This is a genomic window from Thermococcus sp. (assembly GCF_027023865.1).
GTDB lineage: Archaea > Methanobacteriota_B > Thermococci > Thermococcales > Thermococcaceae > Thermococcus.
Genome location: NZ_JALVUC010000019.1, coordinates 1 through 46,385 on the forward strand (window position 1 = coordinate 1; position 46,385 = coordinate 46,385).

46 protein-coding genes, 2 tRNA genes and 3 pseudogenes are annotated in these 46,385 nt (G+C 52.7%); 25 read left to right on the forward strand and 26 right to left on the reverse strand.

Annotation, left to right across the window (positions count from 1 at the left end):
* Window positions 1-532 (reverse strand): annotated as a pseudogene (locus MV421_RS05615) (RNA-guided endonuclease TnpB family protein); the annotation flags it as partial.
* 187 nt (window positions 533-719) lie between these two features.
* Between MV421_RS05615 and MV421_RS05620 the strand changes: the two are divergent.
* Window positions 720-914 carry a hypothetical protein gene (locus MV421_RS05620; protein ID WP_297417637.1) on the forward strand — a complete coding sequence of 65 codons (195 nt, stop codon included), beginning with the start codon at window positions 720-722 and terminating at the stop codon, window positions 912-914.
* Here the strand turns inward: MV421_RS05620 and moaC are convergent.
* Together moaC and MV421_RS05630 are read right to left on the reverse strand one after the other, a co-directional pair.
* A complete protein-coding gene (gene moaC / locus MV421_RS05625; protein WP_297417634.1) occupies window positions 902-1,375 on the reverse strand; it encodes a cyclic pyranopterin monophosphate synthase MoaC in 474 nt (157 codons plus the stop codon). The two genes, MV421_RS05620 and moaC, sit on opposite strands and share 13 nt — an antisense overlap.
* Window positions 1,376-1,399: 24 nt before the next feature.
* Window positions 1,400-4,213 carry an RtcB family protein gene (locus tag MV421_RS05630; RefSeq protein ID WP_297417630.1) on the reverse strand — a complete coding sequence of 938 codons (2,814 nt, stop codon included), beginning with the start codon at window positions 4,211-4,213 and terminating at the stop codon, window positions 1,400-1,402.
* Between the two features lie 75 nt (window positions 4,214-4,288).
* Here MV421_RS05630 and MV421_RS05635 point away from each other — a divergent pair, with 75 nt between their 5' ends.
* Window positions 4,289-4,942 carry a hypothetical protein gene (locus MV421_RS05635; protein WP_297417627.1) on the forward strand — a complete coding sequence of 218 codons (654 nt, stop codon included), beginning with the start codon at window positions 4,289-4,291 and terminating at the stop codon, window positions 4,940-4,942.
* Window positions 4,943-4,945: 3 nt separating this feature from the next.
* Entirely contained in the window at window positions 4,946-5,509 is a 564-nt protein-coding gene (locus MV421_RS05640) for a lipopolysaccharide biosynthesis protein (protein ID WP_297417698.1), read from the forward strand.
* A 194-nt stretch (window positions 5,510-5,703) separates the two neighbouring features.
* Here MV421_RS05640 and MV421_RS05645 read toward each other — a convergent pair whose 3' ends face one another.
* The 5 genes from MV421_RS05645 to MV421_RS05665 are packed head-to-tail and all read right to left on the reverse strand — an operon-like array spanning window position 5,704 to window position 8,239.
* Window positions 5,704-6,180 carry a hypothetical protein gene (locus MV421_RS05645; RefSeq protein WP_297417625.1) on the reverse strand — a complete coding sequence of 159 codons (477 nt, stop codon included), beginning with the start codon at window positions 6,178-6,180 and terminating at the stop codon, window positions 5,704-5,706.
* The gene (locus MV421_RS05650; protein WP_297417623.1) at window positions 6,177-7,112 is read right to left on the reverse strand and encodes a tRNA (cytosine(49)-C(5))-methyltransferase; all 936 of its coding nucleotides are present in this window, start codon (window positions 7,110-7,112) and stop codon (window positions 6,177-6,179) included. Before MV421_RS05650 ends, MV421_RS05645 begins: the two co-directional genes overlap by 4 nt.
* A 9-nt stretch (window positions 7,113-7,121) precedes the next feature.
* Window positions 7,122-7,547, reverse strand: coding sequence for an archease (locus tag MV421_RS05655; protein WP_297417620.1), 426 nt, complete (start codon window positions 7,545-7,547; stop codon window positions 7,122-7,124).
* Window position 7,548: 1 nt separating this feature from the next.
* Entirely contained in the window at window positions 7,549-8,010 is a 462-nt protein-coding gene (locus tag MV421_RS05660) for a type II toxin-antitoxin system VapC family toxin (RefSeq protein WP_297417617.1), read from the reverse strand.
* Window positions 7,979-8,239, reverse strand: coding sequence for a CopG family transcriptional regulator (locus tag MV421_RS05665; RefSeq protein WP_297417613.1), 261 nt, complete (start codon window positions 8,237-8,239; stop codon window positions 7,979-7,981). The genes MV421_RS05660 and MV421_RS05665 overlap by 32 nt, the downstream gene beginning before the upstream one ends.
* Window positions 8,240-8,327: 88 nt before the next feature.
* Between MV421_RS05665 and panB the strand changes: the two genes are divergently transcribed.
* The 3 genes and pseudogenes from panB to MV421_RS05680 all read left to right on the forward strand — a co-directional run bounded on the left by panB (window position 8,328) and on the right by MV421_RS05680 (window position 10,466).
* Window positions 8,328-9,182: a 3-methyl-2-oxobutanoate hydroxymethyltransferase gene (panB, locus tag MV421_RS05670; RefSeq protein ID WP_297417610.1), complete on the forward strand. Its 855-nt coding sequence runs from the start codon at window positions 8,328-8,330 to the stop codon at window positions 9,180-9,182.
* Window positions 9,182-9,844: pseudogene (locus tag MV421_RS05675) on the forward strand (glycosyltransferase family 2 protein). The gene panB and the pseudogene MV421_RS05675 overlap by 1 nt, the downstream one beginning before the upstream one ends.
* Window positions 9,845-10,064: 220 nt before the next feature.
* A complete protein-coding gene (locus MV421_RS05680; RefSeq protein ID WP_297417607.1) occupies window positions 10,065-10,466 on the forward strand; it encodes a hypothetical protein in 402 nt (133 codons plus the stop codon).
* A gap of 61 nt (window positions 10,467-10,527) precedes the next feature.
* On the opposite strand, the gene MV421_RS05685 is transcribed toward MV421_RS05680, so the two are convergent.
* Window positions 10,528-10,604 (reverse strand) — tRNA-Thr (locus tag MV421_RS05685).
* Between the two features lie 112 nt (window positions 10,605-10,716).
* Between MV421_RS05685 and MV421_RS05690 the strand changes: the two genes are divergently transcribed.
* The 4 genes from MV421_RS05690 (at window position 10,717) to MV421_RS05705 (ending at window position 12,945) form a co-directional block, all read left to right on the forward strand.
* Window positions 10,717-11,163: an HAD family hydrolase gene (locus tag MV421_RS05690; protein ID WP_297417604.1), complete on the forward strand. Its 447-nt coding sequence runs from the start codon at window positions 10,717-10,719 to the stop codon at window positions 11,161-11,163.
* Window positions 11,164-11,167: 4 nt separating this feature from the next.
* On the forward strand, window positions 11,168-11,785 hold the full coding sequence (locus MV421_RS05695) for a YigZ family protein (protein WP_297503592.1): 618 nt from the start codon (window positions 11,168-11,170) through the stop codon (window positions 11,783-11,785).
* 443 nt (window positions 11,786-12,228) lie between these two features.
* Window positions 12,229-12,396 carry a hypothetical protein gene (locus MV421_RS05700; RefSeq protein ID WP_297417599.1) on the forward strand — a complete coding sequence of 56 codons (168 nt, stop codon included), beginning with the start codon at window positions 12,229-12,231 and terminating at the stop codon, window positions 12,394-12,396.
* Between the two features lie 156 nt (window positions 12,397-12,552).
* Window positions 12,553-12,945 carry a hypothetical protein gene (locus tag MV421_RS05705; protein ID WP_297417597.1) on the forward strand — a complete coding sequence of 131 codons (393 nt, stop codon included), beginning with the start codon at window positions 12,553-12,555 and terminating at the stop codon, window positions 12,943-12,945.
* A 69-nt stretch (window positions 12,946-13,014) separates the two neighbouring features.
* Here MV421_RS05705 and MV421_RS05710 read toward each other — a convergent pair whose 3' ends face one another.
* Together MV421_RS05710 and MV421_RS05715 are read right to left on the reverse strand one after the other, a co-directional pair.
* A complete protein-coding gene (locus MV421_RS05710) occupies window positions 13,015-13,194 on the reverse strand; it encodes a hypothetical protein (RefSeq protein WP_297417595.1) in 180 nt (59 codons plus the stop codon).
* Window positions 13,195-13,238: 44 nt separating this feature from the next.
* Window positions 13,239-13,463, reverse strand: coding sequence for a hypothetical protein (locus MV421_RS05715; RefSeq protein WP_297417592.1), 225 nt, complete (start codon window positions 13,461-13,463; stop codon window positions 13,239-13,241).
* 132 nt (window positions 13,464-13,595) lie between these two features.
* On the opposite strand from MV421_RS05715, the gene MV421_RS05720 reads away from it, so the two are divergent.
* The 3 genes from MV421_RS05720 (at window position 13,596) to MV421_RS05730 (ending at window position 17,885) form a co-directional block, all read left to right on the forward strand.
* Window positions 13,596-15,368: a ribosome biogenesis/translation initiation ATPase RLI gene (locus MV421_RS05720; protein ID WP_297417695.1), complete on the forward strand. Its 1,773-nt coding sequence runs from the start codon at window positions 13,596-13,598 to the stop codon at window positions 15,366-15,368.
* 227 nt (window positions 15,369-15,595) lie between these two features.
* Window positions 15,596-16,801 (forward strand): hypothetical protein, encoded by a 1,206-nt coding sequence (locus tag MV421_RS05725; protein ID WP_297417589.1) that lies wholly within the window; start codon window positions 15,596-15,598, stop codon window positions 16,799-16,801.
* Window positions 16,802-16,892: 91 nt separating this feature from the next.
* A complete protein-coding gene (locus MV421_RS05730; protein WP_297417586.1) occupies window positions 16,893-17,885 on the forward strand; it encodes an AIR synthase family protein in 993 nt (330 codons plus the stop codon).
* Here the strand turns inward: MV421_RS05730 and MV421_RS05735 are convergent.
* Window positions 17,882-18,757, reverse strand: coding sequence for a type I restriction enzyme HsdR N-terminal domain-containing protein (locus MV421_RS05735; protein ID WP_366938818.1), 876 nt, complete (start codon window positions 18,755-18,757; stop codon window positions 17,882-17,884). The genes MV421_RS05730 and MV421_RS05735 overlap by 4 nt on opposite strands.
* Before the next feature lie 74 nt (window positions 18,758-18,831).
* On the opposite strand from MV421_RS05735, the gene MV421_RS05740 reads away from it, so the two are divergent.
* Genes MV421_RS05740 through MV421_RS05750 form a run of 3 tightly spaced genes read left to right on the forward strand, consistent with a single transcriptional unit; the run spans window position 18,832 to window position 21,546 of the window.
* Window positions 18,832-19,629, forward strand: a complete 798-nt coding sequence (locus MV421_RS05740) for a class II glutamine amidotransferase (protein WP_297417583.1) — start codon at window positions 18,832-18,834, stop codon at window positions 19,627-19,629.
* 4 nt (window positions 19,630-19,633) lie between these two features.
* Window positions 19,634-20,041, forward strand: coding sequence for a cyclic nucleotide-binding/CBS domain-containing protein (locus tag MV421_RS05745; protein ID WP_297417580.1), 408 nt, complete (start codon window positions 19,634-19,636; stop codon window positions 20,039-20,041).
* Window positions 20,042-20,046: 5 nt separating this feature from the next.
* The gene (locus MV421_RS05750) at window positions 20,047-21,546 is read left to right on the forward strand and encodes a metallophosphoesterase (RefSeq protein WP_297518147.1); all 1,500 of its coding nucleotides are present in this window, start codon (window positions 20,047-20,049) and stop codon (window positions 21,544-21,546) included.
* Here the strand turns inward: MV421_RS05750 and MV421_RS05755 are convergent, their stop codons facing one another.
* Window positions 21,547-22,422, reverse strand: coding sequence for a 2-phosphoglycerate kinase (locus MV421_RS05755; protein WP_297417578.1), 876 nt, complete (start codon window positions 22,420-22,422; stop codon window positions 21,547-21,549).
* Window positions 22,419-23,717: a 2,3-diphosphoglycerate synthetase gene (locus MV421_RS05760; protein ID WP_297417575.1), complete on the reverse strand. Its 1,299-nt coding sequence runs from the start codon at window positions 23,715-23,717 to the stop codon at window positions 22,419-22,421. Before MV421_RS05760 ends, MV421_RS05755 begins: the two co-directional genes overlap by 4 nt.
* Window positions 23,718-23,875: 158 nt before the next feature.
* Here MV421_RS05760 and MV421_RS05765 point away from each other — a divergent pair, with 158 nt between their 5' ends.
* Window positions 23,876-24,055, forward strand: a complete 180-nt coding sequence (locus MV421_RS05765) for a hypothetical protein (RefSeq protein WP_297417572.1) — start codon at window positions 23,876-23,878, stop codon at window positions 24,053-24,055.
* 70 nt (window positions 24,056-24,125) lie between these two features.
* The gene (locus MV421_RS05770; RefSeq protein ID WP_297503594.1) at window positions 24,126-25,004 is read left to right on the forward strand and encodes an MBL fold metallo-hydrolase; all 879 of its coding nucleotides are present in this window, start codon (window positions 24,126-24,128) and stop codon (window positions 25,002-25,004) included.
* 56 nt (window positions 25,005-25,060) lie between these two features.
* Here the strand turns inward: MV421_RS05770 and cas4 are convergent, their stop codons facing one another.
* Together cas4 and MV421_RS05780 are read right to left on the reverse strand one after the other, a co-directional pair.
* The gene (gene cas4 / locus MV421_RS05775; RefSeq protein WP_297417686.1) at window positions 25,061-25,699 is read right to left on the reverse strand and encodes a CRISPR-associated protein Cas4; all 639 of its coding nucleotides are present in this window, start codon (window positions 25,697-25,699) and stop codon (window positions 25,061-25,063) included.
* A gap of 173 nt (window positions 25,700-25,872) precedes the next feature.
* Window positions 25,873-26,208 carry a hypothetical protein gene (locus MV421_RS05780; protein ID WP_297417683.1) on the reverse strand — a complete coding sequence of 112 codons (336 nt, stop codon included), beginning with the start codon at window positions 26,206-26,208 and terminating at the stop codon, window positions 25,873-25,875.
* A gap of 126 nt (window positions 26,209-26,334) precedes the next feature.
* Between MV421_RS05780 and MV421_RS05785 the strand changes: the two genes are divergently transcribed.
* Both MV421_RS05785 and MV421_RS05790 read left to right on the forward strand, forming a co-directional pair.
* On the forward strand, window positions 26,335-27,183 hold the full coding sequence (locus MV421_RS05785; RefSeq protein ID WP_297417566.1) for a class I SAM-dependent methyltransferase family protein: 849 nt from the start codon (window positions 26,335-26,337) through the stop codon (window positions 27,181-27,183).
* 99 nt (window positions 27,184-27,282) lie between these two features.
* Window positions 27,283-29,184: an aldehyde ferredoxin oxidoreductase family protein gene (locus MV421_RS05790; RefSeq protein WP_297417563.1), complete on the forward strand. Its 1,902-nt coding sequence runs from the start codon at window positions 27,283-27,285 to the stop codon at window positions 29,182-29,184.
* Window positions 29,185-29,615: 431 nt separating this feature from the next.
* On the opposite strand, the gene MV421_RS05795 is transcribed toward MV421_RS05790, so the two are convergent.
* The 5 genes from MV421_RS05795 to MV421_RS05815 all read right to left on the reverse strand — a co-directional run bounded on the left by MV421_RS05795 (window position 29,616) and on the right by MV421_RS05815 (window position 33,889).
* Window positions 29,616-29,693 (reverse strand) — tRNA-Val (locus MV421_RS05795).
* A 38-nt stretch (window positions 29,694-29,731) separates the two neighbouring features.
* Complete coding sequence (gene tgtA, locus MV421_RS05800) at window positions 29,732-31,474, reverse strand: tRNA guanosine(15) transglycosylase TgtA (RefSeq protein WP_297417560.1); 1,743 nt, start codon at window positions 31,472-31,474, stop codon at window positions 29,732-29,734.
* 34 nt (window positions 31,475-31,508) lie between these two features.
* On the reverse strand, window positions 31,509-32,438 hold the full coding sequence (locus MV421_RS05805) for an inorganic phosphate transporter (protein WP_297518149.1): 930 nt from the start codon (window positions 32,436-32,438) through the stop codon (window positions 31,509-31,511).
* A gap of 71 nt (window positions 32,439-32,509) precedes the next feature.
* Window positions 32,510-33,556 (reverse strand): glycosyltransferase family 2 protein, encoded by a 1,047-nt coding sequence (locus MV421_RS05810; RefSeq protein WP_297417557.1) that lies wholly within the window; start codon window positions 33,554-33,556, stop codon window positions 32,510-32,512.
* A 24-nt stretch (window positions 33,557-33,580) separates the two neighbouring features.
* Entirely contained in the window at window positions 33,581-33,889 is a 309-nt protein-coding gene (locus MV421_RS05815) for a hypothetical protein (RefSeq protein WP_297417554.1), read from the reverse strand.
* A 91-nt stretch (window positions 33,890-33,980) separates the two neighbouring features.
* Between MV421_RS05815 and MV421_RS05820 the strand changes: the two are divergent.
* Window positions 33,981-38,183: pseudogene (locus MV421_RS05820) on the forward strand (DEAD/DEAH box helicase).
* Between the two features lies 1 nt (window position 38,184).
* On the opposite strand, the gene MV421_RS05825 reads toward MV421_RS05820, so the two are convergent.
* Window positions 38,185-38,886, reverse strand: coding sequence for an ATPase domain-containing protein (locus MV421_RS05825; RefSeq protein WP_297503596.1), 702 nt, complete (start codon window positions 38,884-38,886; stop codon window positions 38,185-38,187).
* A 106-nt stretch (window positions 38,887-38,992) separates the two neighbouring features.
* Between MV421_RS05825 and MV421_RS05830 the strand changes: the two genes are divergently transcribed.
* Both MV421_RS05830 and MV421_RS05835 read left to right on the forward strand, forming a co-directional pair.
* Window positions 38,993-39,289, forward strand: a complete 297-nt coding sequence (locus MV421_RS05830; protein WP_297503598.1) for a hypothetical protein — start codon at window positions 38,993-38,995, stop codon at window positions 39,287-39,289.
* Between the two features lie 38 nt (window positions 39,290-39,327).
* Entirely contained in the window at window positions 39,328-40,254 is a 927-nt protein-coding gene (locus tag MV421_RS05835; protein ID WP_297417542.1) for an SDR family oxidoreductase, read from the forward strand.
* A gap of 235 nt (window positions 40,255-40,489) precedes the next feature.
* Here the strand turns inward: MV421_RS05835 and pfdA are convergent, their stop codons facing one another.
* From pfdA to MV421_RS05855, 4 genes are all read right to left on the reverse strand, one after another.
* Window positions 40,490-40,933: a prefoldin subunit alpha gene (pfdA, locus tag MV421_RS05840; protein WP_297417678.1), complete on the reverse strand. Its 444-nt coding sequence runs from the start codon at window positions 40,931-40,933 to the stop codon at window positions 40,490-40,492.
* Between the two features lie 62 nt (window positions 40,934-40,995).
* Window positions 40,996-41,886, reverse strand: coding sequence for an ATP-binding protein (locus MV421_RS05845; protein ID WP_297503599.1), 891 nt, complete (start codon window positions 41,884-41,886; stop codon window positions 40,996-40,998).
* Entirely contained in the window at window positions 41,886-42,761 is an 876-nt protein-coding gene (locus MV421_RS05850; protein WP_297417536.1) for an ATP-binding protein, read from the reverse strand. Before MV421_RS05850 ends, MV421_RS05845 begins: the two co-directional genes overlap by 1 nt.
* Window positions 42,762-42,895: 134 nt before the next feature.
* A complete protein-coding gene (locus MV421_RS05855; RefSeq protein WP_297517999.1) occupies window positions 42,896-43,849 on the reverse strand; it encodes a radical SAM protein in 954 nt (317 codons plus the stop codon).
* 90 nt (window positions 43,850-43,939) lie between these two features.
* Here MV421_RS05855 and MV421_RS05860 point away from each other — a divergent pair, with 90 nt between their 5' ends.
* A complete protein-coding gene (locus MV421_RS05860) occupies window positions 43,940-45,577 on the forward strand; it encodes a bifunctional aspartate transaminase/aspartate 4-decarboxylase (RefSeq protein WP_297417529.1) in 1,638 nt (545 codons plus the stop codon).
* Entirely contained in the window at window positions 45,578-46,207 is a 630-nt protein-coding gene (locus MV421_RS05865) for a class I SAM-dependent methyltransferase (protein WP_297417526.1), read from the forward strand.
* Window positions 46,208-46,385: the final 178 nt, after the last annotated feature.

The window sequence follows — 46,385 nt, forward strand, 5'->3', positions numbered from 1 at the left end:
CGGTAAGGCTAACGTGAGCGTACCACTTCCGCTTTACCGCATCGTAAGTTATCTCCAGTCTTCCATGCTTGCCTTTCAAGTGTATTCTGCCTTTAAACTGGATTTCCAAGCGTTTGAACTTTCCAAGGCCTTTGAGGATTAGCTTGTTGTTTTTGATTTCGTATTGGTCGTTCCTGAGGACGATTAAGGGTTTTCTCTTCACTTCGTCCTTCAAGTAGTTTGGTGGTTTCGGCTTGAGCCACTTGGGCAGTTCTTCGTTTCTTTTGCTCCTTAAGAGCGAGAAGAAGCTCCGCCAAGCTTCAGCATTCTTTCTGGCTATTTGCTGGACTGTTGCGGAACCGATTTCCTTCTTGAATTCTTCGTAAACTATCTTTTCGGTTTTGTTGAAGTCCACTATTTGCTCTTTGAAGAATTCTTGTCGTCTTAGATAGTTCACTCGGTTCCAGGCTTTGGCTCCAGTGTCGGCTAACTCGAAAAGAATTTTCTCTTGTTCCTTTGAGGGTTGGAGTTTTACTGTTACTACCCGCTTCATTTCAAAGTAGGGTATGGTTTTTTGGCTTTAAAATAGTTTGCTTTCCCGCTTAATGGTTGTTGGGGGGTTTACTGCATCCCCGCCCTAAAGGACTAGGCTTTCAAAAGAAAAAAGTAAAAGTTCGATGCCAGAACCAATAAACTTTTTCTAAAGATTTTCAACTTCTAATTCGAAAGATTTTTAGTGAGTGAATAGAACAATAAAAGGCAAGGTAAACATGCTCGAGCGCCTGTTGAAGTCGAAATACAGGGGGTACATTGTTTCAATGAAAAAGTTTGGTAGGAATGAAGTTCGTCCCCGTGCTGAAGCGTGGGAGAGCCTTCATCTCAATGACATTGTTAAGTTTCTCGACCTCCTTGTCCTCAACTACTACTGGACTTGAGCCTTTACCTTCTCAACGACGTGGATGTTCTCTATCCTCGTCACAGGATACTGCCCGCTCTCGTCCTTTTCAACGGCCTTGACCATATCCCATATCGTCAGCAGAGCGACGCTAACTCCGGTTAGGGCCTCCATCTCAACGCCAGTCTTATAAACCGCGCGAACCTCGCAGGTGGCCTCTATGTAATCCTCGCCAAACTCAAAGGTTAAGTCAACGCCGGTCAGTAGTATCGGGTGGCAGAGGGGGATGAGTTCCGGCGTTTTCTTCACGGCCAGAATCCCGGCTATCTGGGCCGCTGCTATAACGTTGCCTTTCTTCGTCTTTCCGGCCCTTATAAGCTCAATGGTTTCAGGCCTTAGGTGAATCCTGCCCTTTGCTATAGCCTTCCTGAAGACCTCGCCCTTGTGGCCGACCTCAACCATCTTGACACCATTCTCATCGACGTGGGTAAGTTCTCTCATGGTCCAAACCTCCTGTGGAAAGATTTATCCCTTTGCAACCCCCATGGGACGCATTCTCGCAACGAGGTTCGCTATGCCCGCCTCGTGGACTACGTTGACGACGTTGTCAACGCTCTTGTAAGCACCGGGCGCTTCTTCAGCAACGACCCTCATCGAGGCGGCCCTCACGTAGATGCCCCTCTGAGCGAGCTCGTTCTTCAGCCTGTCGCCGCGGTACTGTCTCGTTGCGGCCTTCCTACTGAGTAATCTTCCGGCACCGTGGCACGAACTGCCAAATGTTTCGCGCATTGAGCCTTCTGCTCCAGCCAAGACGTAGCTCGCGGTTCCCATCGAGCCGGGGATAAGGACTGGCTGGCCGACGTCGCGGTAGGCTCTGGGAACGTCCGGATGTCCTGCAGGGAACGCCCTCGTGGCTCCCTTTCTGTGGACAACCACCTTAACCTTCTTCCCGTCGACCTCGTGCTCCTCGACCTTCGCTATGTTGTGGGCGACGTCATAGACGATGCTCATCTCCATGTCCTCCGCCTTCCTCTTGAAGACCTCCTCGAAGCTCTCCCTGACCCAGTGGGTTATCATCTGCCTGTTGGCCCAGGCGAAGTTGGCGGCTGCCTTCATTGCACTGAAATATCTCTGCCCTTCTTCGGTCTGGAAGGGGACGCTGACAAGCTCGCGGTCAGGCCACGGCACGTTGTACTTCCTATTGGCTTTTTCCATTATCCTGAGGTAGTCGCTCGCAACCTGGTGGCCGAGCCCCCTGCTCCCTGTGTGAACCATCACAACTACCTGCCCCTCGAAGAGGCCGTATGCCTTCGCGATTCTCTCGTCGAAGATTTTATCAACGACCTGAACCTCTAGGAAGTGGTTTCCCGAACCGAGGGAGCCGAGCTGGGGCGCTCCACGCTGTTTTGCCTTCTGGCTAACCGCGTTGGGATCGGCCCCTTCCATCCTCCCGCCTTCCTCGAGGTGCTCAAGGTCTTCTTTCCAGCCATAGCCGTTCTCAACTGCCCACTTTGCACCGTCCGCTAAAACATCGTCGAGTTTACTCCAGTGGAGCCTTACCCTGCCTTTGCTCCCAAGGCCAGACGGCACGTTCTTGAAGAGCGTGTCAACAAGTTCTTTGATGTGCGGTCTGACCTCCTTCTCCGTTAGGTTCGTTCTGATGAGACGGACGCCGCAGTTGTGAACAACGAGACCGTTGGCTATGAAGTTGTGGGCCTCGTGGTAAACACCAATGTCATAGAGCTTTTTGGAGTCACTTTTTATCCTCTCGACTTCAATTACCGGGTCGAGCACGAATCCACCTTCGAGCCCATAGGTTTTTAGGAAGCTCTGGAAGTCGGGTAGAAGTTCTCTCATCTTTCTGTTCCTCTGGACTAAGTTGCTCTCCGAGATGTTCTCCCCTATCACGATTTTTCTCCTTAAGTATTCCGCGAAGATCAATGCGTAGGGTTTCTGGGCAGTGTACTCGTAGCCAATCTTGGAGAGGAAGTTGTATATCTCCCTTGTGTTGGAGTATATTACAAGCCTGTACATTACCCGATTGTCATACTCTTTGACTTTTCTTACATGCGAGGTGACGTCAAACTCTGCCAGCAGTTCCTTAATTGAATTTAGAAATCTCACGAGACTTTCTTCGAGTTCTTTAGTCTTAACTGCAGTGAGGGATATGGAATTTGGTGTGTACTTGTGCTTATCTGAAATCAATCTTGGCTTGCTTCCATCTGCACCGAAAAGCCCCGCCAGGAAGTTCCTCTTAACCCATTTGGGAGCCTTTTTAATCCACTCCGGAACATCGAAGTCAACGTTAGTTTTCTTGCCCACTGGGGCACCCAGCTTGATAAGGAGTTTTGAAAACGCCTTTGATGTGGTCTTTATTGAGTACTTGGTTCCCGTGGTCTCAAACTCTTCCCATGCAGTCCTGACATTTCCCTTTCTGGTCCTCTTATAAACCTTGGAAGCCCTGATGTTAAAGTAGAACTTAATGTCTTTCCTAAGGGATTCCAGCCCTCCTTCGTCTCCATAGAAAAAGGTGATTATCCTCTCCCTTCCGTTACTCTCGCTGTAAATGTCAAAGGATCCATCGCCTATGAAGTATCCCAGTATCCTTGCCAGAATTCCAATCCTTGGGTCGTCCATCCTCAGCGGGAGCAGTCCCCTCTCTTCCAAGTACTTCACCAGTTGTCTGTCTTCGTCTTTGAAATCCTTGCGAGTTAAAAGGACCCTCACCTCAGGCTCTTCGTACTCGATTCCCTCGAATGGGTAGACGGCAACTAAATCACCGGGCCTTATATCTTTTGCCATTATGTACCCGTTCTCCGTTAGTACGGGATGATCTCCTGAGGCCTTAAGAACCCTCCCACTTGCGAGCTTTATCTCGTATATTTCTTCATCACTGTCCCTCTCCGCGACCAGCATTATTCTGGAGTGATCGTTGTGACCTTCCTTCGCGTTATAGACCTTTAGTGGAATCCTTTTGAATGCTTTAGGAAGATCCTTTACCTGAATCCTGAATCCCAAATCGCTTATAACCTCAGTCTCTTCGTGAAGGCAATTCACATCGTAGCCCACACCTCCAGGGCTTATTACACCCTCCTTTGCGTCAAAGGCGGCAACTCCTCCTATCGGGAAGCCGTAGCCTTGGTGTCCGTCGGGCATGACTATTGAGTACTTGTAGATGCCCGAGAGCATAGCGACGTTTGCCGCCTGCTCAAGCGTCTTATCATTCTTCATCTTTTCTATAAGCTGGTCGTCTGCGTAGACCCTCCCAGGGACGCGCATTCTCTTATCAAACTCCGGTATCTCCCACCGGATCCTGTCTATCCTCCTCAGAGGTACCATGCTCTCACCCTCCTTACGGTCGTTTTCAACCAATATAATTTTTATTACCTTGCCAAAAGACAGATGGGATGGTAAATGGGAAACCTGTTCCGCAACATAGAGCAGTTGATAGCCGGGAACTTTGCCAGGAGCACCGTGATGACACTGCTCACCCTCTACATAATCCGAGAAACGAGCGTCAGTAACTTTGGTGTTTACTCAACCGTTCTCGCGTTTTCCTCGATTACCATGGCCTTTGTGAATTTTGGGCTCGACACCTATCTTACTCGGGAGGCCAGCCGGAACCTCAAGGCCTTCTTCCCCCTCTTGAAGGGGGTTACCAAGGCGAGGGTTCTGCTCTTTGTCCTTTCGGAGGTCATTCTCTACCTCACCCTTACACTGCTTGAGTATCCCAAGGCCGTCGTCGTTCTGACCCTGATTTTCGCCTTCGACCCCCTGCTGAGCTTTTTCCTTGACTCCCTCTACTCCCTTCGCTACATAGAGGAGAGAACCCGAATAGTACCCCTGGCGGAGTTCGGGAGACGGACGCTCCTGTTTGCGCTAGTTTTGCTGGTTGCCGACGGTAACCTCATGAGGATCGTGCTTTCATACCCGGTGGCGGATACCGTAGTGTTAGCCGCTGTTCTGGGTGTTTGTGCTGGACGCCTCAGGGAGCTGAAGGCCGTTTCGGAGGGTGAGGAGCCCGACCTCTGGAATCTCCTAAGGAAAAACCTCCCCTTTTCACTCTAGACCCTGACGGGCCTTTTCTTCTGGAACGTAGATGTGATGATGGTCTCAAAGCTACTGGGGGCAATGGAGACCGGTTTTTACAACGTTGGTGCCACGATTTTCAAGGCGATATACTTCCTTCCCCAGTCCTTCGGCTCGGTTCTCCTCCCAAAGGTAAGTAAAGCCTACCACGATGGGAATCTCTGGGGTGTGCGCAATCTGCTGCTGGAATCGGCGAAGACCCTCCTCCTAATTGCCATTGGCATCGTAGTGTACTCGCAAACGAGTCTGCCGTACTACGTCCCCCTGCTCTTCGGGGACAAGTACTCCCCCGCGATGAAGATTATTGGGCCGATGTCGCTGATAGTCCTCTTCTACTTCCCGGCCTTCCTTGGACAGAACCTGCTCGTGGCAATAAACAGGGAGAAGAAAGCCGTGAATTCGCTGGTCATTGCCAACGCAACGAACTTCGTCCTGAACCTCGTGTTCATCAAAATGTACGGTATCCTTGGCGCGGTCTACGGTACCGTGCTGAGTCAGGTGGTGTTTTTTTATCACCACCGCCTACTACCTCCGCGATGTTATTAGCTGGATGTCTCCGCTTGGGGATATATGGAAGGACTTGACCATAGGAAGTGCCGCGTGGGTAGCAACAGGGCTCGTTGTCTCATGGCTGAACGGGGTAACGAGGCCGTATCTAGCCGACAATTTGTACCTACTGACGTTTTTCCTGCTGTACAGGGAGTTGATAAAGGGGGAGAGGTTTACCCTGCATGGGTATTCTATCCATTAGAAGGCCTGCATCTCCTCTCCTTGGGAACGTAGTTTATCAGCTTTCCCTCTCTGGCCTTCGCGGAGCCAAGGAAATAGGAGCGCCACTTTACTATCATCCAGCCATGAAGGCTTTCGTTGATCTCGACGCTCTTTCCTGCTAAATAGTGCCTCGCCCTTTCATCGTCCAGCTCAACGACGTTCTTCGTCGCCTTTGGCCCTACTAGGAAACTCCCCTCAATGCTGAGCCTTATCCCGTCGCTCTCAATCCTCGCAAAGTAGATTCCCTGCCTGTCCGGTCCCTTAACCTCAAAGGGGCAGGGCTTCCAAGCGTAGACCTTGTGGTATCTACCCCGTATCTCGTAGACCAGCTCGGGTGCGTAGCCGTAGTTTTCAACGAGAAGCCTCTTCACAAGCTCGATATCGTCCGTCCTTCCAACCTCTTCCCTCGGGTTAGTGGTAGCCTTTTCATTGCTCTCCTCGCTCATTCGCCTCCCTCCGGCTTGGCTATCTTCGCTATGAAGAACGCCTCCGTGTCGTTGTCATTCGGGTGTATGCGCAGGGCCTTCTTTAGCTCGAGCGAGTAGGTTCTCCCCTCCCATTCGAGGACCGGTTCACTCGTCCTCACGGGCAGGTCAATCCTCTCGAGCCTCGCGTCGGTCTTCCTGAGGAGATAATCAACGACCTCCTCGTTCTCAAGGGGGTCTATCGTACAGGTGGAGTAGACGAGCGTCCCGCCCGGTTTTAAGGCCCCGTAAGCCACCCTGATAAGCCTCTTTTGGATGTTCATGTAGCGGATGACGGTTTTCATTCTCCACTCTTCCAAGAACTTCCACTTCTTCCGTATCATTCCAACCGAGGAGCACGGTGCGTCGAGGAGGATTCTATCAAAGGTATCCTTGAAGCGAGCGAAGTAGGCACCGTCCCTCGTGGTCACGCGCGCTATCAGAACCCCCATCCTATTGAGGTTTGCCATGAGGACGTTGGCCCTGCTCAGTTTCGGGTCGTTCGCTATGATACACCCCTCGTTTCCCATGTACTGGGCAATCTGCCCGGTTTTGGAACCGGGTGCCGCCGCCATGTCAAGCACAAGTTCGCCCGGCTTTGGCTCAAGAACAACCGGCGGAATCATCGAACTCGCTTCCTGACCGAATATCAGTCCCAAACTGTGCTCTGGGACTTCCACGAGGTTGTCGACGTTGATGAAGAAGCCCTCGCGAACCCAGGGAATTGGCTCAAGCTCAAACTCTTCTCTCAGCCTCTCCACCACTGACTCCAGCGGCGCCTTGAGCGTGTTCACCCTTATGCTCTGCCTGAGCGACCTTATCAAGAACTCCCAGAACTCGTCGGTGTCTTCGAGCCTTGAGTAGCGCTCATAGAATCCAGGGTTTGTCTCCCTGACTCTGTCCCTCGCGCTCATGGAACCACCTCATATGTCAGGAACCAGCTGGGCCATCCACCTGCCGTCGGGAAGCTGTTTTATCTCCATTTCGTGGTAGGTTATCGCCTTCACTTCCTCCTTCGGCCCCTGTTTCTCGCTCAGCAGTTCACCGCAGGCCCTCGCCTTGATCTTGTAGCCATCTCCGCTCTTCTCGATCTCAATCCTAACGTCGCCGAAGACAAGTCCCTCCACATCATGGATGACGAGAAGCTCCTCAAGGAAATTATACAAGAGCGCCATCAGATCCTCTCCTTCCGCCTCAACTTCCCTGCACTCTTTGGGGTCAACCTTCCTCACGTCAACCATAACGTCGAAGAGCGCCAGTGCAACGGCCTCAAAGGCTTCCTCAAGCGTTGAACCGTACCCCCTGATGCCTATGTCAGCGGTGTGCTCGTAGTGCTCCCATTCCCTCATCTCAGCCACCCCCAAGGAGTACCGAGTTTAGATCCTCCTCTATCGCCGCCCGATGGAGCCTCTTGTCAGCAGTATAGAAGCTTCTTGCCTCGACGTACTTTGCCGAGACTATCTGAAGGGCATCAGCTTGATACAAATGGTATCTCTCGATCAGCTTCCAGGCATCTGCCAAGATCAGGGAGTGGACCGGAACCATCTCTAAGACGCCCAGCCTCGTGAACCGCTTTACCTCCGCTAAAAAGCCCTTTTTCAGGAAGTCAAACTCATCTCTGCTGAGCTGTCCCCGTCTCAGCCGTTTATCGAGTGTGCCGATAACCTCTCCGATGTTCCAGAAGCTGAAGGCCAGCTTCACCTCCCCCCTGTAGGCGTCCCTGAATAGCTCCTTTACGACATCGCTGCCCTCTTCGTCCAGGTATCTCTTCAGAATTGCATTAGTATCCAAGTAAACGCTTCTCCCTGTCATCTCTCATCTCCCTCACAAGCTTCTCACTGCTCTCTCCTTTGACTCTCAGGGGTTCAAACCACAGGGGCACCTCGGAGTCGTCGACGTCCTTCAAAACTTCGTTTATGAGGTAGTTCATCAGCGCCTCTTCAAGGAGCTTGCTGACCTCGCTCTTCTCCCGCTGGGCCAGCTCTTTAAACTCCTTCCACAGTTCTTCATCCAGATAAACGCTGGTCTTCACCTTCCCCATTGTACCACCATCGGTAATTACCTGCATTGGTATATAAACCCATCGAAACCGTTAATTAGATCGACGTCGAAATGGCATCGGTGGTGAAATGAGAGAGATAACGCCGAGGCGCATAATCGAGATGAAGGGGAAGGAAAAGATAGCGATGGTGACCGCTTACGATTATCCATCGGCGCTGATAGCGGACAAAGCCGGGATGGACATAATATTCGTCGGTGATTCCCTCGGCATGGTCGTCTACGGGGAGCAGAACACGCTGAACGTCTCGATGGAGCAGATGGTATTCCACACGAAGGCCGTCTCCAAGGTGGTAAAGCGCGCGCTCGTTCTGGCGGACATGCCCTTCGGGAGCTACGAGATAGACACCGACGAGGGCATGGAAAACGCGGTGAAGTTAATCCAGGCCGGAGCGGATGCGGTTAAGATAGAGGGTGGCTACGACCACAGAAAGCTCGTGAGAAAGCTCGTTCGCATGGGCATCCCTGTGATGGGTCACACCGGGTTAACACCGCAACGCTACCTACGCTTGGGTGGCTATAGATTGATGGGCGAGACAGAGGAAGAGATCGAGGAGATACTCCGCGATGCAAAGGCCCTTGAAAAGGCCGGTGCCTTCGCCGTCGTTCTGGAGTTCACATTGGCGGACGTTGCAAAGCTCGTAACCGAGGAAATCTCCGTCCCAACTATAGGAATCGGCTCCGGTCCGTGGGTCGACGGGCAGGTTTTGGTGTGGCACGACCTTCTTGGAATCTACGAGGAGACCCCGCCCTTCGTCAAGAAGTACGCGGACATTGGGGGGATGATCAGACTGGCCCTCGAAAACTACCGTGAAGAGGTCAAGACAGGGGAGTTCCCGGGGAAGGAACACTACTGGGAGTTCCTTGACAAGGACGACTTCAGGAGAAAGGCCGGAAAGGCCCTTGAGAGGCTGGAGGACGACTGATGCTGAGGGGGAAGGAGATCAGCGTTATCATTCCTGCTTATAACGAGGAGAAACTCCTCCCTGGGGTGCTGGAGAAGATCCCGAATTTCGTTGATGAAGTGATAGTGGTCGATGACGGCTCCTCGGACGGGACTTATCCCTTAGCACTCTCCTTTTCCAAAAAAGACTCAAAGGTTAAGGCCTTCAGGCTTGAAAGGAACTGCGGCAAGGGCTGTGCAATGCGGGAAGGCATCAAATACGCCAGTGGGGACGTCGTTGTCTTCATGGACGCCGACGGTCAGCACAGGCCGGAGGATGTAATCAAGCTCGTCGAACCCGTCATAGATGGAAAGGCCGATGTGGTGATAGGGGCGCGGAAGGGAGACTTAAAATCCCGCCCACCCCACAGGAGGCTGACTATCATCACGACGAAGCTCATATGATTCAAGTTGAGGAGGTACGTTTATGACACACAGAGCGGCTTTCGGGCGTTCAGGCGGGAGTTCCTGCCGGGGATAGAAAGCGACCGCTATGAGGTCGAGACGGAGATGCTCTTCAAATCCGCCAAAATGGGAGCGCGGATAGAAGAAGTGCCCGTTGAACTCATATACGATCCCAACCGAGAAGGGCGTTTTGGAATTGGAGATATCCTCAGGTTTCTCCATGCGTACGTTAGATTTTGATTTTCTCATAACCCCTAATGATAGCCACTACATGAGGGATATCATACCGTTGGTTGAGACAGACGTTATTCAGCTGGTATACCCATCCTTTAGTATATTATCCAACGCCCATCACCATAGTTAAACACACAACGATCCGCTGATATATGTTGTGGATAATCCACCAATCCTCCGGATTTTTGGTAAAGTTTATATAACAGAACTGGGAACTTATTAATGGGTGTCCAGAATACTAGTGGCGACATTGAACTCCCGGCATCAGAGAAGGCTTTGGACTGCAACGTTTGCAATGGCAATCTCAGTGGTTCTGCTGGCCGGGGCCTACATTGGAGCATACGTGACGGGAAGCGCTAGAACGTTAAATCAGACCTTTACGGCCCACAGGGGGGTTCTACACATCTACAGTGTTGAGATGCTGAAGAATGGACATAACAGCATGTGCTTTTTTCATGGCGAATGGAGTGACCGAAGTGGAGAAGGTCTGATGCCTTTCAAAAACGGCCTTATGTACCCCATAATCATCCCGGAACATGATATTTGGGTGAAAATGGGGTTAAAACAGGGCTTTTTACCCCCGGTGAAACCCGCCAAGCGGTTTAATGGTTCAAAGTTTGCCTCATAGAAGATGTCATTTTGGCGGGGCTCTCTTCTAAAGTGGTCCTTTTAGAAGCGGAGGATGGTTGTGGAGCCGGGACCGGGATTTGAACCCGGGACCTGCGGATTACGAGTCCGCCGCCCTACCGAGCTAGGCTACCCCGGCACCGTTTTTAAACTCCCTGCCGGGTTTATAAGTTTTTCTCAGATGCCCAGTTCTCATGGGGCAGTTGTTTAATCCTTAAAAACCCATTGCCCAACTACAACCCGGTGAGAACATGGAGATACCAAACTATGGGAAAGTTGAGTTTAAAGCGGTTCTCTTCGACCTGAACGGGACACTGGGCGAACACGGAAGGGTAAGCGAGGAAGTGAAACGTCTCCTCAAGGAACTCGCCGAACGGTACACGATAGTAGTTCTGAGTGCAGACACCTTTGGGACCCTTGAAGAGGAGTTCAAAGGGCTTCCCGTCAGGGTTGAGAGGGTCTCAAGCGGGGCCGATAAGGCCGAGATAGCGAAGGGGTACGTTCCCTACGCGGCCGTGGGGAACGGCAACAACGACGTGGCGATGCTCGAGGGGGCAGAACTGGCCTTCTGCGTGGTTGGATCCGAGGGGGCGTCAGTTGACACCCTTCTTGCCAGTGACATAGTGGTGAGAGACGTTAGGGATGCGATAGCGATGCTCCTGGACGAGAAGAGGCTCATCGCGACGCTGAGGGGATGAAGGAGTGGATTACAGAACGTTGAAGGATACTGGAACGGCCAGACTTGTCGTGAAAAAGTCGGTCTTCATAGGCTACGCCTCACCGGCCAGCACGGAGGGGAAAGCAAAGCTCTTCATAGAGAAGATAAAAGCACACCACAGCGACGCCAACCACAACGCCTACGCTTACATCATCAACGACGGAAGGAACTTCGCCGTTCGCTACGATGACGACGGTGAGCCAAAAGGCTCGGCAGGGAAGCCGGTCCTCAAGGTCATCCAGAATAGAGGGTTAAGCAACGTTGTGGTCGTTGTTACACGCTACTTCGGCGGGATAAAGCTCGGCTACGGCGGCCTTGCCAAGGCCTATGGAGACGCGGCAAGCCTAGCCATCGAGAACGCAGGAGTCGTTGAGGTTTACGAAACAGAGCGCTTTGAGGTTGCCTTTCCCTACAGCCTCTTTCACGCGGTTAAAGAAACCGTTGAAAATGCCGGTGGAAAGGTTCTCAGAGAGGAATACAACCAGCTGGTAAAGTTCACGGTCGAGGTCAGGAAGGATGAAGCTGAAAAGCTGATGGCACTTTTGACCGAGAAAACGAGGGGAAGGGCGAGGCTAAAGCCCCTGTTTATGCAGGAAGTTTGAGAGTGGCTTTTATCTTTTACACCCCGTGTAATTTACATGGGGTGTAACTTACATGGTATGTAAAAAGTTCTTCACGACCAAGCCACCATAGAAAGGGGATGTCTCTGGGGAACGGAGCATGGGAAGGCCGTTGATTCCCTTTTAGATGCCAGTTCACAGGGGGAACGCATCCCTCCTTCTCGGGCCAAGGCGCGTCGGAAAAACGAGCGTGGCCAGTGTAATGGCTGAGAAGCTCCAAAAGCAGAGGAGACACCACTACGTCTATTTCAACTTCTCCCGCTTTTCTTGGCGCCAAAGCCATCTCAATAGCAGATATAGAACCGAAGAGAACGTCTCTGAAGCTTATAATCACCAGCAAAAGCTACACACTGTCCCTGAAGGGGCTGAGCGTCGAGGTCAGGAAGACCAGCATCGAGGAGTTCTCCTCGGACTTTTCAGCCCTTGTGAGGGTTCTCTCTCAAAACGCGAAGCTCGGCGTTCTGATATTCGACGAGGCTCATGTGCTGGCGAGGCTGAAGAACTTCGACTTCCGCGGCCTGCTCCAGGAGATAACCGACAGCTATCCAAACATCTCTCCCTCGTCTTCACCGGATCAATGCCCGGAATGCTGATGAACTACCTCAACCCCAATTCGAAGAAGCCGAACTTCATGCGCTCTGCTGAGATCCCCACGCTCCGACGCTGGACCCCGGAGGAGGGCTTGGAATAAGGAGGGCTTTGAAAGCTATGGACTCATTATAAGGGATGAACTGGAGCTTTTAAGGGCGGTGAAAGAGCTTGGAGGGGTTCCCGGCTTCATAGCGTACTACGGCTTAACCGCCGTGAACCTAGTCCGCGGGGGGAAGAGAGTGGAAGAAGCCCTCCCGCTTGCCCTTGAGGAGAGCAGGAAATATGCACTGGATGAGTGGAAGAAGGACATAAAGGCTTTCCTTAACGTTTACAGCAGTCCAATCTACGTGGCCGTCCTCAAGGTGCTGGCAAATGCATATCCCAGCGCGCTTAGAGGGGCTGAGGTTTACAGGCAACTGGAGTCACTTGGGACTGCACCAACGAGGTTCAACATGTCTATAAATATATCGAGACCCTCGAGAGGGCAGGCTTTATACGCTCCTCTGAAAGAAAGTATTGGATTGAAGACCCGCTCCTCAGGAAGGCCGTGAGGAATTTCAACTCTTAATGTCATTCTACGGCACGTTAAGGAATCACCAACACAAAAGAAGCTTTATTATCTAGAGGAGCATCTCGCCGTTTGCCTTCGTGTATGTCCGCTCCACCTCGCCGATGGGAAGCCTGAAACGGGCGCGGTCATCAAAGAGGGCGAGTTCAACTTTTCCGGTGCAGATCCTCTCAAGGATTCCGGCCTCGCTCTCAACAAAGGCCTCAAACCGCTTGTAAACCTTCACGGCCATTTTCTCACCTTCCGTGCTCGTCCCAAAGGGACAAAAAGAAAAAATCATTCGAGCAGGGCCATTATTTCACCCTCGCCCAGGGTCTTCTCTACGAACCTCGAGAGAACGTAGGTCACCGCGAGGAGGTTCTTTGGGGTGAGCTTGAAGATCCACATGATCGAGCCTTTGGAGATTACGGCCCTGTTGCCGTCGAAGTAAAGCTCAAGGGTCGTTTTTTCATCGGATGTTTCTAACTCGAAGATATAGTAATCCAAATCCCGTGCATACATACAAATCACCACGCAGAAGAGCCAGATTATACAAGTAACCGTAGAACAGGTAGAAGGGCATAATCTTTATCTCCACGAATCGGCCCCGCAACCCTTTAAAACCCTCACCCTCAGCCTAACCCGGTGGTGAGGATGAGCAGGATAGCGGTCATCGATTACGACAGGTGCAACCCGGATAAATGCGGGCACTTCCTCTGCGAGCGAGTCTGCCCGGTCAACCGAATGGGCGGCGAGGCGATAATCATAGATGAGGAGAACTACCGGCCGGTTATACAGGAGGCGAGCTGTACCGGCTGCGGAATCTGCGTGCATAAATGCCCATTCGGCGCGATAACAATAGTCAACCTCCCGGAGCAGCTGGATGAAGACTGCGTCCATCGTTATGGAATAAACTCCTTCGTCCTCTACCGCCTTCCTGTCGTCAAGGACGGCATGGTCGTCGGAATCCTCGGGCCTAACGGAACCGGTAAAACTACGGCCGTCAAAATCCTCTCGGGTCAGATTCTCCCGAACCTCTGCTCCGACAACGAGGACTGGGACGCCCTTATAAAAGCCTTCCGCGGCAATGAGCTTCAGAACTACTTCGAGAGGCTGAAGAACCGCGAGATAAAACCCGTTGTTAAACCACAGTACATCGACCTCATTCCGAAGGCCGTTAGGGGCAAGGTTCGCGACCTCCTCAAGAAGGCCGACGAAAGTGGGAAGTTTGATGAGGTGGTCAAGGGACTTGAGCTTGAAAACATCCTCGACAGGGACATACGACAGCTCTCCGGCGGTGAACTCCAGCTCGTTGCGATAGCGGCGGCCCTCCTCAGGGATGCACATTTTTACTTCTTCGACGAGCCGTCAAGCTACCTCGACATAAGGCAGCGCCTTGAAGTCGCGAGGATCATCAGAAGCCTTGCCGACTCCGGGAAAGCTGTTCTCACGGTGGAGCACGATTTGGCCGTCCTAGACTACCTCAGCGACGTAATACACGTCGTCTATGGTAAACCCGGCGCCTACGGTATCTTCTCCAAGCCAAAGAGCACAAGAAACGGGATAAACGAGTTCCTAAAGGGTTACCTCAAGGATGAGAACGTCCGCTTCAGACCCTATGAGGTCAGCTTCACGAAGAAGAGCGAGAGGAAGAGCCAAGAGGGTGAGATACTCGTCCAGTATCCAAGGCTGGTGAAGGACTACAACTCATTCAGACTCGAGGCCGAAGGGGGAGAGCTTTACATCGGCGAGGTCGTTGGAATTGTCGGACCGAACGGAATAGGGAAGACCACCTTTGTCAAGATGCTCGCCGGGGTTGAGAAGCCAACTGAGGGGGAGGTCGACTGGTCGCTGATGGTCTCCTACAAACCGCAGTACATCAAAGCTGACTATGAGGGGACGGTTTACGAACTCCTCAGTAAGATTAACGGGAGCAAACTCGTGAGCAGTTTCTACAAGAGCGAACTCCTGAACCCCCTAGGAATACCAGAACTCTACGACAAGAGAATCAGCGAGTTGAGCGGAGGCGAACTCCAGCGCGTCGCGATAACCGCCTGCCTGATAAGGAACGCGGATCTCTACCTCTTGGACGAGCCTTCCGCGCATCTCGACTCAGAGCAGAGGCTGGCCGTTTCAAAGGCAATCCGCTCCCTTATGGCAAAGGACGAGAAGACGGCCCTAATAGTCGAGCACGACGTGATGATGGTGGATTACCTCAGCGATAGGCTCATCGTCTTTGAGGGTGAACCTGGGAAGCACGGTAGGGCACTGCCCCCAATGGGAATGCGCGAGGGCATGAACCGCTTCCTTGCTTCAGTGGGTATAACCTTCCGCAGGGATCCGGACAGTGGCAGGCCCAGGGCCAACAAGGAAGGCTCGGTCAAGGACAGGGAGCAAAAGGAGAGGGGCGAGTACTACTACGCCTGAGTTCTGATCTTTTTATTTCCTGCGCTTTTGTAGTATCCCAGACCATTATATCTCCCGTCTCAACCCAGTATAAACGTAGCTAAACGAGGGCTAACGTTTTTTAACGCAGGAAATTCCAGGAAGGACCAGTCAATCTTCCGGCTTAACGAAAGAAAATTTAAGAACACGATTTCGTGAAAAAAGCTTAAATAGGAGTTTTTGGAGATAAACAACCGAGGTGAAAAGCCATGATGTGGAAAAAAAGCGTAGCACTGCTCTTTGGTTTGATGCTGATTGCCACGGGAATGGCCTTCAGCGATGTTTCAGCGGCCAAAAGCAGTAGCGTTACGGTAATACTCGTCAGTGACAGTGTGGCCGACAGCGCTCTCGCCAATTACATAGCAAACATGACGGGAGCCTTCGTCGTGACGACTCCCTGGGGTGTTTACAACCCAAACGTTACCGCTGAGGTCATGGCCTACGCTCCAGATAAGGTCATCATAATAGGTGGCCCAGTGGCGGTGCCCGAGCAGTACGTGTCGGACCTCCAGAGCCTTAACATAACGGTGGAGCGCTGGTGGGGTGAAAACAGATATGAAACGGATGTGGCCGTCATAGGCAACGCTACCGTTAAGCTTCACCTAAAGTTCCAAGGGAACGCGATAATCGCTCCGGGCAACGACAGCGCCGCGATAAAGAAGGCCTTCATGGAAGCCGTTAAGGCAAGGGGAGTAATAATCTACGCCAACAATACCACAGACCCGATAAGGATACTTGGAAGGTTCGGGATCACGCCAAAGAACATAACGGTAGTTCAAACTGCAGTAATGAAGGGAGCAATGCTGAAGATAATCCAGAAAATAAAGCGCGATGACTCGATGGTTAAAGTCACGGAGATAGGAATCAACATCACTCGGGAGATGGCTCTCAATGCGATAAATAAGACCAAAGAGCGCATAGCCTATGCAGAAAAGCTCCTCAAGAACGCAACGCTAAGCCAGCACGAAAAGCACATGGCCGAGAAGATGCTCAACATTTCCGAGGAGGAGCTTCAGCGCGCCGAAAAAGCGCTCAACGAGGGCAAGTACGGTGAGGCGTATGGACTTGCCATTGCAGCCGATGCACACGCCGACTTCGTGGTGAGGATTGCATCCGATGGATGGATGGAGAAACTCCGCGTGGACCCAGGAATGGGACTTAGAATGGGCCTGGTGCGCATTGAAGCCCAGCTTATGATCATGCAGAAGGCGGGAATAAACGTTACCCAGCTAAAAGCCCTTACAGAGAAGCTTGACAAAGCAATAAAGGAAGGCAACTATGAACTTGCAAGAACCCTCATGAAGAAGATAAGGTTCGAGATAATGAAGCTCTACGCCACGGAGAAACTCAAGTTCCGCGATCACATTGTCTTCCCGCTTGGCAAAAAACACAGAGGAAACCCCTGGATGCCGTGAGATGAGTCCTTCCCCCTCCTATCCTGTTTTTCCTTTTTTGTTCCTCCGGAAAGCTTCTTAAGGGACGATTCGACAATTAACCGGTGGTGACATGCTGGCACCGGGCAAAATACCCCCTGAAAAGCTCAAAGAGATAGTCTTCAACCGCCTCGGCACCCCTGATGAGAGGGTTTTAGTCGGGGCCGACCTTGGAATTGACGCTTCTGCGATAGACTTCGGTGGAAGAGTTCTCGTTGCCTCAACGGACCCGATAACGGGAGCGGAAGAAAGGGTAGGCTTCTACGCCGTCAACGTAAACGCGAACGACGTTTCCACCTTCGGCGCGAGACCAAAGTGGTTTCTCGTGAGCATCCTCCTTCCGGAGAACTCCGACGAGAAGACGCTCGAGCGGATAATGGACGACCTCCACGCGAGCGCCTCAAAGCTCGGGATTGCAATTGTTGGGGGCCATACCGAAGTCACACCGGGCCTGAAGAGGCCGATAGTCGTTGGAACGATGCTCGGTGAGGTGGAGAAGAGTAAGCTGGTAACCTCTAACGGTGCGAAGCCAGGTGATGCAATAATCCTGACGAAGTGGGCAGGCCTCGAGGGAACATCCATAATAGCGAGCGAAAAAAGTGGAGAGCTTGAGAAGGCCTTCGGAAGGGAGTTCGTGAAGAGTGCGAAGTCGTTCATAGAGGTGATAAGCGTCGTTGAGGATGCTCTAACGGCCGCCGAAATAGGCGTCCATGCGATGCACGACCCGACGGAGGGAGGAGTTGTCAACGGCCTCCACGAGATGGCTGATTCAGCCGGCCTTGGCTTCGTGATTCACAGTGAGAGGATACCGTTGAGGGAGGAGACGCTTAGAATATGCAAGTTCTTTAGCCTCAACCCCCTTGCGCTGATAAGCTCGGGAGCGCTCCTCATAGCTTCCCCCCGAGAGAAGGCGAACGAAATCCTAAGGGCGCTCGCTGAGAAGAGCATAAACGCCTCCGTAATAGGTGAGTTCGTTGGAGACCCTACGAGAAGGGCGATCGTTGAGGGCGGCTCGGAGAGGTTGCTTAAGAGGCCCGAAAGCGACGAGCTGTGGAAGGTGGTTTAAACCTCAACGGAGACTCTAAGGTTTTCCTCTTCACCGAGCTTTTTGAGAACCCTAAGAGCCGTCTCCGAATCGAGTTGTATCCTTCTGAGGTGCTCGTAGGCCCTCTTTGCCTCTTCCCTCTTGGGGCCGGAGGAACGATTCTCGATGTAGAGCAGCACTGACAAAAGGGCACCTTTGATGCTCTGCTCCTGAAGTGGAAGGAGCTTCCAACCATCCTCGTAAACGTAAACGGCCCTTGGCCTTTCACCAGCATCTAGTTCTTCAAGGGGGGTTAAGCTGAGGCCCCCCTTCGCCGTGAGGTATGACACCAGAGCCTCCTCAGAATAACCCTCCGCCTTCAGCCCGGAGAAGCTCAGTTCAAGAGCTTTCAGGAGGGATGAGAGCCTTTCGATTTCTAATATCCTGGACTTAGCGAGGGGAGAGAGCTTCAAAACGGCCCTCTCGGTGGGTTCACTCAGAAGGTCCGTGGAGATGAGTATCCTGTCCCTGAGGGGTGAGCCTTCTTCAAATGCCTTGATTGCTATCCAGACGGCACCGTTTGTGAGAATGCCATATTTAACGCCGGAGTTGAAGCAGTAGCGAGCGAGCTGGCGCAGAGGCTCATCCCGTTTGAGAACGTTGACGCTGAGGTTCTTCGCCTCAACGTAGGCGAAAACCGAACCGTTGATCACAAGGGCGTCGGCCCGACCGTCCTCCGTCCTCTCCTCCGGTCGAACTTCCTCTGGATTGTTCCAGTCCCAGCCGAGGGCCTGGAATATCTCCCCAATGAGATGCTGTTTTACCGCTTCCTCGTTCTTCTCATAGAGATTCCTGTGGGAGGCTATCCTCCTCCTGACCTTCGTAACCGCGGCCCTGAGTTCCTCCATGGGCATCCCCTTGGGCTATAATCGGGAGGGTGACCTAAAAGCTTTTGGGAGCTTTGAACAAAGGTAGTGCGGTGAAACTGATGTGCAGGGTTCTCTTTGCAGTTGGAATGGGGGAGGAGATGGCTCCCCTTGTCGATGCCTTCGTGAAGGCCTCCAAGAACGACCCTTACAAGGCCGCCCGTGGGAAGAAGCCTTACCACGGGGATGGATGGGGCTACGTTCTCCTAAAGGATGGGAGCGTGAGCCACTACCGCTCGCTCAAGCCGGTCTTTAAAGACGGCAGTGCCGTTGAACGGCTCAAGGACAACCTTGAGGGCTTCATCGTTCTTATGGCCCATTCACGGGCGGCCTCACAGGGAAAGAAAAGCCTCTTTAACGTCCAGCCCTTCGCCTTCTCAACTAGGAGGGGCTTTTCCTTCTGGCTCTATCACAATGGCGACCTTGACAAAGGAAGGATAATAAGGATGGCCGAGTTCGAGGGGGAGAGCTTCGAAGGGGTCTCAGACAGCTACGCAATGGGCGCTTACATGTGCAGGAAGCTCGAGTCTCCAGAACCAGGAAAAGTTCTAGAGCACTACTCGCGGATGATGGATGCAACAAACACGAGCCTCAACACTGGAACGCTGTTCCTACGCCCCGATGGAGTTTCCGCCTTCGTAACGGCCTACTCAACGCCCCTTCACATAATGAACCCAAAGAACTGGGACTACGTGAAGCAGATGGTTCTGAGAAAAAAAGGCCTCTTCGCAGTTGCGTCCTCCACACTGGAACTCTACCTCCAGGGGGAGTGGAAGCCAGTCCTCAACGGGACGGCCTTTCACGTCAAGATACTACCTGAAGAGGAGAGGTTTGACGTAACGAAGATGGTTATGGGGTGAGTTTATGGAGACGAAGGCCCCGGTTAGGATCTACATGACCAGGAAGCTGATAGGGGTCAGCCCCGATGACACGGTGAAGAAGGCCTGTGGGATAATGGTGGACTTCGACATCGGCTCCCTCGTCGTCGTGGAGGACGGGAAGGTGGTTGGTTTCTTCACGAAGAGCGACATCATAAGGCGCGTCGTCATTCCTGGCCTTCCGAACGATACCCCAGTTAAGGAGATAATGACGAAAGACCTCGTGGCGGTGGATGTCAACGCGCCCCTGCGCGAGGTTCTCGACCTCATGGCAAAGAAGAGCATCAAACACATGCTCATAGAGGAAAACGGCGAGATTGTAGGAGTCTTCAGTCTCACGGACCTGCTGACTGCCAGCAGGAGGAAGCTTGAAACCGCGATAGCCGCGGAGTGAGGGCCATGCTAAGGATAGCTCACATAAGCGACACACACATAACGGGGGGCGAGGCCTACAAGAGCTACGCCTACGACCTTATAGTCAACGAGATAAACCGCGGGAGCTTCGACTTTGTCATCCACACCGGTGATATTACCAACCAAGGTTTGCGAGAGGAGTACGAGAGAGCCTCATACGAGCTGAAGAAGATTCAAAAGCCTCTCATCGTTCTCCCTGGGAATCATGATGTGAGGAACGTGGGATATGAGCTTTTTGAGGAGCTCATAGGGCCGAGGAACGGCGTCTTCGAGTTCAAGGATGGAGTCGTTATATGGGTTGACTCAACGATACCCGACCTGAGCGACGGCAGAATTGGCGGCAGGAAGTTTCGATGGCTGAAGGAGAGGCTTGAGGAGCACTCCGACCGGAGGTTCAAGATAGTCGCGGCTCATCATCACCTCGTCCCGCTCCCGAATACTGGACGGGAAAGGAATGTTCTCTTCAACGCAGGGGACGTGCTCGACCTCCTCATCCGACACGATGTTGCACTCTACACCTGTGGACACAAGCACGTGCCCAACGTTTACCGCGTTGAAGACCTTATAGTTGACAACGCCGGCTGTACTTCCTGTCGGAAAACCCGTAGGGGGGATGTGAACAGCTACAATATCATCACGCTACACGACGACGGGCGCATAGGGGTAAAGATAAGGCGCGTCACCGGCGATGAGGCGAGGAAGGAGCACAGACCGATAAGACCGAAGATTTTCGTGCCCTCCGGAAGGAGGCTCCTCAGGATAGTCCAGATGAGCGAGAGCAACGTCTCCGACAGGATATATTTCAGAAGACGGGTTCTGGAAAATGCGATACGGATGATAAACCACCTTAAGCCGGATCTCGCCGTCCACAACGGTGATGTGGTCGATATGGGTATTGAACGCTACTACGAGAAGGCCATCGGCTTCTACAGGAGGGTTAAGGGACGGAAGCTCGTCGTCCCGGGCCACAACGACATAACTTACCTCGGCCACGATCTCTTCACGGAGTACTTTGGTGAGCCTCGAGAGGTGGAGATGGGAAACTTTCTTGTAATCCCTGTTGTCAGCGCCCAGTACGAGACGCCGATTGGGGTCGTCGGGAGAATGGGTCAGAAGAAGCTTGCTGAGAAGCTGAAAGAGAATGAGGATAAGTTCAAGATAGTGGTGCTCCATCACAACATCGTCCCTATTCCAAGGAGCAGGGAACTTGGCTTCCTCGAGGACGGAGGGGATGTCCTCCACGTCTTAACGAAAGGGGGAGCGGACCTTGTCCTGACTGGCCATGGGGGAAACGCCTTTGGCGTTAAGGTTGAGGACACGCCGATAGTCAACGCGGGCTCGGTGAGCTGGGAGCTTCACAGGAACCCCTTCGGGAACAGTTTCAACGTGATAGACATCTACCGCGATATGATAGTCGTCTTCGAGGTACAGGCGACGTGGGGAAGTGGCAGACTGCTGGGGATATGGAAGGTGAAGAGACCATGATTACTCCCCCAGCTCCCTCATGAGCCTCTCTATCACGCCCTCCATAACCCCCCCGACCGTTTTTTCAAGCTCGACGTTCTCTATAATTGGAACACCGTGTTTTCTGGCCATTTTAACTATGTACTCCTGTACCTCAATAATCGAATCTATGTGCTCGAGGTAGTACTCCGCTGAGCGGGTACTGTAGAGAGAGCGCTCGTAGAAATGAGCCTCAAGGGCCTCTCTACTCCCCACGGTTATTACGTACATGAAGTCATGCTCGTCGGGTTCCACAAAGCCTGGGACTAGGTGTATCCCCTCCAAGACAGCGTTGAAGCCCTCCCTGTGGGTCCGCTCGAGAACCGCGTTGACGCCAACGGCCACGTGCCTCACTTGCTCCTCAAAGCCCCGAATCAGCGGCTTCCCTCCACTCACGGGGCCAACAGTTTTCCAGGCCAAAAAAGAGGATGTGTGAAGGTCTGGAAGCAGTTCAGGCGCTATTATCTTCCTCATTACCTCCCGTATTGTGTCCGTTCCTATGACACTCCTTATGCCAAGGCGAAAGGCAAGTTCCGTCGCGAGTGTTGACTTTCCAACTCCCGTCGCTCCTCCAAGGAGTATCGTTATCGGCACCTTCAAGCGTCTTAGCTGGCGCCAGAACAGATACCTCCGTGCTGCCTCTTTGAGGCCATGGTTCAGCAGGCTCCCATAGGTAAGCCCCCTTATCTCCTCTGTGGTTACCACGTGCGCCTTCCGTCCCTCGAGCGCCTTCTGGACTTCAGTGGCGATTATGTATGCAACGCCGACATCCACCCCGGCAAGGGTTATGGAGCGCGTGAGGATTCCACGCGAGAAGGGCAGCTTGATCCTCCTTTCAGGGTCTGTAACGACTATCATCTCCTTCCCCCCAGGACAGACTTTCCAAGCTTGAGAACGGCTGTGCGGAGGTCCTTCCCGTCGATGTTCATGGGCTCGTTGTCCATGTATATAACCTCAAGATCTTTCTCAAGCGCCCACCTCGTCACAACGTCAACGGCGGCCGCTTTAAGCTCCACCGCAACCGCATCGAGACTGGTGAATCCCCTCAAGTCACGGAGAAGGGCAGGTCTGTTCGAGAGGTTTCCCGAAACAGCGACAACCTCCGCCCCGAGGGCTTCAATCCCATCCTTTGCCCTCTCAACAGCCCTTCCAGAGGTCATGACGAGACCGAGCCGCTTCCCGCTGACGTCCCCTAAGGGCCTCGGTCTAAAGGCTGTGAGGTGGATATCCGCCGATGGATTGATTCTCCCAATTGTCCCCAACAGCTCAGCTCTCTTTCTTTCGTCAGCAAGGTCAGCCATGGTGACAACGACGATATCGGCTAAAGAAAGCCTAAAGGGACCAAAGTACCCCCTGAGAAAGTCTATCCTCTGAAGTGCACCCACCGCCAGGATGTAGCCGTCAGCCCTGTAAGCGGGAAACGTCGCACCGCTTCCCTCGAAGATTACGAGATCGTTGGGCAGGCTCTCGGCGAGCTTGACGCCTTCATCGATGACATCGAAGAAGGGAAATCCCGCCATCCCCCCACCACAGCGCCTGCACCCTATCGTGGTCACCCTCGCAGTGAGGGCATCCTCGATATGGTCTGAGGCGGCATGCCTTCCACTCCCGGCGAGTTCGAGCAAAAATTCCGGGGTTATCCCAGTTCTCCCCCTTATTATCTCCGGCTTCTCCGGGCCGCCGCGGCTCATGGTTACCACGACGGGGTTTGCAATCTTCCTCAGTACTCTAGCCACAAAGCCGCCGATGGCCGTTTTTCCAACGCGCTTCCCCGTGCCTATGACGGCAAGGCTCGGCTTTCTAGTTCTCTTCAGCGGCTTTGGCTTGAACTCAAAGTCCGCCCCCCTATATGCAACGCCGTGGAGCATGCAGAGCGTCGCTATCTTAAATCTGTCCTCATAGGTCAGAACAGGCTCGTCGCTCAGGTCAACCACCTCATCAATGTCGTTCTCTTGGAGTGCCCTTGTGAGGGCCTCAGAGTAATCCGTGCCAGTGTAGAATGGAACGCCAAGCCTCGCTTCGATCTCGCCAACGCTTCCTATCTTCTCGCTCCCTCCTAAGAAGACGACGCAACAAACCCCTCCAAGCATCTCAACGGCCCAAGTTGTAACATCTGGATAATGTTCGCCGTCGATGAGGACGAGTCTCCTCATATCATCACCGCTCATATTACCACAAGGAGGCTTTAACCTTTTGGAGTGCAAAGCACTACCCATCAGCGCAGGGAGGATGCAGGAAAGGTTATAAACCCCAAGGATGGTAAGTTATTGGCGGTCGCACGGTGCGACCCGTCTACAAGGAGGTGTGTGAAATGGCCGAGATGGTAGTCAAGAGTAAGGTTAAGGAGGCCGTTAAGGCTGTCGACCCGGGAATGAGGGTCAACCCGGAGTTCTACGACGCCCTTGAGGCGGAACTCAAGGTTCTCGTCGAGAAGGCCGTCAAGAGGGCGCAGGCCGAGGGCAAGAAGACCCTCTACCCGAGACACATCTGATTCCCTTCTCTTTCCTTACCTTCCATCGGTGCCCTTTTATGAGGAAGTGCCTATTCTTCACGGTGGTTATATGGGACTGAGAAAGCTTAGTGATTCTGCTTACCTGTATCCTGGAAGCCCATCAACTTTCATCAGGGTTTTTGATGATGGGGCCGTTCTAATCGACCCCGGCCACGGAAAGGGTCGGCACAAGGATCTGGGGAGGGAAGTGCGAAAGCTCGGGCTCGAGATAAAAGCCCAATTAGCGACCCACGGGCACGCTGACCATGTGGCTGTGGCACCAAGAATAAGCGCGCCGCTCTTCATACACCGCTTCGAGTTCTCGGTGGCAGAAAGCCCGCTGAACAGAGAGCTACTCACCTTTGGCTCAAAGGCTCCAGGAGGTTTCTTGGTCTTCCAGTTCCCGGAGGGGGTGAGGGTTCACACGGTCTTTGAGTGGGGTGATGAGCTCTTCGACCTGAAGGCTATCAGGCTCAACGGCCATTCACCGGGGATGACAGGCTTCTTGGACGGGGAGAACGGAATAATCTACGCCGGTGACTCCTTCTTTGGCGAGAGGGTCATCCAATCGGTTGGACTGCCCTATCTCGTTGACCCAGAATTATTCAAAACTTCAATTAAAGAATTACAGAATTATGTGGAAAAGAGCTACTTACTCATTCCATCACACGGGAAGCAGGTTAATGGAGAGGAAGCGACGGAACTGCTTGAGTTCAACCTCACACGAGTGGAAGAAACCAAATCCCTCATTCTGGAGCTTCTGAAAACTCCCATGCCAATGGACAAGTTGGCCTTCAGGATAATGAAGCACTACAGCGTCCAAATAACTCCCCAGAAGCTTGCCCTTAACCTCGTTCCAGTGAGGGCATTCATAGCGGAGCTGTACAATCAAGGGAGGATAGATGCTGTGGTGGACGAAGGGCTTAAGTGGGTGGTGAAAAAGGGGTAGCTTTGTGGATAGAACCCCAAAATTTTCCCAATCTTCGTGATTGGCGACCACAAAAATCACTCCTCATCGGGATAACACAGGTACCTGTAGGGGCAGAACTTGCAGGCGTAGGAGTACTCACCCCTCGGCGGCTTCCCCCGTTCGTAGGCCTTTTTGACCCTGTAAAAGTGTCTCAGCGTCTCCTTGAACAACCTATCGTCGTAGGGCACCTCAAAGGCCTTAAAGTTCGGTCCTTTGACTATGGGAAAGCGAGAGAAGTCGATTTTGCTTATGATCTTCATCGGCTCGTCGTGGAGCTTGATGTAGTAGAGGTAGCCGTATTCCGCCTCGGCCCAGCGCATATAGATGTTTAGCTGAGCCATGTGATAGTCGTAGGGCTTACCTGGGAGGCTGGTCTTTCCCTTAATTTCGATAGGGAAGTCACCTATGGCGTCTATCCTTCCGTGTATCTCAAAGCCTAGTCTGTTGGATCTCAGTATTAAATGCTTCTCAAGCTCGAAGCCGAAGCGCTTCTTCAGGATATCCCCGAGGACATTGTGGGTGTTGATGCCCTGGTTTAACCTGATTTTGACGAACTCGGGCCACCTCTCGGGATAACCCTTGAGCCTGAAGTATACCCTCCTTGGACATATTAAAGCCTCGCTCGCGTAGAACTCCAGGAATCCGTCGTTTTCATTGTTCCCGTTGCCGCTCATCGATTTCCCTCCAGGAACGGGGCGGGTCATCGGCCCGCGAACCTCGCCACCCCTGCGTCAGCTAATACCGACGTCATCACCCATCAGACTGGGCAAGGGTCGTCATCCGCTTGGGGAGTTAAGCCTAACCCGGCATTTAAACCTTTGGGAGAAACGAGGGGAGAAAATGAATACTAGAGAATCGGTCTTCTCCTCCTTTTGAGCGAGTAGCTCAGCCCGTAGGCTGGCCAGAGACTCGGGGGCTGCTCATAGTGGTGCAGGTTCCTCAGTATCTTCTCCGCGGTCTTGAGATTCTTCGCTCTGACCCTCAAAACACCCTCATTGAGTTCAACAATTCCCTCCGAGAGGCGCAGACGGAGCTTCGAGCCCTCCACCTCAGGACGGGCCTTCATGAGAAGCTCATGGTATTCCTCGTATGCCTCCCTGCTGAGCCTCTGCTCGAGAAGTACGGGTTTTTCACGCGGTTTAAACAGGCGGGAGAACCAACTATTCGGTGGTTCATCATCCATACCCTTCATCTACCTCCAGGTATCTCTTAATTCAAACTCCGTTCATAAGTTTTTAAGGCTTTCCCATCGATTTTTGACGAAACGGCGGGAGGAACGCTTTTAAGGGGTTTGGAAGGATTATCACCGATGCCACGGAAAAGCAGAACGCAGCTCATAAAGCCGCGCATAAGGGAAATCCTCTCCCAGGAACTTCCAGAAGGGCTAGTTCAACTACTCCCAAAGCACTGGGTTCAGATAGGAGACGTTCTCATCCTTCCGCTCAGGGAGGAGCTTGAACCGTACAAGCGCCGCATCGCCGAGGTCTACGCCGAGGTTATAGGTGCCAAAACCGTTCTCAGAAAGGGTCACATCTCCGGCGAGTTCCGCGAGACAAACTACGAGCTTCTCTACGGCCGTGATACGGTAACGATCCACGTCGAGAACGGGATCAAATACAAACTCGACGTTGATAGGGTCATGTTCTCACCGGCCAACGTCAAGGAGCGTGTCAGGATGGCAAAAGTGGCAAAGCCGGGGGAGCTGGTCGTTGACATGTTTGCTGGAATAGGTCACCTTAGCCTCCCGATGGCAGTTCACGGAAAGGCCCGCGTTATAGCGATAGAGAAGAGCCCATACACCTTCAGTTTTCTGATTGAAAACATCGAACTCAACGGAGTGCAGGACAGGATGACAGCCTATAACATCGATAACCGCGACTTTCAGGGTGAGAACATCGCGGACAGGGTTTTAATGGGCTATGTTATCAAAACGGCAGAGTTCATACCGAAGGCTTTAAGCATAGCGAAGGACGAGGCGGTGATCCACTACCACAACACTGTCCCTGAGAGATTGAGGCCAAGGGAACCCTTCGAAACCTTCCAAAGGATAGCAAAGGAGCACGGCTACGAGGCGGAGAAGCTCAACGAGCTGGTCATTAAACGCTATGCCCCTGGGGTCTGGCATGTGGTCGTTGATGTGAGGGTGTTCAAACAGTAGCAGATAACAGTTGAGCTTAACTCGGCTCTAATGTGAAACGCTTCCTTTTGCGAAGACCTTATATCCCTCAACCCGAAGGATTTTCGAGGTGATTCTGATATGGAGGCGAAAGGCGGTTATTGGGGTAGGATTCTAAGGGTCAACTTAACTACTAAAGAGGTCAAGGTCGAGCCACTCCCAGAGGAGTTCCCTAGGAGATACCTCGGGGGCGTAGGTTTCGGAACCAGGGTTCTCTACGATGAGGTTCCAGCTAAAACTGACCCGCTTGGTCAGGAGAACAAGATGATAATCACGCCGGGTCTCTTCGTTGATACTGGCATAGGAACCGGCTCAAAGACGGCCTTTAACTTCAAAAGCCCGCTTACCGGCGGTTACGGCAGATCTATGGCCGGTGCACAGCTTGGTGTTCAACTTAAGAGGGCCGGCTACGACATGCTCATCATCGAGGGGAAGAGCGACGAGTCAATGATGATTGTCATCGAGGATGACGATGTCAAATTCGCCCCCGCTGATGGTTACTGGGGCCTCACCACAGGAGAGGCCAGGGCCAAAGCAAAAGAGGAATACCCGGGGTTTGCAACGGCCTTTATAGGTCCGGCCGGCGAGAGGCTGAGTTTTATCTCAACGATCGAGACCGATGAGAGGCAGGCTGCTAGGGGCGGCCCCGGAGCCGTCCTTGGGAGCAAGAAACTCAAAGGCATACTCGTAAAGGGAAGCAAGAAGGTCCCGATAGCCAACCCCAAGAAGCTCCGTGAACTTATCAGGGAGTGGGCGATGGTGTTTAAGGATCACCCCGCCACCAAGGCCGACATGGGGTACGGAAGCGGCGAATTCCTCGACTGGATGAACCGTGAGCGCGGCACCTTCCCTGTTAGGAACTGGCAGATGGGCTTCTTCAAGAAGGCCTACGAAAAGGCCAAGGAGGAGGGAAGAGAGCACATAGGCATCGATCCCTACTTCTGGGCGCCGAGATACCGGGCCGGCAGGAGGCCATGCCCGATGTGCAACAAGCCGTGCAGCCAGTACGTTCACGTTGAGAGCGAGAAGTGGGGTACCTTCGAGGTCGACGGACCGGAGTACGAGACCCTCTACTCCTTCGGCGGCGTCCTTGAACTGGACGACTTCGAGACCGTTGCTTACCTCAACAAACTCGCTGATGAATACGGACTTGACACCATCTCGGCCGGCGTTACAATAGCCTGGGCTATGGAGGCCTACGAGCGCGGTCTCCTCACCAAGGAGGATACAGATGGCATTGAGCTCACCTTCGGCAACGGCGACGCGGCCGTTCAGGCCCTCAGGAAGATGGCGCTACGCGAGGGCAACCTCGGAAAGCTCCTTGCAGATGGTGTCAAGAGAGCCAGCGAGCGCTTGGGTAAAGACAGCTGGAAGTTCGCCATGCACGTTAAGGGCATGGAACCGCCAGCCTACGACGTCCGCGGCATAAAAGGAATGGCCTTAGCGTTCGCCGTCAATGTCCGCGGTGCCGACCATCTCACCAGTGGTGCCTATGGGGCAGAGCTGGTCGGCAAGTGGTGGAAGTTCGACAACATCGACAGAACCAAGGGGGAGAACAAGGGATTCGAGATTGCCTTCCACGAGAATCTCATGGCCGTCTACGACGCCACCGGCACGTGCAAGTTCTCAAGGCACATGTACTTCCTTGAGGGCTTCCCACCGCTGATTGAGGCCGTCACCGGCATGAACATCGACGAGGCCGAGCTGATGGTCATTGGCGAGAGAATTATGAACATCGCCCGCGCTTTCAACGTCCGCGAGGGCTTCAGCAGGAAGGACGACACCCTACCGTACAGGGTCATGTGGGAGCCAATACCAGAGGGAGTTAGCAAGGGACTCCACGTCCCGCCGTGGGAGCTCGACAGGATGCTGGACGAATATTACCAGGCCCGTGGCTGGAGCAGAGACGGCATCCCGACCAGGGTCAAGCTAATAGCTTTGGACCTCCCAGACATCGCGGAGGACATTGGGGCGGGGATCTGATTCTTGGCCCCTTTTTCTATAACCCTGCCAAGCAAAGTTTCACCGAAGGTTGCGATTTTCCGCTAAAACGTCCCCCTGTTTAAGGATTTCATGTTGTTAACCACGGGGTTAACTTCCCCCTGACGCCCTACAAGCTTTCCGTCAACGCTTTGCGAAGCAAGCAAACTTTGCAGTGCAAAGTTTGGTCAAAGAACAAACTTCCGCCAAAACCTCCCGGAAGGAGTTTGCATGTCTTCTAAGATTGCAGGCCCAAAGTGGGTCTGTATCTGAAAAGGCAAGCTAAATTTTGCTTCAACTTCTCTCAACGCTAGGAGGGTGCTTTATAGAGTGAGACTCTCATCAGAGAGTAAGTGAGTAAAAACCCTCTCAGAAACGTAACTTGTAGAAAGGCACCTCATTTTTCCACCAGCGCTTGCTCTGCAAGGGCTAAATGGTGGGCCCGCGGGGATTCGAACCCCGGACCTCCACCTTGTAAGGGTGGCGTCATAACCAGTCTAGACCACGGGCCCGCCCGATATAAGAGAAAGAGGGAGAGTTATAAAATTTTCTACTTTTCCACCCCCCTCCTCACCTTCACGGCCAGTCCACTCTGGAAGACCTTCAGCTCCTCGCCGCTGAGGAGCGTTTGGCCTGTCGCGAGGAGTTCGTCCCTCTCGCTTACCACCAGAACCTCGTCGTAGGGCCGTATATTTGGATCGGCATCGACGATGAACTTGGCGAAGACATTCTTTCCCTTCCTCGCGAAGGGATCAGCATCCTCGTTGACAACGACGCGCATCTTTGGGTATGGCAGGATCTCGTGAAGCCTCCTTGCCCCTTCAATGCCAAGCGTTAGAAGGCCGTCCTCCGCGCGGAAGGTTGCAAGGTGCTTGCCATTGACCTTTATCTGTCTTGGCATTCCTGTCTTCCTTGAAAGCTCAACGAAGGCATCTCTAAACGCCTCGCCGGCCCCTTCTCCAAATTGATATTCGGCAATGATCATAATGTAGTTCCTCGCCTCCCCCTTTCTGGGCTTCTCTATCATGAAATCCTCCTCGCCTTCGCTCTGGGCGAAGGGGTAGCTCAAGCTGAGATACTTTGGAATCTCCCCGAATATCGGATGCTCTACCGTCTCCGGGAACTTACCCTTAACCCGCTCGGCCCTCTCCCTTGCCCTAACAGCCGTCGGCCACCTCATGGATTCCTCGCTCACCTTGAAGAACGCACTGGCTTTAGTTGCGGGCTCGTTCTTCTCGAGGTAATCTCGATACTCAAGCAAGCGCTTGTAAGCGGCATAAAGCTTGGGGTGGGAGCGGGCGCGCTCATCAACTAGCTCCCAGAGGGTTCCCTCTTTTATCGCCTGTTTCACGCGGTTGAGCTCCTCACGAAGTACCCAGAGGTTGTGGATTGCCAGAAGCCTCGCCCTCTCCTCCTTTGGCATCTCCATGAGTTCCCCCGGGGTGTAGCGGGAGCAGACGGGGCAGGAGCAGGGGAAGTATTCAAGTTCATCCAAGCGCTTCGTCCCCTCAGGAGTTAAATACCGGTCGTCCTTGGCGTAGAGGGCGTAGCTGGCCGAGTCAAAGAGGTCTATCCCCATCGCCACTGCCAGGGCAAAGATCATCGGATGACCAGCACCAAAGAGGTGAACCGGTCTGTCCGGCCTCAGCCCCTGCTTTGAGGCAATAATGACATCGACCAAATCACGGTATCGGTAGCTCTCCATCAGCGGGACGACGGCGCCAATCGGGTGGATTTCAAAGTTCATCTCACCCAGTTCCCTCGCGGCGTAGGTTCTCAGATCAGGGTAGGTAGAACCCTGAACGGCCGCGTTCATAGCTATCTCCCTTATCTCCTCGGCCTCTCTAGCCCTCTCCAGCGTTATTCTGAGGTCCTCCTCCGCCTTCTCCCGCGGAGCGTCCGGAGGGGTTGGTACGTCGAGGAAAGTTCCCACGTCAACACCAATGTCATGCTGAAACTGAACTATCTCGCGATTAGTAACTTCAACGTCTCCGTAGCGCATGAGCTGGAAGGAACCGGAATCCACCTCGATTATCCCACCATAGCTGAGTAGCTTATGAATCCCTTCTTCCAGCGCCCTCTCCCTCAGCTCGGGCGTCTTGTAGATGATGTAAGAGTTCGTGATGATCATCCCAAAACCCATCTCTTTGAGTTCTTTCGGGGTTACCATGAGCTGCTTCGGGTTGACCACGGGCATTATGACTGGTGTTTCCACGGTTTTTCCGTTGATGGTAAGCTTTCCTATTCTTCCGGCGGCGTCCCTCGCCTTGACCTCGAACTTAAAATCAACCATCTCACAACACCTCCCATGGAGTATGGTTGGGGCTTTAAAAGCCTGCGGAGGAGAAGAGGTTTATGAGGATGAATGCTAGGATCCCTGCAAAGAGGGGTGCCTCAACCCAGCTCTTGACGATGTCCGTAAGAACCTTTTTGTTGACCTTTTCCCCCTTATAGACGCTCAATCCGCTGATAGCGCCGACGACGGCCTGGCCCGAGCTGACTGGAAGTCCAAAGAGGTTGGCTGTGTTAACGGCTATCGACGCCCCGAACTGACTTGAAAACGCCGAGGTAGGGCCAAGGGGAGCGATGTCCTTCCCGATCGTCATCATAACCTTATAGCTGAAGGTGAGGGTTCCAAAGGCCATTATGAGGGCCAGGAGGGCGTTGGGGTTTGACATTCCACCGGCCTTCGCAAGCCCTATAACGTTTGAAACCTCGTTCGTTCCCAAGTTGAAGGCAGAGTACGCGGAGGCCAGAAATACGAGCCACTTCTGGGTAAGTTCAAGGTTCTTGAGGCATTTTATCCGCTTGAGAAGGGGGTTGTAAATCTTGTATACTGCTATAGCCAGAAGGGACGCAAAGACCGGCGAAAAAAACCAGGCAGAGATTATCTTGCCTATCATCCACCAGTTCACGGGGAGGCCGAGGGCCAGCGCCGAACCTATCAGGGCACCGATTATGGACTGGGTTGTTGATATAGGCATGCTGATGAGACTTGCAAGCGTCACCGCGGAGGCAGCGCTAAAGAGGGCCAGGGCAACCTGGGCCGTTGTTAAACCTTCAGCCAGTCCCGTTATAGTCCCCGGAACCGCGGAATGACCTATGACCGCCCCGAGCGTCGTGAAGACCGCTATTATGAGCACTGCCCTTTTGAAGCCAACTATACCGGAACCGACGGCGGTTCCAACGGCCTTTGCGCTGTCATTGGCACCAACGGCCCATGCCATAAAGAAAGCCGTTGCGATGACCGCTATCATTCCCCGTCCCTCTATATTCTCTATATAGTCTATGTAGCACATGATTGGACATTTAAAAGGGTTTCGGTGGATCAACACCTCTCAAGAGGCAACTTTGTATATCCATAGATGTGGAGGGAGAGATAAAAAGCTGCCCAGAACCAGACGATTAGCGGAAAAAGCAGGGCGTTTAAAAACCCCCCGCCTTCAACCACTGTTGGGACTAGCATCGTGAAAGTCTCAAAGCCCCACCATAGAACAAAGAACCACCAAAGGCCCGTTAAAAGAAGCACCGGCGGAACCAGTACATCTAAAAGTGCCACCGCATCTCCTATGAGCAGAAAACCCCAGTTCTTGGTGAAGCCCCCACCGAGGTTCCGCAAATCGCCGAGGAACCAGCGCTTCCTCTGCTGCCAGAGGGCAGGAAAGGAACGCGGCATTTCCGTCCAGACTCTGGCCTTTGGGCTGTAAACCACCCTCCCGAGTCCTTTCATGGCCTTAGTCGTCGCATAGTCCTCCACGCTGTCCTCCACGAATCCATTTATCCTCCCAAGGGCTTCCCGCCGGAAGGCCGCTATCGGGCCGGGGGCGAGACTCAGGTTCTCAAGCTCTTTTGCCCTGCGGAACATGGCTATCCTCAAATGCTCGACATCCTGTGCCCTCTCAATGAAAGAGTCACCCAGAACGCGGACCTGTCCGCCGACAGCCACAATCTCATCCGAGTAAAAGCGCCTCACGAGTTCTTTAACGGCGTCTCGCTCAAGGACGCTGTCCGCGTCCGTTGTGACTATGATCTCACCCGAGGCCTTTGAGAGGCCGAAGTTCAGGGCCTTCGCTTTCCCGCCGTGCTCAATCCCGTAAACCTTCAGGCGGGGATCTCGTACAGAGGATGTTACCTCAAAAGTCCCGTCCTCGCTCCCGTCGTCAACTGCGATGACTTCAAAATTAGGGTAGTCCTGCTCAAGGGCTGAGTTCACTGCCTTCAAAACCCCCTTCTCCTCGTTGTAGGCGGGGATGATTACCGAGACCCGAGGGCACCATTTTGAAATCCTGTAATCACCGAAGAGACCGATTATATAATTGACGAAGAAGTAGCCATCCCAGAAGAGGATAATTCCCAGGGCAACCAGCAACCACATGGGTGGGGATTGTCGGGGAGGCTTTTAACCGTTGTCCCCTACTGAGAGAGCAGGTCTTTCTCCGAGTTTATACCTAACAACGTAGCGCCCGTGTTCAAACCCGTCTTCCTCCGCTTCAAGAACATCAATCGGCTCAAGCTCAACTCCGAGCTCTATTGCCTCCCACTTGATGTCTTCGAAGTAGTCGTAAAGACCGCAAGTGGCGCAGAAGGAGCCTTCAAACTCAATGATGACCTCATTGCCCTCCAAGTTCAAAATCCTCACCTCCGCCTCGCTGCCGTGGAGCCTGTTGAACTCGAAAAGAACCCTCTCAAGATTCTCCCTCGTGTTCATTCTCTCACCGGTTTGAGTTTCAACACACCACTTAAAAAGTTTGTTAAGGCAACCGAATAGTTTAAAAATCCAAGCCAGAGAATGGAGATCGATGAGTGAGAGGGGGATAAGACGGGCAGAGAGAGAATACACAGACGGGGAGATATTTTCTATCCTCAGCGAGCCTGTTAGAGAGTGGTTTAAGCGGAAGTTTGGAACCTTTACCCCACCACAACGCTACGCGGTAGTGGAAATACACAGGGGGGAGAACGTTCTAATCTCATCGCCAACGGGCTCCGGGAAGACCCTATCCGCTTTTCTCTCGGCAATAAACGAGTTGATTCTCCTTGGAAAGGATGGAAAGCTTGAAGACAAAATTTACGTCATCTACGTTTCACCCCTTAGAGCGCTCAACAATGACATCAAGAGAAACCTTGAAGGTCCACTGGCGGAGATAAAGGAGGTGGCAGGAGAACTTGGCTATGATTTACCCGAAATCCGCGTTGGCATAAGGACGAGCGACACCTCAAGTTACCAGAAGAGCAAGATGGTGAGGAAGCCCCCGCACATTCTCATCACAACGCCGGAGAGTCTGGCAATAGCACTGAACGCCCCAAAGTTCCGTGAGAGGCTTAAGACTGTAAAGTACCTCATCATTGACGAGGTCCACTCCTTAGCCGAGAACAAGCGCGGAACTCATTTGGCTCTCAGTATTGAGAGGCTTCAAGAGATGGCGGAAAGAAACTTCATTAGAATCGGCTTGAGCGCGACAATACACCCTCTCGAGGAGGTCGCAAAGTTCGTCTTCGGATTTGAGGATGGAAAGCCGAGACCGGGTCTCGTCGTTGACGTCAGCTTTGCCAAACAGACCAGGATAAGTGTGGAAAGTGCCGTCGAGGACCTGATATACACTCCGGCTAACGTTTTAAGTGACGCCCTTTACTCCAGACTGGCGGAGCTTATACGGGCCAACAGGACGACGCTCATCTTCACCAACACGAGGAGCGGTGCAGAGAGAGTCGCCTTCAACCTGAAGAAGCGTTATCCTGAGTTTGAAGGGTTGATAGAGGCCCACCATTCGAGCCTCTCACGCGAGGTTCGCCTTGATGTTGAGGAGAAGCTGAAGAGGGGCGAGCTTAAGGCAGTCATTTGCGTCTCTGGAGACTCGAAAATTCTAACCGAAGAAGGCCCCGTTGAGATTAGGGAGCTAAACGCCTCGGGAATTACTGGGGTGGATTCCCTCAGGACGAAGTTCGTGAAATTCAAGGAGCCACATAAAGTCCCCTACAACCGCAAAGGCCTCAGGATTAAAACCCGGCTTGGCTTTGGGATAGTGGCAACTAGGGAGCACAGGTTCCTCACCGTGAGAGACGGGGGCTCAAGTGGATTCAGGCTGGAGAGCTTAGAGAAGGGGACTACCTCGCTGTAGTTAGGAGGCTTCCAAGTCCGGGGAGGGAAGTCTCGATTTTTGAAGTCCTTCCCGATGCAGCTTACCTCCATCTCAAAGGGGGCTTTCTTCAGGAGCTTAAACTCTCGATACGGGCAAAGTTTGGCTCGGTTAGGAACTATGCACGCCACAGAGGATGGGATACCTCTTATCTCACCAAGCAACTCAACGGCGTTTATCCCTTTAGATGGAGCAGGTTGAAAGCCATTATAAAGGATGCAGGGCTTGAAATAAGCGGAGAAGACGTTGAGAGAATAACCTCCGGCAAGGATCGTTACACCCTGCCCCTTACCTTCACTCCAGGAATGGCCAGACTGTTGGGCTTCTGGATGGCCAATGGTTCGTGGAAAAGCGGAACCCTGACCCTGTTCTCGACTGATAGGAGAATGCTCGAAAAGTACGGGGTGCTGAGTAAAGCAGAATTCGGCGTCGACGGGATTATAAGGAAGCAGAACGAAAGCACATGGGCGCTTGAGATTCCCTTCGTCCTGCTTCCAAGAATTTTCAAGGCCTTAACGGGGAACTCGAGAAAGAAGTCAAAGAGGGGAGTTTTCCCCTCAATAGTTTACGTTCTCCCAGAGGAGCACAAGAGGGAGTTTTTGGCAGGCCACTTCGACGGAGACGGCTACCTTAAGGTCAAGGATGGACGGATCTATTCGGCAGGCTTTTCGACGTTCAACAGGAACTTCGCTGAGGGGATCAGAGACGTCCTCCTTCAAGCCGGAGTGGTCTCTTCTATCAGGGTCAGAGATTACGATGAGGTTCAACATTTCAAGGGCAGGGAGATAGCGAAGAAAGGGGCCGCTTATACGGTGGCCGTCATCGGAGGGGAGTACCTCGGACGGTTCTTCGGGAAGATACGGCCCTGGAGGAGCGACCTCTCCAACTGGGAGGAACTCTATTCTAAAGGGTACTCAAACCTCGACGTCATTCCTGGAATTGGAGAGCGCCTGAGGAAACTCCGGAAGAGGCTTGGGATAAGCTCATACCACCTTCAGAAGACGGGACTCTACAACCCAATAAGAGTTAAGCTTGGAAAGCGAGAAATCAGCAGGAGAAATCTCCTAAAGCTCCTTGAAGCGTATGAAAAAGAGGCAAAGGATAAAGGGATGTATGAAGTTCTGGGAGAGATTGAGGAACTGAGAAAACTCGCCGAGGGTGACGTATTCTTTGACAGGATCACATCACTTGAACCCGCTTACATTGATTATGCCTACGGAATAATAAACTCCGAGACCGGGAACTACGTCGTGAACGGCTTTATCTCGAAAAACAGCTCAACAAGCTTGGAGTTAGGGATTGATATCGGAACTATTGATCTCGTTGTCCTCATCGGTTCGCCAAAGAGCGTGAACCGTGCGTTACAGCGCATCGGGAGGGCCGGTCACAGGCTCCACGAAGTCAGCAGAGGGGTGATAATAGCGCTTGACAGGGACGACCTCGTCGAGGTTACTGTTTTAGCACACAACGCCAGGAATCGGCGGCTCGACAGGGTTAAGATACCAAAGAATCCCCTCGATGTACTGGTGCAACACCTCTTAGGTATGGCACTTAACAAGGTGTGGGATGTAGAAGAAGCCTATCACGTTGTAAGGCGCGCTTATCCCTACTGCGAGTTACCCTTTGAGGACTTCATGAGCGTCCTCAAGTACCTCTCCGGCGGTTATGAGGGTCTTGAAGACAGGAAAGTCTACGCAAAAATATGGCTTGAGGACGGTCGTTTCGGAAGGCGCGGCAAGATGACGAGGACGATTTATTACATGAACGTTGGAACCATCCCCGATGAGGCTAAGATTCGCGTCTACACGATGGACAAGCAGATGATCGGGACCGTTGAGGGGGAGTTTGCCGAGAGGTTAATGCCCGGTGACGTCTTCGTCTTAGCCGGGAGAACTTACGAGTTTGTGAAGAGCAGGAGAAACAGGGTATACGTAATCCCGCGCGAAGGTGTGAAACCGACCATCCCAGCCTGGTTCTCGGAGATGCTTCCGCTCAGCTTCGACCTTGCCCTTGACATACAGCGCTTTAGAGGGGAGGTCAAGGGACTCATTAACAGAAAAGATAACAGAAAAGACACGGTTAAGGTGCTCATGAGGAGATACAACATAGACGAGAAAGCGGCGAGGGCGATTATTGCTTATTTCCGCGAGCAGACAAGGTATTCAACCGCCCCGGATGACGAGACGGTTCTAGTTGAGGAAGTCGAAAAGGAGGAAACCTGGGAGTACTTCTTTCACACCCTTATTGGAAGGAGGGCAAACGATGCATTGAGCAGGGCCTTCGCCTACGCTATAAGCAAATGGAAAGGCTGCAACATCGGGATAGCGATAAACGACAACGGCTTTCTCCTGAGGGTTCCGAAAGAGGCGAGGCTCTCAGAGGGGGGAGGTGAGGGAGCTTTTCCAGATTGAGAATCTAAGGGAAACCCTCCGGAGGGCGCTGGACAACACCGAGCTTTTGAAGAGGCGTTTCAGGCACGTGGCCAACCGCGGATTGCTGATCCTGAGGCGCTACGTTGGGAGAAGTAAACGGCTCGGAAGGCAGCAGGCCATGGCAGTTACGCTCCTCAGGGTTCTCAAGGAGAACCATCCAGACTTCCCGCTCCTCAGGGAGGTCTACCGCGAGATTATGGAGGACAAGATGGACGTTGAAAGCGCCGAGCTATTTCTGGGCTGGGGTAGGGAGGGTAAGATTGGGATGGTTTTTGAGAGGAACGAAGTTCCAAGCCCGTTCGCCTTTAATCTAGAGGCGATTGGAGCGAGTGACGTGGTTCTAATGGAGGATATGAGGGAGCTGATAAAGGCCCTTCACAGAAAGATAATGAGGATGATAGCAGTGGAGGATCAAGGACAGGCGGAAAAGCAGTAGTTCACGGGAGGGTAAGAACGCGGTCGTGGTAGACCACTATGCCGTGGTCGGTTATCTCGTAGGGACGGACGGTGGGGTCGAAGCCGCTCCCGCGGAACTTCGTTATCCTTATGCCCCTCGTTAGCTTCCCCTGGATCTCGAACATGCGCATCTTAATAACACCGTTGACGAGGTATTCCTCGACGTCCGTCCTCTGAAGCTCGGAGGTTATCAGAACCGTGGTTTTTAAGTGCCCCATGGTTTTGACAAACGTCAGAAAGGCACGCCTGTAGTCCAGTTCCTTGGTGGTCGTGAGCTTCAGCATGGTGATTGGATCGAGGATAACACGGTGGTAGTAGCGCTGTCTAAACTGCTCCTTTATCGCCGTCAGCATCTTATCCATCCCTTCCGCGAAGGACTCAAAGAAGTTCTCCATCAGGACATAGCGCTCGGCGGCCGGTGTTGCGTCAATTATCGTGAGGTTGGAGTTCGAGAGATTGAAGCCAAGCCGACTCATGTCCGTTCGTAGGTTCTCGGAAGGTTCCTCAAGAGTGACGTAGAGAACGTTCTCACCGTTGGCTATCCCGGCCATTGCGAAGTGCATTGCAAGCGTTGTTTTTCCGGTTCCAGGAGAACCCTTTACCAGGTAGACCCTGCCGGGGATTAAACCGCCTCGTGTCATTGAATCCAGCCCTGGAACGCCGGTTGATACCCTATCACTCATTGCGGGTTTCCCTCGTTAGTCTAATATCAGTATTAACATATAAGAACTTTTTGCATAACCTTTGAGTTTCAGATAATCTTAAAGGAATGTTGAACAAAAATATTCCGTGGTGTCGATGAAGGAGGAGAAAAAACTTCGCCTGATAATTGAGGGGGACGCCCTGAAGGTAGTCGACTGCACACAGGACGAGATCCTCTGCGAGTTCACCTCAGACGAGCTGGCGGAGATAATACAGTTCAGGTATGCAACACCCTGGAACAAAAGTAAAGACATCATGGAGAAGCTGACGTACATCCTCGACGACATTCTCAATGCTTATGTTAACTCTGAGGATATCCCTCTTAAAAAAGAGGACATCATGAAGAGGGTCAAGTTCCGCGTTCATAGCCAGACGGAGGAATAACTTAAAAGCTCCTTGAAGTTCTCCCAACCGGTGAGAGAATGAGGAACAAGCTCGTAGTTGTTACGGGGGGGGCAGGGTTCATAGGCTCTCACATCGCCTGGGAACTCGTTAAGGACAACGATATAGTCGTGATCGACAATCTCCAAACCGGAAAGGAGGAGAACGTTCCAGCGGGGGTGAAGCTCGTAAAGGCGGACATAAGGGACTACGGCGCGATAGTCGACCTAGTAATGCAGGCGGACTACGTCTTCCACGAGGCAGCCCAGGTGAGCGTCGTTGAGAGCATCAAAGACCCTCTCCTTACTGAGGATGTCAACGTCGTAGGCACGCTCAACATCCTCAAAGCCCTCCTTGAGGGCCACGGGAAGCTGGTCTTTGCGTCTTCCGCGGCAATCTACGGAGACAACTCCCACCTCCCGCTTGTGGAGACAGAAAAGCCGAGGCCGCTCTCACCCTACGGCGTCACGAAGGCAACCGCTGAGGAATATTTAAGGGTCTTCCACGAACTCTACGGCCTGCCGGTCGTTGCGCTCCGCTACTTCAACGTCTTCGGTCCGAGGCAGAGCGCCAACCAGTACGCCGGAGTGATAAGCATCTTTATAAACCGCGCCCTGAAGAACGAGCCGTTGATAATCTTCGGCGACGGGAGGCAGACACGCGATTTCATCTACGTAAAGGACGTTGTTAAGGCAAATATCCTCGTCGCGGAGAGCAGAAGGGCGAACGGACGGGTATTTAACGTTGCCACCGGAAAGCAAACGAGCATCCTTGAGCTTGCCCAGAAGGTTGTGGAAATAACCGGCGCAAACTCACCGATAACCTTTGACAAGCCCAGACCCGGCGACATAAAGCACAGCCTCGCTGATATAAGGGAGATCAGGAAGCTCGGCTTCGAGCCGGAGTGGTCGCTGGAGGATGGACTGAAGAAGACGGTGGAGTGGTACGCTGTGAAGCGTGAAGGTTAGTTTTGGGGAGGAGAGACATAAATCCAGTCTCTCCCCACCGTAAACAGCAAGACTTTCAAAAGGAAAATGTAAATATCAAAAACCAGCTATTGGAGAAAATCAGCTTAACCAAAACGTCGTTGCCAGGGATGTAAGAATCGTAAGCAAGGAAAATAACTGGTAGTTCACTCTTTTATTTCACGTAAACTTGAGTTTGAGGCTCAAAAACCATTCTATACCATCAAAAGGAAAAATATCAACGGCCAACACTGAATCCCGTTCCGCTCTTCTCCTGGAGGGCTTGCGCCTTCTTAGCTAACTCACCGAGCTGGGCTTCGAGCTTCTTAAGGCCCTCCTGGGTCTTTGCTATGGCCTCATCGTACTCCCTTATGCGCTCCTCAAGGTAAACCACCGCATCGTCGAGGTTCTTCTCAACAGCATAGCCCGCTCCAACGCTCACTATTGCGTTCTCTCTGTCGAGGATGAACCCCCTGAGGAACGAGCCTGCCCCTATTGGAACCAGTATCTCGGGCTTCTCATCTTTGACCTTCTTGAGGCCCTCAATGGTTTCCTTAACGGCCTGGAACTCGTTTCTTCCCATCGTAAGCAGATCAAGGTTCTGGGCCAGGAGCTGGGCCTGGGCCTGGAGGAGCTGGTACTCGTAAGCAAGCCTCTCAAGCTGTTCATTTGCCTCCGCCATTTCAACCACCGGGAGAACTTGGTAGGGGTGCTTTTAAGGTTTGGGTTGGAAAAGGGAGAGAGTCAGCCGAGTATCTCTTCCCTTATCCGTCCGGCTATTTCGCGCAGGGCTTCAGCCGCTCTTGAATCCGGGAAGGTCTCGACAACGGGTTTCATCAGGGTCATGCTCTTTGGAATGGCTTTATCGTAGGGCACCTCGCCGAGTAGGGGAATCCCCTCGCTCTCCGCCCACTCATTCAGCGCGGTGAAGCCGGGGTTGAGATCAGCCTTGTTGACTATCAGGTAAGCCGGTTCCATGAAGTGCTGGACGATCTTGTAAGCCCTCTGGACGTCGGAAAGGGAAGCGGGGGTTGGCTCGGCGATGAGTATCGCGATGTCCGCACCTCCAAGGCTTGCTATTACCTGACAGCCAATTCCGGCTGCTGAATCGACGATCATGTGCGCGAGGTTAAACTCGTCCATTATCTTCTTGGCCCACTCTTTCTCTTCTGTGACGAGCTTACCGCTTTCAGGTCTACCGACGTCGAGTTGGGCTGAGATTATCGGAAAACCATAGGGGGTGGTCGCCTTTTTGATGACTCCCGAGCGAACCTCCTCAAGGGTTATCGTACCAGCAACAGGACAGACGAGGCCGCAGACGTTGCAGCCCTCACAGGTTAGCTCGTTGACAACGTAGTTGCCCTTATCGTCGATGTAGATGCAGCCGTAGGGGCACCTGTCCTTGCAGATTCCACACCTAATGCAACTCTCCGTGTTTATTCTTGCAACCTTAGCTCCTATGTGCTCCCTCTCCTCTTCCCACTCATTAACGCCGAGGAGAAGGCCAAGGTTGGGTGCTTCAGCGTCAGCATCAACGGCGATAAAGCTGTAATCATCCTTGAGTAGGTAGAGTAGTGAAGCAGTTATGCTGCTCTTCCCAACACCGCCCTTACCGCTCGCTATCGCCACCTGCATCACTCACCACCTCCTAGGAACGAGAGAACTCTCTCAGCAAGTTCCCCAAATATTTTCGCCTCTTCCGAGGTCGAGAGTGCTATAGGCCTACCCTCAACGTAGCTCCTAACAATGGACTCGCTGTATGGAATCTCTGCAACGACCTCGGCGCCGTACTCCTTAGCCAGCTTGTAGACCTTCTTCCTGTCTCCGAGGTCCGCCCTGTTGATCACGATCCAGGTCGGGATGTTCATCAGCCTCCCGAGTTCGAGGATAAGCTCCGTGTCGTGAATTCCGAGGGGAGTCGGCTCGGTAACGGCTATTAAGAGATCCGAGAACTCAACGGCCTTGGAAACGGTGTTTCCCGTTCCCGCGGCGGTGTCAACAAGGAACAATCTTCCACTGTGAACCTTCAAGGCCCTCTTCTTTGCCTCAACAACGAGGGGCATGGAACGCTCTTCACCCTCCCTCAGGACGCCGGTAATGAGCATGAAGCCGTAGGGCGTTGGGGTAGCGTACGTGTGGCCAATCAGCCTCTGACCCTCAAGTATCGCGCCCGGAGCGGGACAGATTATCTCACATGCACGGCAGCCGGAACAGAGGTTCGGCATTAGGAACGGTGTCCCGTCCTTCAGCGTTATAATCGCGTGCTCCTCGCAGACTTCGGCGCACTTTCTACAGCGGGTGCACTTGGAGTAGTCGAAGCGCGGCATGAACTGCATGACCGGCTCCTCGCTGGCCAGCTCGACCCCAAGGAGAAGGTGGTCATTGGGAGCCTCAACATCAAGGTCGGCCATCGTAAGTTGAACGCCAAGCTTTCTGAGCGCAACGGCAAGGTTAACGGCCACAGTTGACTTTCCGGTTCCGCCCTTTCCACCACTCACCGCTATCTGCAAGTTCTCACCTCCGGAGTTAGGGAAGCCGAATTCCTTTTAAGGTTTGTGCATAAGCACAGAAGCTCAACGGCAGGCCACCATTTCCCACCTTAACGGTTAAGACTCTCAGAAGGAAAAGTAAAAATGGGGGGATTTCAGGGTTTTTCCCTGCTCTTCAACCTGCGCATGTAAAACTTCCTCCCGTTGTATTCAAGCTCTATGAGCTTCCCCTCGTGTACGAGCTTCTCAACGACGTTCCAGTCAGCTTTAGCTTTTCTCAAGAACTCTTCAACGGCATCTTCCCTCATGGGATGGACTGAAGTAATGCTCAACAGGTCCTCCTCAACGTTTCCGGTGAAGGCGAAGGCATTGCCCTCGTAGCCTATTAGGTATTCAATGTGTTCCTCACCGAGCTTCTCGACAAAGGTCTGGAATGCGTGGTTTATCGTCTCTTCACTCGCCGGTTTAACCCAGCTTTCAGCTGGAGGTCTCGTGGGTATGGCTATGTAAGCAATGTCCGGCTTAAGCTCCGCCAGGAAATCCGCTATCCTCTCGAACTCGTCGCCGTAGTCTATTCCGTCTATGAGCATCGTCTCGGTGACCACCTTCCCCTTAAATGCCCTCCTGAACTCGAGCATTCCGTTCAGGATTTCCTCAAGGCGGAGGCTCTTGTGAGGCCGGTCTATCCTACGCCAAAGACCTTCATTGACGGTATCAACCTTCAGTGAGACGAAATCGAGCTTCAACAGGTCTTCCCCAACGTCCTCGCGCCAGATGAGTGATGCGTTTGTTAAGGTTGCCAGCCTTATCCCAAGCTCCCTGAGGAGGTCTATTTCCCTCCCAAGGTTTGCATCAAGGGTTGGTTCTCCATCGGGGACGAAGGTGATGTAGTCGATTTCCTCCCCTCTGTTAATGGCCTCGTTGACCTTCTCCTTAACCTCCCTGAATATCAGCTCCGGCTCGTAGAAAGGCTTTCTCTCAATTTCCATCCTGAGGGTTCTTCCTATCTGGCAGTAAACGCAAGCATAGGTGCAGACCTTGTCCGGGATGTTGTTTACCCCAAGGCTTTTCCCAAGTCTCCTCGACGGAACGGGTCCGAAGGCTATCATACTATCACCAGAATTAGGTCAGCCTAAAAGCGTATAAGGTTTTGGGGCATCTTTATATTGAAAGCGGAGGACTTAAGATGGGTGTTCAAGATGGTGGGGTACGGTGTAAACGAGGACGTTCTCAAGAACCTGAAAAAGCTTGATGAGCTCAGCCCCTTCGAGTTCAAAGACCTGCTCATAAAACTCGCAGGGAGAAACTCCGATAAGATAATGCTAAACGCCGGCAGGGGAAACCCCAACTTCCTGGCCTTGGAGCCAAGGCATGCTTACCTCCAGCTCGGCAAGTTCGCCCTGAGCGAGTCGGAAAGGCACTTCGGTTATATGGGGGAGCTCATAGGTGGCCACTGTGAAGAGGAAGGAATAGAGGCACGCTTTGAGATATTCACCCGGAATCACTGGAGAGAGCGGGGCACTAAATTCCTGAACTCTGCGGTGAGCTATGTGAGGGATTATCTTGGCCTTTCGGCCGGTGAGTTCCTTTGCGAGATGGTTCAGGGTTACCTTGGATGTGATTATCCGTCTCCGCCGAGGATGTTACCATTGGCGGAGCAAATCGTGAAGAGGTACCTCATGAAGGAGATGGGGGCAGGCTATGACCTGGGCTACTCTATAGTTGATGAAACCCAGCTTTTCGCGGTTGAAGGTGGAACTGGGGCGATGGCGTATCTCTTTGAGTCCTTCAAGGCCAACCGTATCCTCAACCCGGGTGATAAAATAGCCATAGCGGTTCCGATATTCAGCCCCTACCTTGAGATACCAAAGCTTGACCAGTATCAGCTTGAGATCGTGGAGGTTAAGGCCGATCCCGAGTCGGGTTATCAAATACCTGACGAGGAGCTTGACAAGCTGAGAAACCCGGAAATAAAGGCATTCTTCCTCGTTAACCCCGGAAACCCAACGGCTGTGAAGCTTGAGGAAGAAACCCTCAAGGGGATGAGGGAGATAGTTAAAAAGGCGAGGAAAGACCTCATCATAATAACCGACGACGTTTATGCCACGTTTGCTGAAGACTTCAAGTCAGTCTACTCCATCCTGCCCCACAACACGATACTGGTGTACTCCTTCTCCAAGTACTTTGGGGCGACGGGCTGGAGGCTCGGCGTCATAGCACTCCACAGGGATAACGTCGTCGATAGGTTAATAGCAAACCTTCCTGAGGAGACAAAGGCTGAGCTGGACAAGAGATACGAAACCATAACCCCCAACCCGAGAGAGTTAAAGTTCATGGACAGGCTCGTCGCGGACAGCAGAAACGTGGCTCTGAGGCACACCGCTGGCCTGTCAACACCACAGCAGGTTCAGATGGTTCTCTTCGCACTCTACGGCCTGATGGATGAGGAGGAACACTATAAGAACGCCGTGAGGAGAATTTTAAGACGCCGCTACAGAGCCCTCTACCGCGGCATTGGCCTCAAACCCCACGAGAATTCAGACTGTACCTACTATTATACGCTCATTGACATGGAGGAGCTTAGCGAGAGACTCTATGGAAAAGAGTTCTCGAAGTGGTTTATGAAAAACTTCCCGCCCGAGGAGTTTATGATAAGGCTCGCAAAGGAGGCGGGGGTTGTCCTACTGCCGGGTAGGGGCTTCGAGGTTCCGCATCCCTCGGCGAGGATCTCGCTGGCGAACCTGAGGGAGGTTGACTATCTCACTATAGGGGGGACGATAAGAAGGATCCTCGACGAGTACTACGAGGAGTTCGTGAAGAGGAAGGGGGAGGAATGAATGCCCAAGACGGAGCCCTTTGAAAGACACAGGGACAGGTACGAGAACTGGTTCAAGAGGCACTCCTACGCGTACCTTTCGGAGCTTGAGGTGGTCAAGAGACTCCTACCGAAGGAGGGAAAAGGGGCTGAAATTGGCGTTGGAACTGGAAGGTTCGCTTCACCCCTTGGAATAAAGCTCGGGGTTGAACCTTCAAGGGCAATGGCTGAGATCGCTAGGAAAAGGGGAATTGAGGTTATCGAGGGCACTGCTGAGGCCCTTCCCTTCCCAAACGAGAGCATGGACTACCTCCTGATGGTTACCACAATTTGCTTCGTCGACGACCCAGAAAGGGCACTGCGCGAGGCCTACCGCGTCCTGAAGCCAGGAGGGGCTTTGATAATAGGCTTTGTCGATAGAAATAGTCACATCGGGAAGCACTACGAGGAACACAGGGAGGAGAGCCTCTTCTACCGCGACGCAAGGTTCTTCTCGACGGAGGAGCTCCTCGAACTGCTCAGGAAAGCTGGTTTCAGGGAGTTCAAGATGGTACAGACCCTCTTCCACAGGCTCGATAAAGTGAAAGAGGTCGAACCCGTCAAGCCAGGCTACGGTGAGGGGAGCTTCGTAGTCATAAAGGCCGTGAAATAGTGGCAATAATTTTATTCAATGAAAACGTTCCTTTAATGTAAGTTATTTATAACTTAAGTAGGGATAGTGTATCATCCGTGTAATATGGAGTGGTGGAACCATTCATCCTTAAAAGGGGAGAAGTTTGGGGGAGAGTCTCAGGGCCGATAAATAGGGAATTCTGGAGTTTGTCATTTAC

Coding starts and splice junctions, on each gene's coding strand:
- MV421_RS05660 (WP_297417617.1), bottom strand. CDS start 8,010: ATGACAGGGAGAAGCGTTTACTTGGATACTAATGCAATTCTGAAGAGA.
- MV421_RS05720 (WP_297417695.1), top strand. CDS start 13,596: ATGAGCAGGATAGCGGTCATCGATTACGACAGGTGCAACCCGGATAAA.
- MV421_RS05825 (WP_297503596.1), bottom strand. CDS start 38,886: ATGAGTGATAGGGTATCAACCGGCGTTCCAGGGCTGGATTCAATGACA.
- MV421_RS05655 (WP_297417620.1), bottom strand. CDS start 7,547: ATGAGGGAATGGGAGCACTACGAGCACACCGCTGACATAGGCATCAGG.
- MV421_RS05730 (WP_297417586.1), top strand. CDS start 16,893: ATGCTGGCACCGGGCAAAATACCCCCTGAAAAGCTCAAAGAGATAGTC.
- MV421_RS05750 (WP_297518147.1), top strand. CDS start 20,047: ATGCTAAGGATAGCTCACATAAGCGACACACACATAACGGGGGGCGAG.
- MV421_RS05645 (WP_297417625.1), bottom strand. CDS start 6,180: ATGAGCGAGGAGAGCAATGAAAAGGCTACCACTAACCCGAGGGAAGAG.
- MV421_RS05755 (WP_297417578.1), bottom strand. CDS start 22,422: ATGATAGTCGTTACAGACCCTGAAAGGAGGATCAAGCTGCCCTTCTCG.
- MV421_RS05835 (WP_297417542.1), top strand. CDS start 39,328: ATGAGGAACAAGCTCGTAGTTGTTACGGGGGGGGCAGGGTTCATAGGC.
- MV421_RS05630 (WP_297417630.1), bottom strand. CDS start 4,213: ATGGTACCTCTGAGGAGGATAGACAGGATCCGGTGGGAGATACCGGAG.
- MV421_RS05735 (WP_366938818.1), bottom strand. CDS start 18,757: ATGCCCATGGAGGAACTCAGGGCCGCGGTTACGAAGGTCAGGAGGAGG.
- MV421_RS05780 (WP_297417683.1), bottom strand. CDS start 26,208: ATGGATGATGAACCACCGAATAGTTGGTTCTCCCGCCTGTTTAAACCG.
- MV421_RS05665 (WP_297417613.1), bottom strand. CDS start 8,239: ATGGGGAAGGTGAAGACCAGCGTTTATCTGGATGAAGAACTGTGGAAG.
- moaC (WP_297417634.1), bottom strand. CDS start 1,375: ATGAGAGAACTTACCCACGTCGATGAGAATGGTGTCAAGATGGTTGAG.
- MV421_RS05715 (WP_297417592.1), bottom strand. CDS start 13,463: ATGTATGCACGGGATTTGGATTACTATATCTTCGAGTTAGAAACATCC.
- tgtA (WP_297417560.1), bottom strand. CDS start 31,474: ATGGTTGATTTTAAGTTCGAGGTCAAGGCGAGGGACGCCGCCGGAAGA.
- MV421_RS05790 (WP_297417563.1), top strand. CDS start 27,283: ATGGAGGCGAAAGGCGGTTATTGGGGTAGGATTCTAAGGGTCAACTTA.
- MV421_RS05725 (WP_297417589.1), top strand. CDS start 15,596: ATGATGTGGAAAAAAAGCGTAGCACTGCTCTTTGGTTTGATGCTGATT.
- MV421_RS05710 (WP_297417595.1), bottom strand. CDS start 13,194: ATGGCCGTGAAGGTTTACAAGCGGTTTGAGGCCTTTGTTGAGAGCGAG.
- MV421_RS05770 (WP_297503594.1), top strand. CDS start 24,126: ATGGGACTGAGAAAGCTTAGTGATTCTGCTTACCTGTATCCTGGAAGC.
- MV421_RS05740 (WP_297417583.1), top strand. CDS start 18,832: ATGTGCAGGGTTCTCTTTGCAGTTGGAATGGGGGAGGAGATGGCTCCC.
- MV421_RS05855 (WP_297517999.1), bottom strand. CDS start 43,849: ATGATAGCCTTCGGACCCGTTCCGTCGAGGAGACTTGGGAAAAGCCTT.
- MV421_RS05860 (WP_297417529.1), top strand. CDS start 43,940: ATGGTGGGGTACGGTGTAAACGAGGACGTTCTCAAGAACCTGAAAAAG.
- MV421_RS05845 (WP_297503599.1), bottom strand. CDS start 41,886: ATGCAGGTGGCGATAGCGAGCGGTAAGGGCGGTGTTGGGAAGAGCAGC.
- MV421_RS05805 (WP_297518149.1), bottom strand. CDS start 32,438: ATGATAGCGGTCATCGCAACGGCTTTCTTTATGGCATGGGCCGTTGGT.
- MV421_RS05765 (WP_297417572.1), top strand. CDS start 23,876: ATGGCCGAGATGGTAGTCAAGAGTAAGGTTAAGGAGGCCGTTAAGGCT.
- MV421_RS05635 (WP_297417627.1), top strand. CDS start 4,289: ATGGGAAACCTGTTCCGCAACATAGAGCAGTTGATAGCCGGGAACTTT.
- cas4 (WP_297417686.1), bottom strand. CDS start 25,699: ATGAGCGGCAACGGGAACAATGAAAACGACGGATTCCTGGAGTTCTAC.
- MV421_RS05690 (WP_297417604.1), top strand. CDS start 10,717: ATGGAGATACCAAACTATGGGAAAGTTGAGTTTAAAGCGGTTCTCTTC.
- MV421_RS05865 (WP_297417526.1), top strand. CDS start 45,578: ATGCCCAAGACGGAGCCCTTTGAAAGACACAGGGACAGGTACGAGAAC.
- panB (WP_297417610.1), top strand. CDS start 8,328: ATGAGAGAGATAACGCCGAGGCGCATAATCGAGATGAAGGGGAAGGAA.
- MV421_RS05815 (WP_297417554.1), bottom strand. CDS start 33,889: ATGAACACGAGGGAGAATCTTGAGAGGGTTCTTTTCGAGTTCAACAGG.
- MV421_RS05785 (WP_297417566.1), top strand. CDS start 26,335: ATGCCACGGAAAAGCAGAACGCAGCTCATAAAGCCGCGCATAAGGGAA.
- pfdA (WP_297417678.1), bottom strand. CDS start 40,933: ATGGCGGAGGCAAATGAACAGCTTGAGAGGCTTGCTTACGAGTACCAG.
- MV421_RS05810 (WP_297417557.1), bottom strand. CDS start 33,556: ATGTGGTTGCTGGTTGCCCTGGGAATTATCCTCTTCTGGGATGGCTAC.
- MV421_RS05760 (WP_297417575.1), bottom strand. CDS start 23,717: ATGAGGAGACTCGTCCTCATCGACGGCGAACATTATCCAGATGTTACA.
- MV421_RS05745 (WP_297417580.1), top strand. CDS start 19,634: ATGGAGACGAAGGCCCCGGTTAGGATCTACATGACCAGGAAGCTGATA.
- MV421_RS05650 (WP_297417623.1), bottom strand. CDS start 7,112: ATGAGCGCGAGGGACAGAGTCAGGGAGACAAACCCTGGATTCTATGAG.